The sequence below is a fragment of the Lacibacterium aquatile genome, assembly GCF_042683105.1.
GTDB lineage: Bacteria > Pseudomonadota > Alphaproteobacteria > Elsterales > Elsteraceae > Lacibacterium > Lacibacterium aquatile.
The window spans coordinates 278,163-319,043 of the sequence record NZ_JBHUIP010000001.1 but is presented as its reverse complement, the minus strand read 5'-3'; the positions used below and the strand labels follow the sequence as shown (position 1 = coordinate 319,043).

Sequence of the window (40,881 nt, the reverse complement as noted above, 5' to 3'; positions counted from 1 at the left end):
GCCCGCCGCTTTTTTTGTTTAAGAAAGGGGATATCGGAACACGAATGGCAAAAGAAGAATTCATCGAATTCGACGGCATCGTTGCAGAAGCGCTGCCTGATGGTCGTTTCAAGGTTGAACTTGAAAATGGCCATGAAATCATCGCTTACACGGCCGGTCGTATGCGTAAAAGCCGCATCCGTACGTTGGCAGGTGACCGCGTGACTGTGGAAATGACTCCCTACGATCTGACGAAGGGTCGCATTACCTATCGTCATAAGGACGAACGCCCAGGCAGCGTTCCTCCGGCCGGTGCACCCTCTCGCCCCGGTGGTCCTCGGCGCCGTTAAGGCAGAGCAGATTATGATGCAGGCGGGGGAGGAGGGTGTTTACTCTGCCCCCGCATCCGGCTAAATAATCCGCGCCGGACAGGTGGCCGAGTGGTTTAAGGCAGCGGTCTTGAAAACCGCCGATGGGCAACCATCCGTGGGTTCGAATCCCACCCTGTCCGCCAAATATTTAGTTGTCCGACCTTGAGACATAGGTAACGGAACGTACCTAAGACATGGCTGACAACCCTGGCCCGAAGGGGTTTTCGAAGGGTTGCAGATTTTTCTGTTCCGGATCGATGCAGCCGAAATATCTGCCCGGAAATCGCGATCGCCGCGTGACGCCGCGCCTGCACAGCTTCTTCGTTCGTGGTGGCAGCTTTGGGCGCCTAAGTATAAGCCAGCATCGCGCTGTCCCAGTAGGTTGGCTTGCCCATCGTTTCGACCAGATGATCGACGAAGGCCCGGACCTTCGGCGCGAGGTGGCGGGCTGGGGGATAGACGATATGCAGGGAGTGGTCGCGGGAAGCGAATTCATCGAGCAAGGGGACGAGGGCGCCTGATCTAAGCTCTTCGTCAGCGATGAAGGCCGGAAGTTGGGCGAGACCAAAGCCACTGCACGCCATATCGCGCAGCACATCGAGATCGTCGGACTGGAAGCTGCCCGTCGTCCCAACATTGGCGGTGGCGCCACCGATAGAGAGCTCCCAGGGTACGCGGGTGCCGCCAAGCGTCCGGTAGAGACATTCGTGTCGGTCGAGGTCGGAGGGGACACGCGGGATACCGCGTCGCGTGAGATATTCTGGGCTACCGAGCACGCAGATGCGCAAGGGAGCAAGACGTCGCGCGATTAGGGTCGATTCAGTCAGGCGGTCGGCGCGGATCGCGACATCGAAGGCATTCTCGCTCGTCATGGCCGGGCGGGCATGGAACTGCACGTCGAGAGCCACTTTGGGGAAGCGGGCGAGGAATGCCGGGAGCACAGCCGACACATGGCGTTGTCCGAAATGCACGGGCGCCATCAGGCGCAAGGTGCCGCGAGGCTCGTCACCCATCTCCCCAACTGAGCGTTCGGCCTCATCCAGGGCGGCAAGGATCGTGCGGGCCCGGTGGCAAAACGCGGCGCCGACTTCCGTCAACGCGATCCGGCGCGTAGTTCGGCTGAACAGGCTGGTGCCGAGCCGTTCCTCGAACTGGCTGATGCGGCGGCTGACAGCCGAGGCAGAGAGCCCCAGATGTTCGCCTGCAGCCGTCAGGCTGCCGCTATCCACCACCTCGATAAAGACGACGAGGTCATCGAAACGATCCATTACGGCTGACCCTCGCGGTTGGATTTGTGCGTTTGACGCAACAATACTGTACCCAATACCCTGTTTTTCGCAATCGAGCCCTGAGCCATGCTGTTGTCAACGGAACACTGCAATTCGGGGTCTGGCGATGCGCTTGCCACGGCAATTAAGGGAGATACGGGAAAGGGTGGCGGCGACGCTGCCTCCTGAACAGCTCCAGACCTTGCAGCGGATGATTGCCGACCTCAAGGAACGTGGGGTCGAACATAGCGCCTTGCGACCAGGAATGCCGGTACCGCGCTTTGCGCTGCCGAACGCGCTGGGCAAGATGATCGATATCTCGGAAGCCCTGGCGCAGGGGCCGCTGGTTTTAAGCTTCTATCGCGGCGGCTGGTGTCCCTATTGCTCGGCCGAACTACGGGCGCTGCAACTGGCGCTTCCCGATCTGAAAGCGCTGGGCGCGTCCTTGATCGCGATCTCGCCGGATCTGCCGGACCATAGCCTCAGCACGGCGGAAAAACATGCGCTCGACTTCGACATTCTGAGCGATGCCGGGAATATGGTGGCGCGTCGGTTCGGCCTGGTTTCCGGCGTGCCGGACGAGGTGCGCCTTATGTACCTCGGCAAGGGGCTCGATCTCGGAGCCAGGGCCGGGACCACAGCCTGGGAGCTGCCGATACCGGCAACCTACCTTGTTGGCAGGAACGGCATCGTCCGTCTGGCCTTCGTTGATGCCGACTATACCCAGCGTCTGGATCCTTTAGTGATCATCGAGGCGCTGCGACAGGATGCTGCCGCCTAGAAAAGGGCGCAGTGCTCGCGGTTTTTAGACCGCTTTACCCACATCACTGAATATTTGGAGATCAGCATGAGCAATAGCCTTGCGACGACCTTGACGCTCGCCTCGACTTTGGCTGCCGCCCTTACCCTGGCCGCCGTTCCGTCGAACGCCCAGACCAACATGGAGAAGTGCTACGGCATCTCCAAAGCCGGAGAAAATGGCTGCGCCAACGCTGCAGGCCTGCATTCTTGCGCTGGTGAATCCAAGGTCAATTTCGACGGGAACGATTGGAAGCTTGTCCCCGCAGGCACCTGCGCCAAGATGGACGGCATGCTGATGCCGTTCCAGGGCGTCAATAAGAAGAAGGCCTAAGGCCCATGGCGCGGTCCGATGTCTCGACCCTAAACGGGCCGCGCCCTTTTAGCGTCTCGCAGCCTCCCTGGCCAATTCCAGCGCGGGCCGGGATCGGTCTGCGTGAGCCCCATATGGCAGATTTTCTCGCCCAGAAATGTCCCGCCGCCTGGGTCGAGGTTCATAGCGAGAATTATCTGGCTCCTGGCGGTCCGCGCATCGAGCGTCTTGAACGGGTCCGGGAAAGAGTGCCGGTCAGTTGCCACGGCGTCGGACTGTCCCTAGGCAGTGCCGATGGCCTCGACCCTGAACATCTTCTCCGTCTAAGGGCGCTGTTCGATCGGCTGGAGCCTGCCTTGATCTCCGATCACCTGTCCTGGTCGGTCGCGGGTGGCGTCTATCTCAACGATCTGTTGCCGCTCCCCTATACGGCTGAGAGTCTGAAGGTGGTCGCAAGCAATATCGACCATGCGCAGGATGCTTTTGGGCGGCCCTTGCTGGTCGAAAACCCCTCCGCCTATGTCGAACTGCCGGGGGCGGAGATGACCGAGGCCGAGTTCCTGGCGGAACTCGTTCAGCGTACGGGCTGCGAACTGCTTCTCGACCTCAACAATATTCATGTCTCCGCCTTCAACCTCGGGCGCCCGGTCGATGATTTTCTACGCGGACTGCCGTTTCATGCCGTCAGCGAAATCCATCTCGCCGGGCATGCGACGGTCGAGTTTGAGGGCGAGACGGTGCTGCTGGACGACCATGGCTCGGCCGTGCCGCCCGCTGTCTGGGAACTCTATGAACGGTTGATCGCCGCCATGGGCCCACGTCCGACGCTGATCGAATGGGACACGAAGCTCCCCCGCATCGACGTGCTGCTCCAGCAGGCGGCCTACGCCGACATAGTCTTGCAGGTGCGGCATGCTTACTGAGTTTCAGAATGCCCTCGGCGCCTGGGTGTTGGATGGATCGCCTCTACCGCCGGAACTTGATGGGCTGCGGCGCCTGGCGCTCTATCGCAACAATGTTCAGGGATCCTTGACCGCGGTCTTGGCGGCTGCCTATCCGACGGTTGAGCAGGTGGTGGGCCCTGAGTTTTTCGCCATGGTCGCGCGCCGTTTTCTGGGGGCATATCCCCCGCTAAGGCCCGAGCTTTGGGCGTGGGGCGGGGAGTTTTCTGCCTTCCTGGCGGTGTTTCCGCCCGCGCGGGCCTTATCCTATCTACCGGACCTCGCCCGCCTCGAATGGGCGATGATGGAGGCTTATTTCGCTGGCGAGGCCGAGGCTCTGAAACCGGAACGCCTGCGGTCGGTGACGACCCACGCCATGGGGCTCAGTTTCTCCCGCCATCCGTCGGCCCGGATCATCCGCTCGCGTTTCGCCATCCACAGCATCTGGAAGGCCCATGTCCCTGGCGGTGATCCGTCAGCGGTCAGCATCACCATGCCGGAGTCTGTGCTGATCCTGCGCCAGGACGGCGTTGTGATGAGTCGGCTTCTGAGCGACTGGCAGGCGAGTTTTGCCGAAACGCTGCTGGACGGTTTGACCTTCGGCGCCGCCTTGATTGCCGTTCCCGACCATGTCTCGCCAGCCGATATCCCCGTTGAACTGGCCCGGCTGATCGCCGATGGCGTCTTCACCGGCTATGCGGCGGATATGCCTTCAACCCTGTCTGCCTGGATACAGCCATGATCACTCCCGCCTTTGCCATCGACCGCTATCGCGATCTTTGCCGTCTCGCACAGACCTGGGTGACACCGCTGGTGGACCTCTGGATCCGCTTTGCCGTCGGGCTCATCTTCTGGCGCTCCGGTCTGCAGAAAATCTCCGACTGGCCAGCGACCCTGCAGCTTTTCCACTATGAATATCAGGTTCCGCTGCTACCCCCCGGCCTCGCCGCCGTGATGGCTGCCGCCACGGAACTGGGGGCGCCGGTTCTGCTGTTCATCGGGCTGGCAAGCCGGCTCGCCGCCCTGCCGTTGCTCTGCATGACGCTCGTCATCCAGTTCGTCCTGGGTGCGGCGAACCCGGCCTTTAATAACAGCGACCATTTCTTCTGGATGATCCTGCTGGCCGTGATCATCACGCGCGGGCCGGGGCGCCTTTCGCTCGATCATCTCATCGCAACCCGCCTGGAAAGGATGTCCCGATGAAAAAGGTGCTTTTTGCCGATGCCAGCCTGGCCCGGCTCGGTAGCCTGTTGTCCATCGGTTTACTGGCGGCCCTGCTGATCGGAGCCTGGGTCGGTGTGCGGGCGCTTCAAGGTGTCCGCGAGGTGGATGAGCGCTGGGCCGCTTATGACCTGGGCGCCGCCACGAAGGCCGACGTCCTCTCCGAATTGCGCAGCGCGCTTGGCTTCGGCGGGGTCATCCATGCCTATAAGGATTATGTCATCGACGGCCAGGAGGCCCAGTTGGAACGGGCGCGCAAGTCCCTGCGCTCAGCCTCGGCCAATCTCGACATCTATGGTTCCGTCGGCCCCTTGAGCGACCCGGAAGCGGAAGCCGTCAAAACCTTGTCCCTGACGCTCGCGGGCCTCGGCCAGGGTTTGCAGATGGCGCAGGCGGCCAAGAAAGATGCGGCCTCTGGCGATACCAACAAGATGATGGCCCAAGCTGCTGCCCTGGATGTAGAGCCAGCGGTGCAGGCTATGCGCACCCTCAATGCCCAATTGACCCGCGAGCGCGCCCGCCTGACCGAGGCCAACCGTGCCGGTATTCTGGAGTTGCACGGAACCCTGCTGGTGGGCGGGGCGATCGCCGGTGGCACCACCGTGGTCGTGGCCCTGCTTTTTCTGGCTTTCACGCTCTTGCGGGTTGTGCGTCCGCTCCAGGGACTGGCCGGTGCCATGAACGGTCTGGCCGACGGGGATCTCGACACCTCCATTCCTCACGAGGGACGCAATGACGAGATTGGGCGGATGGCCGCCACCGTCAGGATCTTCCGCAACGGGCTCCAGCAACTCGGCGCTGCGCGGACTGCCGAACAGGCGGAGATCGAAAAGGAAAGCGCCCGCCGGGCAGCCCTGGACGAGAAGATCCAGACCTTCGAGACCGAGATCGCATCGCTGACCGGCGTGCTGGCCGATGCCAGCGGTGCCTTGCGCTCTGCAGCAGCCGCCACCGCCGATGTGTCGCGCCAGACCGGATCCAACGTGATCACCGTTTCGACCGGCACCGCGAAGACCGAGGATAACATCACGGCCATCGTGCAGGCAGCTCAGGACCTCTCCCGCCTGATCGGCGATATCGCCGCCAACGTCCATACCTGGACCGGCCGGGCAGCCAAAGCTGTGGAGGAAGCTGGCCGCACCAGCGAAACTGTGGCCGCACTCTCCGCCTCCGTCCGCGATATCGGCGAAGTCGTGAAATTGATCAACGCCATCGCGGGGCAAACCAACCTTCTGGCCCTGAATGCCACCATCGAAGCGGCCCGGGCAGGGGATGCAGGCAAGGGCTTTGCCGTTGTCGCCTCCGAAGTGAAGAACCTTGCCAGCCAGACCGCCAAGGCGACCGAAGATATCACCCGCCAGATCGAGGCTGTGCAAAGCGCAACCGGCAGCGCGGTGGCGGCTATCGGCGAGATCTCCAAGACCGTCACCGGTGTCTCAACCATGGCCGAGATGGTCGGCCAGTCGGTGCGCGATCAGGAAGAAGCAACCCGCGTCATCCTGGGCCGCATCGACGAAACCGCCGGGGTGGCCGCCGAAACCAGCGTGTCGATGCAGGCACTGGAGACAGTTGCCAAGACTTCCAGTTCGACCGCCGAAAGTGTGCTGAAGACCTCGGAGAATCTGGGGCAGGGCATGCAGAGGCTGCAGCAGGTCGTCCATGACTTCTCGACCTATCTTTCCGTCGGTGCCGCCTGACGGTTTGGTCTGTGCCGTGGCCGTGCGAACAGCTAGGCTTCCGGCATTCGACAAGAGGGCAGGCGCATGGCTGACGGCGGACAGATGGACATGATGGCATCGGCCTCCATGGCCGGAGAAATGCTTTGGGGCGCTCTCAACGACGGCTTTTATCTGGGCTTGTTGGGGACCCGGGAAATCTCCGGTTTCTTTGCTGACTGGAATGCGCGGCTTGTCGCTGAAGGCAGCAGCTGGTTCGCCGTTGCGGGCCTCGCCTTAGGCATCGTGATGATCGCCGGGCTGGTCGGAGGGGCTGCTTTTAAAGCCGGGCAGGCGGCGGTGCAGCGGCGGGAGTCCCGGCGTGCCGATGCCATCGGCCAACTCAACCGGGCCTTTCTACGGCTGCTCTATGGCCTCCTGGCCGTGGCCGCCTTTGTGGGCGTAGCCCGCCTGCTGACGCGGCTGGCCTTTCCGGAAGGATCGCTTGCCCTTCATTCGACCCACACCATCGTCGACGCGGCGGTGATTGCCTGGCTCTATGCCGGGCTGGGGCAGTTGCTGTTCGCGCCCTCGAAACCCGATGCCCGTCTGATCGTCATCGCACGGCCGGGCTGGCATGCAGGTTGGCTTTTTGCCTATGGCGCCATAGGCGGCGTAGTGGGGCAGACGGTTCGTCTCGCCGACCGCACGGGTATGAGCAATATCGGCATCGAGGGCTGGTTCCTGGTCGGTGCCACGCTGCTCACCGTCGTGAAACTCTACTGGTTCATTGCCGGGGCTGGGGACATAAGACGTGCCTTTGCAGGGGAAGCGCCGGGTCTCGTGCGCCGCGCAGCTGCGGCAGCCCTTCCGGTCTTCTACGCGGTCTCCGCGGTCCTGATCTGGGCAGCGGGCTTTCTTGCCGCCAGTAAGCCCGAAAGCGCCGCCTGGAATTTCGCCGCCGGGACCACGCAGGTGATCCTATTGCTGCTGCCGGTCCTCGCTATCGGGATCCACGCGGCGCTTTCAGCCCTGATCCGGCGTTCCGAAACCGCCGAACCACCCATCTCGCCCGTGGGTGGGGCGGTCTTGCACGCGTTGCAGACCGGCCTGACCGGTGGGATCTGGCTGCTGGGCGTCCATCTGATCTTCGAGCTGTGGAAGCCCATCATGTCGGGTGGTGCGGCAGGTGAAGCGCTGATGGGGATCGTCGCGACCGAGCGGGTGATGCTCGCAGTCGTGCTCTGCTGGACGGTCTGGAGCTTCCTGAAGCACTGTTTTGCAGCGCTCGCCCCCGAGGTGAAACCGCAGGTGCCGGGGGACGAGGAGACATTGGGCGCCACCCCCACCAGCCGCCTTTCGACCTTCCTGCCGCTGGTGCGCAACGTTGTCTTCGGGGCGGCCGTGGTGGTAACGGCGCTGGTCGTGCTGTCGTCGGTGGGCATCGATATTGGCCCGTTCCTGGCCGGCTTCGGTATCCTGGGTCTGGCGGTTTCATTCGGCTCCCAGACTTTGATCAAGGATATCGTGTCCGGTATCTTCTTCATCGCCGACGATGCTTTTCGCCTGGGCGAATATATCGACACCGGGCGCCTCAAGGGTACGGTCGAGAAGATTACGCTGCGCTCGGTCCAGTTGCGCCATCAGAACGGCCCGCTGCACACCATCCCCTTCGGCCAAATCCAGTCGGTCACCAACTACAGCCGCGACTGGAGCACCATCAAATTCGAGCTGCGCCTCGACCGAGAGACCGATCCGGAACAACTACGCAAGGTGGTTAAGAAGGTCGGCCTTGCCCTTATGGAGCACGAAGAGGCGGGCAAGGAGATCATCCTGCCACTCAAGCTGCAGGGCATTCAGGACGTCACCGAGAACTCTTTGGTGGTGCGCCTGAAATATACCGCCAAGCCAGGCAATCCGACCCTAATTCAGCGCGAGGCGATGAAGCTGTTGCTCGCCGCCTTTAAGGAGAATGGTATCATTCTGGCGTCCAATGCGGTGACGGTGCGCGGTGGTGATATCCATGCGAGCGGTGCCGCGACAACTCGGCTTCCAAACCCGACGTCGACATAAGGCTTTTCAGCCCATTGTGCAGTAGGGCTATGACATAAAGCCGTTTCTGCACATATCGATAATTATGGTGCCGAGCGCCCAAAGAAATCAGGTGGTCTGGGAGCAGATCGGCAGCTGACATCATTAGAGAGGGCGCCCGAGTTCTGGGCTAGGCTGCTCACATACTGCGGTTGGACCTCCACATCGGCTAGCAGATGCAGCATCCGCAATTGCTTCTCCTGGGCCAGCGGATGCAGGCTATTTTTCCGCCATTTCCATTACGACCCCTGGCCCCGGACGAGTTCGCTGGAACGCAATGACTTCATCATCCGGAAACTTCTGGGCGAGCACCTCCCACATCGCATCAGCATGCCCTAGTCGCTGAACTTCATAGGCTTCGGCATAGCCTGAAACGAACTGTCCCGGGTGAAAGACGCCAAGAGCCTCCTGCTTGCCCTTCAATATGAATTCGCCTACCGGCCGCAGCAGCGCTTGGGGGCATTGGGCTGCCGTGGCCTGCGATATTAAGATCCGGGTACCGATGTATTTGTTCAGCCCTTCTAGCCGTGCGGCCGTGTTCACAGCATCGCCAAGCGCAGAATATTTCAGGCGTGCCTTTGATCCGAAGTTTCCAAGAATCGCTTGCCCGCTGTGGATGCCGATGCGGGTACGCCCGAAATTCAACCCTTCGGCTTGGCGGGACTTTCGGAAATCCTCGGCGTAGGTATCCAGGGCAAGGGCGCAGGATAAGGCCCGCTGAGCGTGGTCTGATTGCACGGCCGGTGCGCCAAAAAAAGCGACGATGGCATCCCCGATGAATTCATTCACCAAGCCGCCATGTTCCATAATGATGGTGCAAGCCCCATCGAGATAGGCATTGAGCGTCTGTGCTAAAACCTCCGGCTCCAAAGACTCGCTCAAGGTCGTGAAGCCTTCGATGTCGGTGAAGAGAAAACTCATCTCCCGGCGCTCACCGCCTAATATTGGCATTGTACCGCTGGCGGCCATGCCATCGACCAGGGCGGGGGAGAGATAAAGACCGAACATGCGCCGCATGAGCCGGCGGTCACGGTCCGTCACTGCGACTCGGAAGCCGAATGCGGCGACCCCTGCCAGGATCGCGGCGGCAAGCCCTTCGAGAATCGGCAGCGCCCAACCCGAGGCAAAAAAAGCTATGGCGATGACAATCCAGCCCGCCATCAAACCTAATCCCGCTATGACTCCGGGGACGACCGAGAGACGGTGAATGACAAATGTCACGAGCAGCGTCAGCACAAACACTCCGGCGCCGGCGGCCCAGGCTGGTACCGGCTGCAGGCGTAGCTTGCTGAGGGCGTTGTCCAGGATTGCGGCGTGAATGAAGACACCGGGGATCGTGTCGCGGCGGAGACCCAGAGTATAAGAGGACTTCTTCTCCCCGGGCACGCAGCGGGCCGCAACCGTCGGGGGTTCGGCGATCCGCTGGGCCGAGGTAAGCTTTCTGTCTTCGACATCCAAAACCGCGCCTATCAGCACGACGCGATCCTTGAAATGCGTTTGGAAAAATGTCGGATCGCTGCAGGCATGCAGATCGGCGAGGCTATAGATCGGTAGGGGGCGTCCGTCGCGGAAATCGATCAGATCACCGGGTATCACTTCGCTACCGCTGCGACGTGCCAGTTCTGAGGCGAAGGGGTCCTCCAGACCTCCTTGCGGGGTCCGAAAGGGGGCGGGAGCCCGCCGGATAACGTCATCGATATCCGCAGGAAGGTTTGTGGCTCGAATGGCGCCCTGTCCGACGGCGAAGCGCTGGCTGACATGGGGCAGGATCGGCTCGGCCTGATGCTGCACCTTGCCAAGGACGAGGCGCCCTTCGCGCGCGCCCCGGCGCAAAGCCAGCAGAAAGGGACGCTCGTAGCCGGGAGCTATCGGTTCGATCGTCGTGGAGAAGATGGCATCGATGCCGACGGCCTTGGGCTTGGCATCCAGCAACCGCTCCATGACCACTGCAAACTGCGGCGTCCAGAGGCTTTGCGGCAGAGTATCAAAAGGGGGTGTGCGATAGGTTTCTTCGTCGATCGCAACAATGGCGACCGGCTCCGCCGGGCGAGGTGGCGATAAGAACACCGCCTTTCGCAGGGCAAAGAGCAGATCGATCCCCATGCCGTTCAACCGTCCGGAATCGGGTAACAGAAACGCTGCCGAAGCCAAACTGGCGATCAGGACGAGGACACCAAGATCTCGGATACGAGGCCTCATCTACCAGACGATCAGCCGTCCGACCGGGGCAGCCCCGTCTCTAGCGTCATTTGCGATCCGGATCACCAGAGAATGGCCAGGGCCGTCGATACGATACAATGAGCCAGGGGGCAGCGCGGCTCCCGCCTTTGCCATATCGATCGCGCCTAACTTGCCTTTTGCGCTGGGAATGCCGACGACGATCGGCGCGCCAGCACTATCGAGGCGCGTCAGTTTGAAGGAAGAACCAGGCGAAGCAACAAGAATGGGGCTCGTGCCATGGAGCGTCCGCTGAGACTCTGGTAAGCCTGCTGCCGCAGGCTTGGGCGGACGGCGGAAGGCAACGACACCGCTTTGACCTGTTTCTGCCGCGCTCAGGGCTAAGGTGCCGCCATCACAGTCTGTCTGACTGGGGGTGACGGTGCCGCCCTGCACCTTGCTTGCCTCGGTCCCGATAATAACGGTGCCGCCGGTGATGATCTCCTCCCGACAGGATTTGAGATAGCCAAGGCTGAGGCTAGCTCCCTTGCTCAAGGTCAGTCGGGTTCCGGCAGGGAGCAGTTCCATGGGCTGAACGCCTACTTTCGGGTCGCTGACCTCGTTCACGATCGCGCTCGGCTGAGCGGCCTCAGTCGCGAGGCTGCATGTTGCGAAGAGCAGGGTCAGCAGACAGGTTTTTTTCATTCTTCCCTCGTGCCTTTTCAATGAACGGAGATCCCGCCGTCGCCGACCAAAGCATAGGAAGCCCAGAAGAGCGGGTGTGCATAGCTGAAGATGGTCTTGTTATTCTCGACCGCCCCCGGGCCATCAATCAGCGCAATCTGTGCCTGCTGCAGCGCCTGGGCACGATCAAGCGACGGGTTTTCGGCTTGGCGACGGAAAACCTCGGTGGTGAGGGTGCGGGCAGAGGTGGTTTCCACCGGCCAATGGGTGACGAGTAACGCTCGGCTTCCCGCATAGAAGAAAGCACGCCCAAGGCCGCTGACCGCCTCGGCTCCCGCACCATTACCCGATGCGGTATTGCAGGCGGAGAGCACGACCCAGTCGGCGTCCAGTTTCAGGTTCAACACTTGGCTGACCGTCAGCAGCCCGTCATCGTCGGGCGTGGGAGAGAGGGCCAACGCCGGCTCGGCCAGTCCGTCAAGATCACCCGGCACCAGTCCGTGGGTTGCGAACATCACCACCTTACGGTCATTCAGCGGCATTCGTGCCAAGGTCGCTCGAGAGGCCGATGCTTGCAGAAACACATCGCGCTCGGGGTCGGCGCGCAGACTCAAGGCAACGTTGCGCAACTCGTCCGCGGTATCGGGCAGGGGCGGTAGCATGCCGCCGTCACCAGGGGCAGCACGCCGCACCAGGCCCCGGCTTTTCATTGGCGGCGCAGTCACCGCCCCCCCGAAGATAGGGTCGCCAAAACCGAGGAAACTTCGACGGTTTGCTTGGCCCAGAGGCAATTTGCGTAACGCTATTAATGCGGCCGCAGAGGGGATATGGCTGACCGAATAGGAGCGGATCAGCCACGGGATAGATCGATATCCTGCAAAGGCTGGCTTTGCCTTGGTATCAAGCCCCAGCGCCTTATCCGTCACCAATAACCCAAAGGGTAGTTGAGCCAACTCGCGGTGGGGGGCAACCGTCAAGCTGGTGGCTCCCTGGAGCAGGGGGGTCAAGGGACTAAGCAGAGCGCTGTAGAGGCGATGGGCACCGTTGATATCGAAGGCGGGGATCTGCGCTAGAGTGGATACCTGGGGATCGAGCGCTCGGCGCAGCGATGTAACGAGACCATCGATCTGAACGTCGGTCATGGGGATTTCGACAAACTGCGTACGGCCGTCGCTTCTGACCGCCCAGGCGAAACTATGGTCAGCGCCCAGGAAAAAGGTCACAAAAGCTTCTCTCGCCCCCAGCATCGGCGCCAGAGCCATCATGTCGCCTGGGGCGGGATTGACGAGATCGGCATAGGCAGGAAAGCGCTTTCTTAGATCAGCGAGTAGCGCGGCCCGTTGTGCGCGGGCATCGGAGAGTGCTTTCCGGACTGTAGCCGGATCCTCACCCTCACCGAGTTTGCCCGCAAGTTCCTGAAGCATGCGCTTCAAATCCTGTTCCTGGCGGATCAGATGGGCGAGCGCGGGATCACTGACGGAGGTTCGTGCACTGGCTTCGACCAGCGCGCGTTGAACGGATTGCCCTCTCAAGGCATCGGCTAATCGGAAACCATCTGCGACCGCACCGTCAGGTCGTGGTTCTGCCCAATTGGCAATGAGACTCAAGTATGGCTCGGCCAGGGCTGACAGTCGCCTATCCCGGATCGCGGGAATTGCATCATCTTGATCCGGATCGCGCGCGGATGCGATAAGGCCTGAGAGCGCGCGCCGGTAATGCGAAAGAGCCGCTTCGCGTTGGCCCGTCGCAACTTCCGCTGCGCCAAGAAGAGCAAAGCCTTCCGCCACGATCTGTTCATTGGCCGCGTTCTCTTTTTCTCGCAGGGCGGCGATCTGCTGGGCTAGGGCCAAGCCTTCTTGCAGCTTTCCGCTTTTTAACAGGGCGATGCCATAGGCGACATTCTTGTTGAGGCGAAGACCGGCAATCTTCGCCTCAAGACCGACAACACGGGATACGGCCGAATAATCGGCCTCCGCCTCTTTCCAGCGGTTCTGAGCCCCCAGGGTTTCCGCCCGCGCGACACGGGTGGTTAGAATGACAATCGAGGTTTCCTCGTGACCTGCGCGGGTCGCCCAGTTCATTGCGGCATCACTCAAGGCCGCCGCCTCGTCGAAGCGATTTTGGCGGTTCAGAACGCTGGCCAGAAGTGCAATCGCTTCGGCAGTAAGCGGTCGAAATTGGCTGTCGCGCTGCAACTGTGTCCCAACGGCTTGACGGATCATCACCTCTGCTTCGCGCACCCGGCCCTGATCAACCAGGGTCCTGACAAGATCAAGAAGCAGATCCGACCGATCCTCTGCGACCGTGTCTGGGTCATTGCGATCAAGGTCCACACCGATCAATTTTCGGAAAGCAGCTTCAGCGCCTTTGGGGTCCCCTCGCGTTCGCGCGAAATAGGCGCGGGCCAGTTCTGTATTCCAGGCAACAACCTCTGTGAGCCGCTCAATTTTAAGTAGGTTCCTGCCCTTACCGCTATTGCCGAGGGCTTCAAGGCGTTCCCCCATTTTTTCAAGTCGGCGTAAACTCTGTTCGGCTGCCGCGCCTTGTCCGGATGAAGCTTGAAATTTGACCAGCCGGGCAAGGGATGCGGCCACTTTCCCCGGTTGTTGTGATCTTTCCGCGGCCTCGACCTGCTGCAGCCTGATCTGAAGGGCCTTTTCGCGGCTACCGTAGGTTCCTTCCGCGCCGGCCAGTTGGCCCAGCGCCCGGACCTCCAGGTCGGCGTCGCCTTGGGCATGGGCAAGAGTCACTGTCTCGCGTAGATCTTGAATACGGCGATCGACACGGCCAAGGGCGTCATTCAGACCCGCCCGCTCAAACATCATTGAGGCTGTGGAGGCTGGGGCGTCGGCCCGACGCTTCAATTCGGCAATCGCGCTGGGATCGGGTCGTTGAGCTTCCAGAAGCAAGGTGACGCTCGAAGCAGTGGGAGCAGCAGCCCCGCATTTCCAAGGTGGAAAAATGACAAACGAAAATATTGCCAGAGCAAATAAATTAGATGCACGCATATGATTGACTTCCGGGCAGCAAGCTTGATGAAGCTTAAAACCTTTGAAGACTAAGTTTAAAGTGCTGCCAGACAGATCGCGTCATTAAATTTTAAAGAGCAGAGGCCGGATGGTCGAGGCGGCGCGCTTGGCGAAACATTAGCCCTATTGCCCTTAGCCAGGTGTTTGGAACTGCTGCGCCAGCAACTGCGATCTGAACAGCGCTAGCATGGGGCGTGCCGTATCGGACGGCATCGTGATCGCCATCCGCACCACGCTTGCGATCTGGGTCATCACCAGCACGGCCATCAGCTCCAGATAGGTTATTTCCGTATCGGGCAGTAGAGTGGTCAAGCGCTCGCGCAGCAGCCTTACATGTTCGGCGCAATCTTCGGCATCCAGCGCCTGGAGGGCGGGGCTGGCCTGCGTTGCCTGCCAGACGGCCCGCATGGCGGGGTTTTTGATGTACATCTCATAGAAGCCATCGACGATCTCGCCCAGGCAGGGTCCTAGATCTTTGATCGCCTGAACGCTGCCGAGCGCTTCTGCGACACAGCGGCTGCCTTCATCGTTGAAACGATGGGCAAGGCTGGCGACGACCGCGGCCTTATCCGGAAAATATTGATAGAGCGATCCGATGGGGATGCCCGCCCGTTGGGCCAGCTCGCTCATCCGCATGGCATCGCCCTGCTCGACGATGAGTTCCGTCGCAATCTCCATGATCTTTTCAACCCGTTGCCGGGCGCGGGCCTGGGTCGGAATCCGGCCACTTCGGATGGCAGGGGCGTTGGTCGATTCTTCTGCCATATGTGAGGGGTCCTCATGTTTGTCCTTGACAGACTATATATGAGGGTTCATCACATTACAAATATGAGCTTCACTCACATTTGTACGGAGATACCGATGACCTCGACGAATAAACCGATTGTGATCCTGGGTGGCGGCGGCAAGACCGGCGGTCGTCTGGCAGAACGCCTGGAGAAACTGGGGCGGAACTACCGTCTGGCATCCCGCTCGACGACTCCTGCCTTCGATTGGGAGAACGCTGGAGCCTGGGGGGAGGCCATCGACGGTGCCGGTGCCCTCTATGTGACCTACTACCCGGATATTGGCCTGCCGGGCGGTGCGGAGGCGGTGGGGGAACTTGCTAGGCTAGCCGCCAGCAAGGGGATCCAGCGGGTCGTGCTGCTTTCCGGTCGGGGCGAGGAGGCTGCCCAACGCGGTGAAGCGAATGTTCAAGCCGCCGTGCAGGATTGGACTATCCTGCGTGCCAGCTGGTTCAATCAGAACTTCAGCGAGAGTTTTCTGCTGGACGGCGTCATGACCGGCGAACTGGCACTGCCCGCCGGAGAGATTCCTGAGCCCTTCGTTGATGCCGAGGATATTGCCGATGTCGCCGTCGCCGTGCTGACGCAGCCGGGGCACGAGCGGCAGGTCTACGAGCTGACGGGGCCGGAGTCCCTCCGCTTTGTCGAGGTCGCCGACATCCTCTCCGACCATCTCAAGCGCAACATTCGTTTTGTTCCCGTGCCGCTGGAGCCATTCCTGGCTGAACTCGCGAGCATGCCGCTGCCCGACTATGTCGTGCCGCTGATGCGCATGCTGTTTGCCGACGTTCTCGACGGCCGGAATGCGGTGGTGCAGGACGGCGTGGCTCGGGTTCTGGGCCGGGCGCCCCGCAGCTTCCAGGAATATGTCGCGCGCACAGCGGAAACCGGCGTCTGGGACACCGGCGCGTAAGCCGATCTAACCTATTGAGGAATAAATCAAATGCGAAAAATAGTGGCAGCAGTCTTCGTGAGTCTCGACGGCGTGATGCAGGCACCGGGCGGCAAGGGAGAAGACCCCTCGGGAGGTTTCGATCTGGAGGGCTGGACGGTCCCACTGTTCGACGAGGCCGCAGGGGCGGCCATCGGGGCAACCATTGCCGAACCTTTCGATCTGCTGCTGGGGCGCCGGACCTACGATATTTTCGCGGGTCATTGGCCACGGATTGGCACCGGCCCTTCGGCGGAAAACTATAGCGAGATGGATGCGCCGATTGCCGATAAGTTCAATCGCACCACCAAATATGTCGCAACGCATACACCGTCGACCCTGGGGTGGCAGAACAGCAAGGCCCTGGGCAATGATGTTGTCGGCGCCCTGCGAGAGCTTAAGAAGCAGGATGGGCCGATGCTGCTGATTCAGGGCTCAAGCGACCTGATCCAGACGCTGTTGGCAGCAGACCTGATTGATGAATTCCGCCTGATGATCTTCCCGGTCCTACTGGGCAAGGGGAAGCGGCTGTTCGGGACCGGCGCCATGCCCGGCACCTTCCGGCTGATCTCTTCCACCACCTCTCCGAACGGCATCCTGATCGCCTATTATGAGCGGGCCGGAGCAGTCGAGGTCGGAAGCTTCGGCCTGGAGAAGTAGAGGCGGCATTGCTCAAAATGACATGGGGAGCCAGGTGCCATGCGGCCGCTGGCTCCCCATCATCATCTATCGCGATTAGCCGAGGTTGGCTTCGGCGAACTCGTAGTTGGCGAGCTTGTCGAGGAAGTTGCTCACATAGTCCGGGCGACGGTTGCGGAAATCCAGATAGTAGCTGTGTTCCCAGACATCGAGGCCGAGGATCGGCTTGCCGTCATCTGACGCAAGCGGGTTCGAGCCGTTGGGCGACTTCACGGCCTTCAGCTTGCCGTCCTTACCCAGCACCAGCCACGCCCAACCCGAGCCAAACTGGCTGATGGCGGCCTGGGTGAAGGCTTCCTTGAACTTCTCGATCGATCCGAAATCCTCGATCAGCTTGGCTTCCAGACGGCCGGGGATCTTACCGCCGCTGGCCGACAGGGCCTTCCAGAAGTGGATGTGGTTCCAATGCTGCCCGGCATTGTTGAAAACCGGCGCCAGATCGGCCTTGCCATGGGAGAAGGCGATGATCTCCTCAAGGGACTTGCCCTGGAGGTCGGCGTTCTTGTCCACGAAATTATTCAGGGCCGTCACGTAAGCCTGATGATGCTTGCCGTGATGAAGCTCCAGCGTCTCCTGACCCATACCGCGTTCTGCAAGGGCATTATAGGAATAGGGCAGGGTGGGCAGTTCGAAAGCCATGATGTACTCCTCGCCTGAATTGGCGTCTGCATCAGTGATAAGTCGCGAAATACCTTCCGAATCCGTACGCTTGAATAGCGTCTTCAATATGTCGAAACATGGCGCGAATGAGAGGCATCTACAATCTTCCCAATCATGGGAAGCTGAAAAAAAAAATATCTGCTGCGTCTAAAGGTCCGCGTCCCGAAAGATCCCGCCGACCCATTCCAGAAAGACCCGCAGCCGAGGGGCCGTATGGCGGTTCTGGGGATAAAGCGCGTTGAGCGGGGTCGGCGGCGGCAGATAGTCGGGCAGGACTTCGACCAGCGTCCCGTCCAAGAGGTCCTGCTGCAACCGATATCGCGGGGCCTGAAACAGCCCGAAGCCCAGGCGCGCCAGTTCGGCCATGGTGTCGGAGTTATTGACGGTGACGCGGCTCTGCAGCTGGAAAAGCTGCAGCTTTCCGTCGACCATGAGATCCAGCGGCATGACCTGCCCGGTGCGCGACGACAGGAACCCGACCGACCGATGCTGCGCCAGATCCTCCGGTCTTTCCGGAGTGCCGTAATCCGCCAGATAACGCGGACTGGCGCAGGTGATCTCGGTGATCGCGCCAAGCTTGCGCACGATGAGCCCGCTATCCTCGGCCTCGCCTGACCGGATGACGCAGTCCACGCCCTCGCGCACCAGATCCACCAGCCGGTCGCCCTGACCGATCTGGAGATCGATCAGCGGGTGGCGGTCAAGAAACTCCCTCAGTCTTGGCAGCAGGAAACGTTGGGTCAGCAGGGGATGGGCATCGATACGCAGCAGGCCCCGCGGTTGCGCGTCGCGGAAGGCGTTCTCTGCCTCTTCAACCTCCGACAGGATCGACAGGCATTTCTGATAGAAGGCTTGCCCGTCCAGCGTGGGCGTCACATGGCGGGTGGTTCTGTCCAGCAGCCGGACGCCCAGATCGCCCTCAAGCTGCTTGATGGCTTCGGTGGCGGTGGAGCGGGCGAGCTTCAGGTCCGACGCGGCAGCGGAAAAGCTGCGCCTTTCGACAACACGGACAAACAGGTTCAGGCGATCCAGACGATCCATTCTTATTGTTCATCATAGGCGAACTTAGTTGTCAAATATGGATGGATTGTTCGATTTGTGATGCGTCCCTAACTTCCTCTTATCCAAGAGGGAGCAAACTCATGACCACTCAAACGAACCGTGTCGCGATCATCACCGGATCTTCCAGAGGGATCGGTACTGCAATTGCCCGGCGCCTGTCCAAGGATGGCATTGCCGTCGTCATCAACTATGCGGGCGGTAAGCAGGCGGCAGAGGATCTTGCCGGTGACATCGCCTCTGACGGTGGCCGCGCTATCGCTGTGCAGGCGGACATCACCGATCCTGCGGCGCTTCCCAATCTGTTCGATGCTGCCGCAGCCGCCTTCGGGGGTGTTGATATCCTGGTCAATAATGCCGGGATCATGGCGCTGGCTCCCATCGCGCAGAGCGACGATGCGCTCTATCAGCGGCAGGTTGACATCAACCTGGGCGGCGTTTTCCGGGGGATGCGCGAGGCGGGCAGGCGGCTGCGCGATGGCGGCCGGATCATCAATTTCTCCTCCAGCGTGGTTGGACTCTATCAACCGACCTACGGGGTCTATGCCGCGACCAAGGCGGCAGTGGAGGCCCTTACTCACATTGCCGCCAAGGAACTTGGCCCACGGGGAATCACCGTGAATGCCATCGCGCCGGGGCCAGTCGAAACCGATCTGTTCCTGACCGGCAAAACCGATGCCCAGGTGGAGGCGATCACCAAACTCAATCCGCAGGGGCGCCTGGGGCAGCCCGAGGATATCGCCGGGCTCGCAGCCTTCCTCGCCAGTCCCGATAGCGGATGGGTCAGCGGCCAGACGATCCGCGCCAATGGCGGCGCTGTCTAAACGATAAAAAGGAAATCCCATGCCCTTCATCAATATCAAAACGCCCGAAGCCGCCCTCACCATGGCGCAGAAGGCCGAGATCACTCACCGCATGACCGATTTGCTGGTGGAGTATTTTTCCGAAGCCGCCAGACCGCACACGATGGTCCTGATCGAGGAGGTCAAGGACGGCGGGTACGGGCGCGCGGACGAGGTTTTCATCCTGCCGGATGCCTATCGCGCCAAAGAACTTTAGGGCAATGACAGGTTGACGGCAGCGCTCCCGGTCCTTAGGGTCAGGACGTCTTTGGGGAGTAGCCTTCTTCCTTTTTCAAGGAGGGGCCTGCGTCAACACACTCGGTAGACCTTCGGGTTTCCGTGGCGCAGGCGGCACCGGTTCACCGGGTGCTTGGCGAGACCAACGGCGGAAGTTCGGGCATAAGGCCACCGAACCGTCCGCCGTCGGTCCTTGGCCTCGGAGCTTTTTTCAAGATGAATGTCGCCACGCTGACCGTCCTCGGTCTCAGCCTGTCCGTCGATGCTTTCGCCGCTGCTGTCGGCAAGGGCGCCGCCGCCGATAAGCCGCGTTTCAAGGATGCCCTGCGGGTTGGCCTCTATTTCGGTTTCTTTGAAGCGATTACCCCGGCGTTCGGCTGGGCGATGGGGCTGGCGGTATCCAGCTGGTTCGCCTTTGTCGACCATTGGATCGCCTTTACGCTGCTGGCGCTCGTCGGCGGCAACATGATCCGTCAGGGCTTTTCGACGGTCGAGGCGGAAGAGGCCCCTAAGAAGGGGCAGCTTGGCCCCATGCAACTGATCCTGACGGCGCTGGCGACCAGCATCGATGCGACGGCGGTCGGTGTGGGCCTTGCGGTCGTCGATGTGAATATCGTGCTGGCCTGCGTCATCATCGGCGTCGTCACGACCGCTGTCGCTTTCAGTGGGGTTTTGATCGGCAAGAAGGCGGGGCCTCTGCTGGGCCGCCGGGCGGAAATCCTGGGCGGTATTGCCCTGATCGCCATCGGCATCAAGATCGTTATCGAACATACGTCGGCCTAGTGCTATCAGCCTTCAGTCGACCGCACGAGGAAACCGCCGATGTTTGAAGCCGCCACCCTGTCCCACGACAATAAGCCCGAGACCTACCGCGAGCTTGGGCAGATGCTGGAAGCCCTGTTGCAGGGCGAAAGCGACGCCATCGCCAATGCGGCAAACATGTCCGCGCTGATCTTCACCAGTCTGCCGGATCTGAACTGGGCGGGCTTTTATTTCTTGAAATCGCCGGACGAGCTGGTGCTGGGCCCGTTCCAGGGCAAGCCTGCCTGTGTGCGTATTCAAGTGGGGCGCGGGGTCTGTGGAACCTCGGTTGCCAAACGTTCGACGATGCTGGTCGAAGATGTGCATGCCTTCCCCGGTCATATCGCCTGCGACGCCGCTTCGCGCTCCGAACTGGTGGTCCCGCTGATCAAGGGGGGCAAGGTGTTGGGGGTGCTCGATCTCGATGCCCCCATCCCGGCGCGTTTCGATGCCGACGATCAGGCCGGGATGGAACGGCTGGTGGAGATCTTCCTGGCAGCCAGCGAGATCTGAAAAAAGGGGCAGCCGATTGGCTGCCCCTTTTCCTTATCAGGCGGCGTCGTAACCGGCGATGCCCTTGATCTCCAGGAAGTCCTCCAGGCCATATTCGGCATATTCGCGGCCGTTGCCCGACTGCTTATAGCCACCGAACGGCAGCCCCGCATCCCAGGCGGGATCGTTGAGATAGACATTGCCGCTGCGCATCTTGCGGGCGACGGCCCGCACAGCGTCCATATCCTTGCCCTGGACGTAGGAGGCGAGGCCATAGGGCGTATCGTTGCCGATTGCCACCGCCTCATCGACGCTGTCGTAATTCAGGATCGACAGAACCGGGCCGAAGATCTCCTCCCGCGCGATCCGCATCTCTGGTGTCACATCGGCAAAGACGGTCGGCCGGATGAAATAGCCGTGATTGAGGCCCGCCGGACGGCCAGGACCGCCTGCGACGAGTGTTGCGCCTTCTTTGATGCCGCTTTCGATCAGATCCTGGATCTTGTCGAACTGCACCTGGCTCACGACTGGGCCCAGCATCGTGCCGTCTGCATCTGCCGGGCCGACCACGAAGCGTTCAGCCGCTGCCTTGGCATGCTGCACGACCTCATCGCGGCGGGCACGGGGGACGAGCATACGGGTGGGAGCGTTGCAGGACTGGCCGCTATTGCCAAAGCAATTCTCGACGCCTTCTGCGACAGCCTTGGCGAAATCGACATCGGGCAGCAGGATATTCGCCGACTTGCCACCCAGCTCCTGCGCCACGCGCTTGACCGTTTCGGCGGCTGAGCGGGCGACCTGGATGCCGGCGCGGGTCGATCCGGTGAAGGACACCATATCGATATCGGGGTGGGTGGAAAGCGCCTGGCCGACCGTCGGACCGTCGCCATTGACGAGATTGAAGACGCCCTTCGGCACGCCTGCCTCATGCAGGATCTCAGCAAAGATTATAGCATCGAGCGGGGCGATCTCGCTGGGCTTCAGCACCATGGTGCAGCCAGCGGCAAGCGCGGGGCCGACCTTGCAGGTGATCTGGTTCAGCGGCCAGTTCCAGGGAGTGATCAGGCCGACCACCCCGATGGGCTCCTTGACGATCAAAGAGGAGCCGCGCTTTTCCTCGAACTTATAGCTGCTCAGCACCTCGGCGATCTTGGAGAGGTGGGCAAGGCCGATACCGACCTGGGAGCGTAGGGCGAAGGGGCGGGGTGCGCCCATCTCGCGCGATACCGCATCGGCCAGATCGGCGCTGCGCTTCTTATAGACGGCGATGATCTGCTGCAAAAGGTCCAGGCGTTCCTTGACGCTGGAAAAGCCATAGGTCTGAAAGGCGCGTTTGGCGGCGGCAACGGCTTTAGCCACATCGGTCTGGCTGCCAAGGGAGATCTGCGCGAAAGCATCTTCGGTCGACGGATCGATCACATCGAGAGGGTTGGGGACGGCCGGATCTACCCAGGCACCGTCGATATAGAACTGCAAGGCGTGTGTCATCAGTCTCTCCTATAGGCGCAATCGCTCGATCCTATCGAAAACGGCATCCGTGACGAAATTGCGATGGGTAGGCGGAAATCAGGCTTTGCCGCATCTGAATACCGCCAAAGGTGATGCCGGCCCAAAAAAGCAGGAAACTTCAGCGTTTCTGCCCTTCTTCCTGCGGGCGGACAGCCCTTTTCTGGTGTAGCATGCGCGCCGCAGACTCAACTGTATGGAAGGCATGTGATTATGGGCCGTCTCACAGCGAAAGATTTTCCTCAGGAACTGCTCGAACTCTACGACTATTACGCGCACGGCAAGATCACCAAGCGCCAGTTCCTTGACCGGGCGGCGAAATATGCCGTTGCAGGCATCACGGCGCCCGCGATCCTGGCCTCCTTGAAGCCGAACTACGCGCTGGCCGAACAGATCAAGTTCACCGACCCCGATATCGTCGCCGACTACATCACCTATCCCTCGCCTCAAGGGCATGGCAGCGTACGCGGCTATCTGGTGCGTCCGGCCAAGGCCAGCGGCAAGGTCCCGGCGGTGGTTGTCGTGCACGAGAATCGCGGTCTCAATCCCTATATCGAGGATGTTGCCCGCCGCGTCGCCAAGGCTGGCTTCGTGGCATTGGCGCCCGATGGGCTCAGCTCCGTCGGCGGCTATCCCGGCAATGACGATAAGGGCCGCGAGCTGCAGTCCAAGGTCGATCCGACCAAGCTGATGAACGACTTCTTCGCCGCCATCGAGTTTATGATGAAACATGAGCTCTCGACCGGCAAAGTCGGCATCACCGGTTTCTGCTATGGCGGCGGCGTCTCGAACGCTGCGGCTGTTGCCTATCCCGAGCTGGCTGCCGCCGTTCCTTTCTATGGTCGTCAGCCCAAGGCCGAGGATGTGGCCCGGATCAAGGCCCCGCTGCTGATCCATTATGGCGAGCTGGACAAGGGCATCAACGACGGCTGGCCCGCCTATGAAGCCGCCCTCAAGGCTGCGGGCAAGACCTACGAGGCCTATATCTATCCGGGCGTGAATCATGGTTTCCACAATGATTCGACCCCGCGCTATGACGAGCCGGCGGCGAATCTGGCGTGGGATCGCACGATCGCCTGGTTCAAGAAATATCTGGCGTAACGCACTACGGGCTGCGGGGATGTCCCCGCAGCCCGTAATTATTTGTGCGCCTGTATCGAGCGAAGCGTTTTTACATCTTCCGTTTTAGTACATTGCAAGATGAGTGGTGTGCTCGTCGCGCTACATATTTCTTAAGAAAAAGCTTAAGAGGTCAGATTGTTGTGGCCCTTCAAAGGGCTGCGGTTTAGTTTGTGGCAATAAAGAGATATGTCCCTCGAATTTCCATGGGTCTGCTGATGTCGTCTAAGGTTGTCGGTGTTGCGCTCAGTGCAGTGATCGCATCAGGCGTTTTGTTGGGAAGCCAGCCGGCTCTTGCTGCTGATCCAGTCGCCAACGATCCTCGTCAGCAGGTCGATCAGGCCTTCAAGGCCTTGCTCGCGGCGCCGGGAAATCTCGATGTCGGCTATTCCTATGCCAGGGCGCTGATCAACGCCGGTAATTACGAAGGTGGCATCTCGGCGCTTGAGCGCATGCTGATGAACCCGAATGCAGCGCCGTCGATCCGTCTCGAGCTGGCTGTGCTTTATTATCGCCTCGGCTCCTACGAGATGGCAGCAACTTACGCGAAGGCAGCATCGGAAGACCCTGCCCTTGATCCTGGATTGCGCGCGACGGCCGCAAATCTGTACGAACAGGCGACCAATCGCACCAAGACTCACCAGTTCACGATGAATCTGACGTTTGGTCTGCGGGCGCAGTCGAACCCGACGGCGGCTTCCTCCTCCTCGGACCTGATGGCTGGCGGTGCTATCGTGCAGCGCCCGGCGGGTGCGGGGTCCGAGACCGAAGCCGACATGCTGGTCATGGGCAACCTGGAGCATGTGTGGGATTTCGGCGCGCAGAATAACACCGCGCTGGTCACCCAGGCCCGTGGTTACGGCAGCCGCTTTTTCGATGGCGCCAAATACAACACGCGTGCTGGCAAGACAGATCCGCAGGATCTGTTCTTCGGCGAAGTTACCTCGGGTATCCGCTTCTCGCCCTCGGCTGCCTCACCGGCTTTCACCTTGAAGCCCTATGTGCTGTTGGGCGATGCGCTGCTGAGCGGCCATCAGTATTTCCTGAATTACGGCGGCGGTCTCGAAGGCGCCTTCCGGAACGAGAATGGCGATTGGGCTTTCACCGGCGGGTATGAGCTGCGTGGCTCCAGCTACGCGAAGCGTAACGACGTCAGCGAGGCCAAGAAGCAGGGCGGTTTCGACCATATCCTGTCCGCAGGCGTCAGCCATGAATTCCTGCCCGCCCAGATCCTGGCGCTTAACGCCGGTCTGCGTGATCGCAACACCGACCGCGATTATTTCGACTTCACCAGCGGTGATCTGCGTCTGACCTATATTGCCGGTTACACCAACCCCTTTGGTTGGGATCAGCAGCTGTGGTCCAGCAGCTTCTATGTCGGTGGTACCTATCGCAAGTATGATGGCGCTGATGCTGCTGTCGATCCCGATGTTACCCGGAAGGATGCCGAGTGGCGTATCGGTGTAAATTCGACTATTCCTTTCTCTGACAACTGGTCCATCCTGTTGCAGGCGGAATATTCGCAGAATGACTCGAATATCCGGAACTATGACTATAATAATGCGCTGGGTCTCGTCGGCGTGATGTGGCGCTACTAAGATTGCAGCTTCGCTGAAAGGCGGGGTTTTGGAGGACTGAGAATATGGTTCCTGCTGATTTCAAGGATTGGTGGCTCGCGGCCGCAACCTTGTCCACGTCGCTCACCAGCGGTGCGGTTTCCGCCCAGCAGCCGGCCGAACCGGCAGGTGTGATCTCTGCATCGCAAGGCGCGACGCGCAGCCTCAGCGCACCGGGCCGTGCGGGTGAGAAGATCCTCTATCTGGGTGATCAGACCTACCGGAACGAAACCCTGCGGAACGAGACCAGCGGTCCGACCCACATCATGTTCCTCGACCAGTCGTCGCTCACCATCGGGCCGGGCGCCGAATTGACCATTGACGAGTTCGTCTATGATCCGGGCACCCGCCAGGGCAAGATCAGCCTCAACCTGGTAAAGGGTCTGGTGCGTGTCGTCGGCGGCGATATCAGCAAGACCAACGAAACCACCATCAAGACGCCGGTCGGCACTATCGGTATCCGTGGGGGTATCACGGTTATCGATTCGCAAATCTCTACAACTAGGGCGGAATACCTCTTCGGTCAGTCGATGCGGACGACTGACCAGAACGGCAACACCCAAACCGTCACGCGTGCCGGATTTGGCGTAGACCTGAATTCCAGTGGCGATCAGTCGCCGCCACGCCGCACGACGGCGAGCGATCTGAGCTCGCTGCTGAACCGGCTTGAAACTCAGCCTACCCAGCAGCCCAACCGGGCCCAGTCGCCGGCACCTCCCGGCCAGCTCATCAGCACGGGCAATAGAGGCGTCTCGCCAAATAATACGATCGCGCCAGACCGCTTGAAGAGTGTGACCGACACGAATTCGGGTGTTAATCCGCAGCTGACGCTGAAGGATATTCTGGGGAACGGTACGACGCCTATACCCGCCTCCTAGTGGATGCGTCTGCTTTTCTGTTCGAACTACCCCCATCTGCCTGATGTCATCGGTGGCCTGCAAACGGCCACCGATGAGCTTTGTGCAGCCCTGCTGGATCGCGGGGTTGAACCCTTGGTGCTCTGCGGACGATACGAGGGTAGCGGTACAGGGCCGCGGCATTTCGACTATAAAGTCGTGCGTGCGGAGAACCCTGAAGCGACACTCCCCCTGATCGCTGCGACTTTCGAGCCGACGGCAATCATCGTGCAGAACGGCTTCAGCTTGTTTCCGATGGTGAAGGCAGCTCTCGCGACGGGACGGCCGACCGCTATCTATATGCATAATCTCGAGGTCAGCCGGTTGGGGGGCAATCTTGTTGCCCATCCCGACCTGCTTTATATCGCCAACTCGCCCTATACCGCTGCGCGTCTGGAGGCCTTGGCCGATATTCAGGCGCTGGTGGTGCCGCCCGCTATTCAACCGCAGCGCTATATCGTCGAAGCGACCGGGGACCGGGTCCTGTTCGTCAATCCGACCCTGGTCAAAGGGTTTGAGATTGTTTTCAAGCTGGCCCGCCGCCACCCGGAGATCCCCTTCACCATCGTTGAAAGCTGGTCGTTGGATCCGGCGTGGCGCAGCTATCAGAAAAGCCGCTGCGCCGATCTGCCCAATATCGAATGGCTGGATCCGGTGGAGGATATGCGCGGGCTTTTCGCGAAGGCCCGCCTGCTGCTGATGCCCAGCCTGTGGGAAGAAGCTTACGGCCGCACTGTGATCGAAGCGCAGCTCAACGGCCTGCCGGTGATCGCCAGCAATCGCGGCGCACTCCCCGACACGGTGGGCGAGGGCGGTATGATCGTCGATGCCCATGCGCCGCTGGACGATTGGTCCCACGCGTTGGGTCTTCTCTATCATGATCCGATGGCATGGCAGATGCTGTCCGCCCAGGCGCGGGACAATGCCCGTCTTGCCGTGATGGCGGGGCATCTGGCGATTGACAGGATGCTGACGCGGCTGGCCTCGCGCCAGCCGCCCAGCTGACGTGTAAGGCTAGGCCGTTCCCCAGATCGCTTCCGCGGTCTTCACCACCAGCTCCAGTTTCCGTTTCTGCTCATCCTCGGTGATCATGTTGCCTTCCTCGGTGGAGGCAAAGCCGCATTGCGGGGCGATCCCCAACTGATCGACCGCAACATAGGCCGAGGCCTCGTCGAACTTATATTTCAGGTCGTCGATGGACTCGAGCGCCGGGGTCTTGGTGGTGATGAAGCCCGGATAGATGCGCTGGGTGCCTTTCTGCAGATACTTCAGCGGCTCCAGCCCGCCCGCGCGCTCGGTGTCATATTCCATGAAGAAGATATCGACGCCCGTGCGGTTGAAGACGGCGTCGGCCACCAGGTCATAGGCCCCCTCGGCGGCCCAGGTGGAGCGGAAGTTGCCCCGGCACATATGCATGCCGATCACCATATCGGCGGGGCGATCCTTGATCGCGTCATGCATCATCTGGGCGTATTGCCCGATCAGCCAGTCTGGATCGATGCCCTCGGCCTGTTTCTGGGCGCGCTGCTTAGGATCGCAGAGATAGGCGAAGAAGATGTCGTCCATCTGCAGATAGCGGCAGCCCGCCTCGTAGAATTTCGCCACCGCCTTGGCATAGGTCTTGGACAGATCGGCGAACAGAACGTCGAGATCCTTATATTCCGCCGGATGGATATCGGCCTTGGCCGTGCGGAAATGGCAGCAGCTGGGGCCGGGGATCGAGATCTTCGGCGTAACCTTGGTGTTGGCGGCCAGGAACCGGAAATGATCCAGCATCGGGTGATCATCGGGGAAGTCGAGCTTGCCCTTGATGGTCGGGAAGATGGGGCGCAGGTTGACGCCGTGGAACTTGACGCCCTGGGCCGGGTCGCGCTCTTCCAGCGCAAAGCCGGTCAGGGCGCCCATGAAATCGTAATGCCAGAAGGAGCGCCGGGTTTCGCCGTCCGTGACAACCTTCAGGCCGACAGCCTCCTGCATCCTGATCACATCGATGATGGCCGCATCCTCTGTCGCTTTTAGTTCGGCGGCGGAGATCGATTTCTCATCGTAGAACTTATGGCGCGCCTGCTTGACGGGGGCCGGGCGCAACAGCGATCCGACGTGATCGGCGCGATGGGGGCTGGTGATCAGCGGGCTGGCTTTGGGCGACACGTTTCCACCTGTTCATGGTCGTTGAAGCTAAGAAGGCGGACGTCGTTGCGTCCGCCTTCTTAGCTAGCCATGGGTGGGGAGCGCCCGCCAAGGTGAACTTGGGAGTGCCGCGATTTGTTCGCAGAGCGCTACCGGACTGCCCCGACCAGCACCGGCTCGTCGCGGTATTCCTTGGGGAAAATCGCCTTCAGCGCCGCGATCTTCGGCAGATCGTTGAAGACGATATAGGGATAGCTGGGATTGAGCGTCAGGAAATCCTGATGATAATCCTCCGCCGCATAGAAGGGCTTGTCGCCTTCAAGGCGGGTCGCGATGGCTTTGGGAAAAACCTTGGCCTGATCGAGCTGGGCGATATAAGCGGCGGCAATACGCTCCTGCTCGGGCGAGGTCGGGAAGATGGCGGAGCGATATTGCGGCCCCACGTCCGGTCCCTGGCGATCCTTCTGGGTCGGGTCATGGGCGACGGAGAAATAGATCTGCAGCAGGGCGCCATAGCTGATCTGGCGGGGATCATAGGTGATCTTCACGGCTTCGGCATGGCCGGTCCAGCCGCGTCCGACCTTCTCGTAAACCGCTGTCTCTGCCTCACCGCCAACGTAACCTGACACGGCGTTCGTGACGCCGGTCACATGTTGAAAGACGCCCTGGACACCCCAGAAGCATCCCCCGGCAAAAACAGCGGTGGCGGAGGTGGCGGTATTGGCCTCATCCGTTACGGGGGCCGGAATGAGATAGGCTTCCTCGGCCGAGGAGGTGCCGCGCAGACCCACGAAGGTCAGGCAGGTTATCGCGGCGATCAGCAGAACGGGACGGAGGGTTGGCATCTTCATTAAAATCTCCTGATATCAGCCGACGGCGGCCTTGAAGGTCAGCGCGACGCCATTGATGCAATAGCGCAGGCCGGTCGGCGCCGGACCATCGTCAAAGACATGGCCCTGGTGCCCACCGCAGCGGCTGCAGAAAACCGAGGTGCGCGTCATACCCCAGGAGCGGTCTTCCTCTGATCCCAAGGCGGGTTCCAGGGCTGCCCAGAAGCTTGGCCAGCCGGTGCCGCTGTCATATTTGGTGGCGGAGGAGAAAAGATCGAGCTCGCAGGCGGCGCAGGCATAATTGCCCCGGCGCTTCTCGGACAGCAGCGGACTGGTGAAGGGCCGCTCCGTCCCTTCGTTGCGCAGCACGTCATATTGTTCGGGCGACAGCAGCGCCTGCCATTCGGCATTGCTGCGCATCAGTGGGAATTGTTTGGCGGGTGCTGCTTCGAGCGGGCTTGCGACCCAGCGCTCGGTCGCCAGGGCCAGGATGCTGGCAGCTCCGCCGAGCAGCAGGAAACGACGCGTGATCATGGGCTGGAAAGCCTCCCCCTCCGAACGTGACCATCTGTCATGTCATACGAGGTCGGTGGGATTATGGATGCCCTCAAACGCAAAAAGGGCGCGTCGAGCGCGCCCTTGAGCGGTTGGTCGGTGCGACCAGCTTAGTAGGTGACGGTGACTGCGACGGTGTCAGCGTAGGCGCCCATCGGGACGGTCTGACCGGCCGTGATGCGGCCGTAGACGGTGTGGTTTATCAGTAGGCCGGTTGCGGTCCCGGCGACCGTGTCGGTGCCGACGGCATTGCCCCAGTTCGTGGTGCGGCCGGCGTTCTGATAAAGAGCGTAGTTCAGCGTGTTGGCGCCGAAGGTCATCTTGCGGACCGTGGTAGTGGCGCCAGTGCCGCCGCCAGCCGACAGGCCGACCGTATAGGCGGTGCCGGTGGTGCAGGTCACGGCGACCGTCGCGGTGCCATCGGTCGGCGAAGCGGAGGTCGGGTCGTAGACACCGAAGGCCAGCGGAGTGGCGACGACGATGCAGGCCTGGGCGACGGCAGCGGTCACAAGGATCGAGGTGCTTGCAGTCGCAGCCTGAGCGCCGGTCGCGGGAAGCAGGGACACCATGGCGGCAGCGGCGACGGTGAGGGCGAGAATGTTAAGCTGCTTGGTCATCTGTGCCTCCATTTTGCATCTTGGTGAGTGCGTTTCGATGGCCAGACTTTTAACGATTTGGAGGGGCCTCTCAATTCGGCGCGACGCTTACGCTATCGCGATGAAGCGCGGTAATCCAAGGGATTAAAGGTGTTGATAGTCCGGACTAAACCGGAGGCCTAACCCGGACGACTCATGAGTCAGATCGATCGATCAGTTTAATAGATCAGTCGCGGTCCGGTGCGCCCAACGGGAAATAGGCGCGATAGGGGCGGCCGCCATCCACGGCGCGGGCAAAAGAGGGGCGGGCGAGCAGCCGCGCGCGATAGGCGTGCAGGTTCTTGTGCTGTGCCGGAATGGGATGGGTCCAGTCGGCATAGAACAGCGCCGGGGCCGCCGAACAATCGGCCATGCTGAAACTCTTGCCCGCCACCCAGGTGCGTCCCTCAAGATGGCTATCCAGCCAGGCATAGATCGTTTCCAGCGACGCCCGCGCGTCAGCGACACCATAAGGATCGCGCTTGTCGTCCGAAGGGCGGATGGCGTCGAAGACGATCTTCTGCTGCGGGGTCTGGACATAATTGTCGAAAACCCTATCCAGCGTGCGGACTTCCAGGGCCTCGGCCGGATCATCGGGCAGCAGGCGGACCGGGCCGGGGTGGAAGACATGCAGATGCTCGATGATGATGCTGGCTTCGATGATCGTCTGGCTGCCGTCGACCAGCACGGGGAAGCGCTTCATGGGCCAGAGCGCTGCGAGCTCGTCGCCCGCTCCATCCTCCAACCCCAATATCTTGAAGGTAAAGGGAGTGTCGTTTTCGTAGAAGGCGATCAAAGCCTTCTGGCAATAGGAGGAAAACGGATGGGCATAGAGCGTCAGCGACATGATGGCCCCTCAATACCGATTGTTATTTGCAATCAGTTTTGAGCTTCCAGTCGATCCTTTGCAAGCAGTTTGCACACGCCATATAGCCCGTTGGCGGCGCCCGAGCGCGTCTGGCGCCAGTAAAGGAAGGCGATGGAGCCGACGGCGCCGATGATCAGCGGCACCGGCCCAAACAGCCAGAGGGCGGCGGCGATGGAGAAGTGATAGGAGCGCACGCCGACGCTGAAGGTCCGCAGGGCGGGGTTGAGCACGGCCATCAAAGCGTCGGCCCAGGCGTCGATATCCTCCTTGCTTTTGGGCGAGGGGTTCGAAGCGATGGCGGCAAGACAATAATTGAGCTGTCGCACGGCCCAGATGAAATCCAGCAGGCCACGCATAAGCGGTGCGAGGATCAGCATGATCTTGGCGCCGAACAGCCAGAAGGGCGCATCGGCGGGCAGGGGCAGGACCGAGGCGATCTCGGGATGCAGCCCACGCGCCCCGAACAGGGTGCCGCCGACACCGACGATCACCAGCAGATTGGCCGACCCGAAGAAGGAAGCGGAATTGATGGTATGGCCGATGATCTGAGCATCGACGAGGAAACTGTCGCGCTGAAGCAGCTGGCGCATCCAGGCGCCACGGATCTGCTCCATATGGGCCATGATGCCATTGCCGCCGAAGAGTTTCCGCGCCATGGCAGGTTCCAGCCCCAGCCAACACAGAAGGAAGACCGCCAGGGCGACGTAATCGAGAAGCATCATTTGGAGAGGGCGCCTGCGAGTATTTCGATGAGCCGTAGCGGCAGCACGGGTTTGGAGAGGACCGGAATGGCGGGTTCCCGGCTCTTCAGTCCATCAGGCAGACCGACGCCTGTCTGTACCACCATGGGAATGCTGCTCGCGAGCAGACGTTCGGCAATCGGGGTAATATCGCCGTCGATCAGATGCACATCGAGAATGGCACCGACAACTTCAGTGCTGTCGAGCAGGGAGAAGGCTTCGGCGATGCTGGCGGCGGGACCGATGACCTTGCCCCCCGCATCCTCGACCGATGTGGCCAGATGCAGGGCGATGAAGGGCTCATCTTCACAGATCAGGATCTGGGCGCCATTCAGCACAGAATACACTCCAAACGGGAACTGGTATCAGCCTACCTTAGCCGCTCAAGCGGGACCGCTACCGTAACCATTAGTCCATCCGGCTTCCAATCATATCCGATGGAACCCCGCAATTGTCCCGAGATACTCTGTTTCGATAGCAGGCTTCCAAAGCCCTGAGTCGCGGGAGAGGATTCGATTTTGGGGCCGCCGATCTCCTGCCAGCGCAGGTTGAGTTTTTCATCGGCGAGATCCCAACTGATGCGGATCTGCCCATGCTCGGTGGAAAGGGCGCCATATTTCGCGGCGTTGGTTGCAAGTTCGTGCAGTGCCAGCGACAGGCTGGTTACGGCACCGGCTCCGATGCCGACGGCGGGTCCGTCAAAAACAACCCGGTCCGGCCGCGCGTTGAGATAGGGGCGCAGGACCGCTTCGAGCAGCAGGTCGAGGCTGCTGGCCTCCGCCGTTTCCTCGCCGTCGAGCAGCGGGCGGATGAGGTTATTTGCCCGCGCCAGGGCGTCGAGGCGCTCCAGCAGGGTCTGTGCCATCTCCTGTGGCGAGGCGGCGGAACGGGCTGTCAGGGCGACGATGCCGCTGGTGATGGCGAAGAGGTTCTTGACCCGGTGGTTGAGCTCGCGGATCAGTAGCTTCTGGCGCTCCTCGCCCTCGACGCGGGTGGTGACATCGTAGCCTTCGGCGAAGATCCCCGAGATCTGCCCGGTTTCATCATAGGTCGGCTGATAGACCACATCGATGAAACGCCGCTCCGCCGGGGCATCGGGGGTGCGTTGCAGAAGGATCGGCATGCTGCGTCCCACATAGGGGATGCCGCTTTCGTACACCTTGTCCATCAGCTTGAAAAAGCCCTGGCCGTTCAACTCGGGCATGCTCTCACGTGCCGGTCTGCCGATGATATCGTGGCGGTGTCCGATCAGTTGCTGGTGGGAATCATTGACGATCTCCAACACGTGATCGGGGCCGCGCAGGACCGCGATGAAACCCGGCGCCTGCTTGAACATGGCGCGCAGGCGCTCTCCTTCGTCGGCAATCCGGCGTTCGGCCTGGATGCGTTCGGTCGTCTCGACAACGATGGCCAGCACACCGCCGGGCTTGCCGCTTTCATCCAGCACCGGGCTGTAGTCCAGATTCATGAAAACCGGCTCAGGCTTGCCGTTGCGATGAAGCGTCAGTTCCTGATCCTGATAGGAAAGGGTGCCGCCCGCCATGCCGACCCGCATGACATTGGCATTGAAGTCGGCCACCTCCGGCCAACCTTCGAGGACTTTGGATCCCAGCAGATGGGGGTGGCGCCCGGCGGCGAAGATCGAATAGGCGTCATTGTAGAGCATGATGCCGTCCGGCCCCCATAGCAGCACGATGGCGACGGGCGTGCGCAGCATGATGCTGACGGTTGTCTTCAGGCTCTGGGGCCAGAGCCAGGCGGGCCCGAGGGGTGAATTACTCCAGTCATAGGCCCGCATGCGTGCGCCCATCTCGCCGCCTTCTAGCAGGAAGTCGATCGGCGCACCCGAATGATGGGGCAGGGAAGAATTCGCGACGGCATCCCTCATTCCCGGTTTCCCGCCACCGTCTGGGCCTCATTCTTGGCCAGGAACGCAAGCAGAGCGGCGGCCAGTTCCTCCGGCGCTTCCTCGGCCATATGGTGGCCGCTGGCGATACCATGCCCCTCCAGACGCGTCGTCCAAGGTCGCCAGACCGACAGGACATCGCCATAGAGTTTCTGCAGGTCATCGCGCAAGGACCAGAGGACCATGGTCGGGCATTGCACCCGGCGCCCGGCCTTGCGGTCCGCGGCATCATGGTCGCGGTCGATGCCCAGGCCCGCGCGATAATCCTCGATCATGCCGTGGATCGTTTCAGGATCCTGGATCGCGGCGTGGAAGTCGGCAAAAGCCTCGGCCCCCATTGATTCCGGCGTGCCGCGATACCAGGCGAGCGGATCGGCGGCGATGGCGCGTTCCGGCTTGTCTGCTTGCGCAAAGAAGAACCAATGCCACCACGCAGTCGCGAACCGATCATTACAGCGCTCCAGCGCCTCAATGATCGGCACGCCGTCGAGGATGGTGAGGCTGGTGATGGCATAGGGATGATCCATCGCCAGGCGGAACGCGGTGTAGCTGCCCCGGTCATGCCCGGCCACGGCAAACCGGCGAAACCCCAGGTGCTCCATCAGATGCATGCAGTCCCGTGCCTTGGCTCGCTTCGACGATCCGCGATGATCGATGGTGTCCGCAGGCTTGGAGGACTGGCCAAAGCCGCGCAGATCGGGGCAGATCACGGTGTGGGTGCGTGCCAGGATCGGCGCCACACGATGCCAGGTGGCATGGGTTCTGGGGTGACCGTGCAGCAGCAGGAGCGGCGGACCAGATCCGCCTTGTCGCACCCGCAGACGCGCCTCGGGCAGGTCGATCATCTCGAGTTTGAAACCTGAAAACATGCCTGCGCCCCGCCGGTTGACCCGAAAGCTCAACTCGCGAAGTCACTGGAAGTTCGACGCCACCGACGATTTTAGAAGAAATATCCAAGCCGGAACTTCGGTATTTGCGCGAAGTTGCTGGAGTGGGCTTGATTTTTAGCGTCAAATCCGCTTGTTAAGGACGGCCAGTTCGTATTGCAATTAATTCGCACTATCGAAACAAGGGGTCTTCATGTCGCGTGTCGAGAATATAGCGGAAGAGGGAACATCGACGAGTTGGCGTCGCGAGCGTGGCGAGCCATCGCTGGTGGACGTCTACCGCTCGATCCCGATCCGTGGCGGATCCAACTGGCGGCGCTTCCTGGGCTTCCTGGGGCCGGGTTATCTGGTCGCCGTCGGATATATGGATCCGGGCAATTGGGCGACCTCGCTGGCCGGTGGCTCCAAGTTCGGTTATGCGCTGCTGTTCATCGCGCTGCTGTCCAACGTGATGGCGATCATCCTGCAGCATCTCTGCGCGCGCCTTGCTATCGCTACGGGCCGCGATCTTGCCCAGGCCTGCCGCGATGCCTACCCCAAGCCGGTAGGCTATGTCCTATGGCTGCTGGCCGAACTTGCCATCGTCGCCACCGATATAGCCGAGGTGATCGGCACGGCCATCGGCCTCAATCTGCTGTTCGGGATACCGCTTGAGATCGGGGTGATCATCACCGCGCTCGACGTGTTCCTGATCCTCTATCTGCAAAGGCTGGGTTTCCGCTGGATCGAGGCCTTTATCATGACCCTGCTGGGGGTGATTGCGGCTTGCTTCCTGGTCCAGATCGTGATGGCCGATCCGCAGTGGGGGGATGTGATCCGGGGCTTTGCGCCCACGGTGGAGATCGTCTCCAACCCCGACATGCTGTATTTGGCGCTCGGGATCATCGGCGCGACCGTGATGCCCCATAACCTCTATCTGCATTCCGGTATCGTGCAGACCCGCGCCTATGGCGAAAGCCTGCCGGAGCGGCGACAGGCGCTGAAGTTCGCGACCATCGACTCGACGGTCGCCCTGATGTTCGCGCTGACCATCAATGCCTCCATCCTGATCCTGGCGGCTGCTGCCTTCCATGGCACCAGCAACGAAGGGATCGAGGAACTGGAGAAGGCGCATACCCTGCTGTCGCCGATCCTCGGCTATGCCATCGCGCCGGTGCTGTTCGGCATCGCGCTGCTCTGCTGCGGTCTCAATTCCACCGTCACCGCCACCATGGCGGGGCAGATCGTGATGGAAGGCTTTCTCGACCTCAAGCTGGCGCCCTGGGCACGACGCCTGATCACCCGTGCCATAGCCATCGTTCCGGCCGGTTTTGTCGCGATCCTCTATGGGGAAAGCGGCACGGCGAAGCTGTTGATCCTCTCCCAGGTGATCCTGGGGCTTCAACTGCCGTTCGCGGTGGTGCCGCTGGTTCGCCTGACGGCGCAAAGCGCGAAGATGGGCGCCCTGCGTTCACCTCGCTGGCTGACGGCGATTGCGGCGCTGGTGGCCGCGATCATCATCGTGCTGAACATCAAGGTGATCATCGATCTGTTGATCAACTGAGGGCGTCATCCCAGGGCTTGACCCTGGGATGACGGCAGATAAGGAAACGCTCTTCAAGCTCCTATCGCGCCAACCATCCGCCATCCACCGGGACAATCGTGCCGGTGACGTAGGATGACGCTGGCGACGTCAGGAACAGCACCGTCGTCGCCAGATCGTCCGGCACGCCCCAGCGGCCGCTGGGGATACGTTCCAGGATCTGTTTCTGGCGCACCGGGTCGGCCCGCAGGGCGGTGGTGTTATCCGTCTCGAAATAGCCCGGCGCGATGGCGTTCACGGTGATGCCGTGGGGGGCGAGTTCATTCGCCATCAGCTTGGTCAAGCCCGCGACGGCGTGTTTGGAGGCGGTATAGGCCGGAACCCGGATGCCGCCCTGGAAGGACAGCAGCGAGGCGATATTGACGATGCGCCCGAACTTGCGCGCCGCCATGCGCTTGGCGACGGCCTGGGAGAGGAAAAACAGGTTCTTCTCGTTCACCTGCGTCACGGCATCCCAATCGGCTTCCGAGAACTCCAGAACGTCGGCCCGGCGGATGATCCCGGCGTTATTGACCAGGATATCGATCGGAAACGCCTCGCGCTCCAGCCGGTCGATAAGGCCAGCGAAATCGATGCTTTGGGTCAGATCCTGCTGAACCTCGATGAAGCGACGGCCCAGCGCCTCCACCTTGGCCTTGGTGTCGGGCATGGGGGAGGAGCCAAGGCCGATGATGTCTGCACCGGCCTGGGCTAAGGCGAGGGCTATGGCTTGGCCAAGGCCGGTGCGGGCGCCTGTCACCAGCGCGCCCTTTCCAGAAAGATCGAAGAGAGCGGCGATGCTCATTATTTCAGGTCCTGGATCTTGATGTGATCCATGTCGCTGAAGGACTGATTGTCACCGGCCATCGCCCAGACGAAGGCATAGGCGCCCGTGCCCGATCCGCAATGGATCGACCAGGGGGGCGAGACCACGGCCTGTTCGTTGCGGATGATGATATGGCGAGTCTCCTGCGGGCGGCCCATCAGATGCACGACGAGGCGGTCTTCAGGCATATCGAAATAGAGATAGGCCTCCATGCGGCGGTCGTGGGTGTGGGCGGGCATGGTGTTCCAGACGCTGCCCGCTTCGAACCGGGTCAGGCCGACAACCAGCTGGCAGGTCTGCATCAGGCCTTCGTGGATATATTTGTTGATGGTGCGCTTATTGGCTGTTTCAGCCGACCCCATGGGCTGGGGCGAGGCTTCGGCGCGGGTCACCTTGCGGTTCGGGAACTTGGTATGCGCTCCTGCCGAGACCGCGTAAAGCTTGGCCGGGTTCTTCGGGTCGGCTGACGCGAAGCTGACGCCGGTCGCGGCCTTGCCGATATAGAGCGCTTCCTCGTTCTCCAGCAGATAGCTTTCGCCATCGGCGGTGACCGTGGCATTGCCGCCGCCGATATTGATGACGGCCAATTCGCGGCGGTCGAGGAAGTCGTCGGCACCGGCGGCCTTGGCAAGATCGGCACCCAGGACGAGCGGCGCGTCGGTCGGGCTGATCCCGATCAGCACCATGCGGTCGTAATGCGTATAGACGCTGCGGACTTCGCCGGGGGCGAACAGGCTGTCGGCCAGGAAGTGCTTGCGCAGTTCCTCGGTATTCATCTTTTCGGCCTGTTCGAAATGGATCGCCTGACGAACGTCAACCATGATGCTTTTTCCTACCCTTCATATGATTCATCGGGTCGTAAAACCCATTTCAGTGTCATCCCGGCCTTGCGCCGGGATCTGGCCGATGGTTGTTGCCGCGTGGCGTCGTGAGGCGTTTGCTGCACAGGGCGGCCGGATCCCGGCGCAAGGCCGGGATGACAGGTTAATATTAGCGGTCCGCGCGACCGGTCATGGCCGACACCTGGACACCGCGCTCGCGGACAAGCTTTTCCAGGGTGGCGAGATCCGGTTTGGCGGGTGGGGTCTTGAGGGCCTGGCGCACAAAGGCGCGGTCGGCTTGCGCGATCACGGCGCAGGCGAGGATATGCTGGCCTGCGGGCAGCTCGACCCGCAATTGCGGCACCATGGTCTTGGGCGCGATCAGGTTCGTGTTCGGCGGCGCCTTATGGGTCAGGCCATCGCGGGGGACGCTCGATCCAAGGTCGAGGATCGCTGACAGATCGCTCGCGGTTTCGATCAGAGCCTGGGTGGGGCTATCCTCGACCGTGGCGTCAAAGGGCTCCGGCCGGGCAACGGCGAAGCCACCTTCGATGCTATGGAGGGCGCGCGGTGTGTCGATCCGATGCACGCGCACCTGGAAGGGCCCGTCCCAATAGGTCCAGCTTTCCACCAGCACATCGGCGAAGGGCCGCCAGCGGGCATAGAGCGTGCCGTCCGCGATCAGCGCTTCCTCGTTCGTCTCGCGGGTGCGGCCGTGTTTATTGTCGTCGGAAAAACCGATGGAACTGTCGTAGACGCCTTCGAAGAACTTCCGCTCGTCGCTTTCGACCGAATAGGCATAGCGGGCGGAATAGGCGAATTTCGCGTATTTCTCGGCCCCGAAACGCATGGTCTGGTTCTGCTGACCTGAAGAGAGCGCGATGACGTCGCCCGGCGGATTGGCGATCACGAAACCGGGATGCTTCTGCACGGTCGGCTTGTCATGGACCGGCGCCGCGATCTCCTCGGCCTGCCAGAAGGGATGGCTTTCAGGCAAGGCGAGCGGCAGGAAGGCTTTCAGCGCCCAATAGGGCGAAACGCCGGAATTATAATTCTCCGACATCAGCAAGTTGGGATAGCCGTAACCGACCGCCATGGTGCCGTCGCGTGAAGCAAAGGGCTGCTTCTTCCACCAGCGCAGGTGGCGCAGGAAATAGCCCTTCAACTCGCCCCAGGGCAGTACCTCTTCATCGGCCAGGGCGAGCGCGCCCCAGAAGCCGGCATTGGCGAAGCGATAGGTCATGGAACGGCCGAAGGCGAGGCAGCCGCCGTCATCGGCATACCAGCGCGCCATATCCTTGGTGAAGAGGCGGGCGCGCTCGCGGTAGCGTTCGGTAAATTCGGTTTTATCGTCCAGCTTGGCCAGCAGCAGGCCATAGAAGTGGAAGGCGAAGGGGATGTAGTGGTCGAGGTGGCGGGGCTGACCGTCGCGATACCAGCCGTCAGCCAGATAGAAGCCTTCCAGCTCGTCGCGATATTTGAGGCCGGGGGCGGCGTCGAATTTGGCGCCGACGGACTTCAGGCCCAGGTCCACCATCAGGCGGAAGAATTTCCAGTTATTGTCGGCGTGCTCAAATTCGCGCGCGACTTTCAGATAATGGACGAGATTGTCCTTCTGGGCGGGCGTCAGCGGGTCCCAGATCTTCTCCGGCACCAGGCGCAGGGCGAGGCCGATGGCCGCCATCTCGACAAGGCGCTGATCATAGTCGGAAGGCGGGAAGCCCCAGAATTCAGGGTGTCTCGGGTCGGTCGCGTTCGCCAGACCACGGGCAATCGGCTCCCAATCGATCCAGGTCGATCCGCCGACCTGGGCAGGGGCGAGGCCCCAGAGCGGTCGGGAGAAGCCCTCCACATCCGCCGCCGCGATATCGAAATGTGCTCCGGCGCTATCGAGGCGCACACGCGCGCCGCCGGGGGAGCGGAAGACCTCCAGCGGGTCGATCAGGGATTTCAGACCGGCATCGACATCGGCCCTGGTTCGAAACTCGTTTCCATCGAAGGGATTGAAATGGTCGAAGCGGGGCTTGAAGGACATCGCGCGGGCTCTTGCTTTTCTTGGGATGAAAAAGGCGCGACCGGACCGGCCGGTCGCGCCATGAGGGCCAGGGAGGAAGGCCCCCAAATGCTCAGATCTAGTACTTCAGGATCTTCTTAGAGTCGTTCACCAGCATCTCGGCGGCTTCGGCGACCTTGATCTGACCGAAAGCCAGCTTGTCGGCAGTCGGGCGGAAGACCTGATGGTCGATCTCGTTCGAACCGGCAGGAGCGGGCGGCGGGTAGGCCGTCACGCGCTTGGCGATTTCGCCGATGTAATCGACCGTCTTCTGGGCGATGGGGTCGATCTGCGGAGCAATCACGTCGCGCACATCAAGGTTCACCGGAACGCCGCGCTCGGCACCCAGCAGCTTGCCCGCGTTGAGGTCATTGACGAAGAAGTTGATGAAGGCGGCAGCCTCATCAGGGTTCTTCGACATGCCCGCGATCGCCCAATGCAGACCCGGACGATAGAACAGGCCCGACGGCTTGCCCGAGCCCAGGTGCGGCAGGCTGGTGATGCCGATCTTGGCAGTGGTGCCGCCCTGATAGGCGGTCAGCTGGTTGGAGAAGGTGAAGCCCATGAGGGCATTGCCCTTCATCAGCGGGTTGGAGTCGACGAGGCTCTGATCCTGGGCCTGGATGTCGGCTGCGACCACGCCGCCACGCTTATTGAGCTTGTCCCAATAGTCGTACCATTCCTTGGCATCATTCACATCGAAGCCAAGCTTGCCGTCGGCGGTGAACAGCAGCTTGCCGCGCTGGGTCAACCAGGCCTGGAAGACGTAGTTGTAACGCGAGGCATTGGGCGAGGCCCAGACCTTGCTCTTGGCGTGCTTCTTGGTCAGTTCGACCGACAGATCGGCGAACTCGTCCCAGGTGGTATTCGCCCCAGGCGGCTTCAGACCGGCGGCGGCAAAGGCATCGGCGTTGTAGAG

39 protein-coding genes, 1 tRNA gene, 1 pseudogene and 1 riboswitch (1 of these 42 cut by a window edge) are annotated in these 40,881 nt (G+C 61.3%); of the genes and pseudogenes, 20 read left to right on the top strand and 21 right to left on the bottom strand.

Annotated features, from left to right (window positions below; genetic code table 11):
• Window positions 1-44 precede the first annotated feature (44 nt).
• Both infA and ACFSM5_RS01565 read left to right on the top strand, forming a co-directional pair.
• Complete coding sequence (infA, locus tag ACFSM5_RS01570) at window positions 45-329, top strand: translation initiation factor IF-1 (RefSeq protein ID WP_465261223.1); 285 nt, start codon at window positions 45-47, stop codon at window positions 327-329.
• Between the two features lie 76 nt (window positions 330-405).
• A tRNA-Ser gene (locus tag ACFSM5_RS01565) sits at window positions 406-493 on the top strand.
• Window positions 494-697: 204 nt separating this feature from the next.
• On the opposite strand, the gene ACFSM5_RS01560 is transcribed toward ACFSM5_RS01565, so the two are convergent.
• On the bottom strand, window positions 698-1,618 hold the full coding sequence (locus ACFSM5_RS01560) for a LysR family transcriptional regulator (protein WP_379874463.1): 921 nt from the start codon (window positions 1,616-1,618) through the stop codon (window positions 698-700).
• 166 nt (window positions 1,619-1,784) lie between these two features.
• On the opposite strand from ACFSM5_RS01560, the gene ACFSM5_RS01555 reads away from it, so the two are divergent.
• The 7 genes and pseudogenes from ACFSM5_RS01555 (at window position 1,785) to ACFSM5_RS01525 (ending at window position 8,619) form a co-directional block, all read left to right on the top strand.
• Window positions 1,785-2,399 (top strand): peroxiredoxin-like family protein, encoded by a 615-nt coding sequence (locus tag ACFSM5_RS01555; RefSeq protein WP_379874462.1) that lies wholly within the window; start codon window positions 1,785-1,787, stop codon window positions 2,397-2,399.
• Window positions 2,400-2,465: 66 nt separating this feature from the next.
• Window positions 2,466-2,750, top strand: coding sequence for a BufA1 family periplasmic bufferin-type metallophore (locus ACFSM5_RS01550; RefSeq protein ID WP_379874461.1), 285 nt, complete (start codon window positions 2,466-2,468; stop codon window positions 2,748-2,750).
• 5 nt (window positions 2,751-2,755) lie between these two features.
• Window positions 2,756-3,652, top strand: a complete 897-nt coding sequence (gene bufB / locus ACFSM5_RS01545) for an MNIO family bufferin maturase (protein ID WP_379874460.1) — start codon at window positions 2,756-2,758, stop codon at window positions 3,650-3,652.
• Window positions 3,642-4,412 (top strand): HvfC/BufC N-terminal domain-containing protein, encoded by a 771-nt coding sequence (locus tag ACFSM5_RS01540; protein ID WP_379874459.1) that lies wholly within the window; start codon window positions 3,642-3,644, stop codon window positions 4,410-4,412. The genes bufB and ACFSM5_RS01540 overlap by 11 nt, the downstream gene beginning before the upstream one ends.
• A pseudogene (locus ACFSM5_RS01535) lies at window positions 4,409-4,723 on the top strand (DoxX family protein); the annotation flags it as partial. The gene ACFSM5_RS01540 and the pseudogene ACFSM5_RS01535, both read left to right, overlap by 4 nt.
• Before the next feature lie 146 nt (window positions 4,724-4,869).
• On the top strand, window positions 4,870-6,588 hold the full coding sequence (locus ACFSM5_RS01530; protein ID WP_379874457.1) for a methyl-accepting chemotaxis protein: 1,719 nt from the start codon (window positions 4,870-4,872) through the stop codon (window positions 6,586-6,588).
• Between the two features lie 66 nt (window positions 6,589-6,654).
• Window positions 6,655-8,619, top strand: a complete 1,965-nt coding sequence (locus tag ACFSM5_RS01525) for a mechanosensitive ion channel family protein (RefSeq protein WP_379874456.1) — start codon at window positions 6,655-6,657, stop codon at window positions 8,617-8,619.
• Between the two features lie 237 nt (window positions 8,620-8,856).
• Here ACFSM5_RS01525 and ACFSM5_RS01520 read toward each other — a convergent pair whose 3' ends face one another.
• From ACFSM5_RS01520 to ACFSM5_RS01505, 4 genes are all read right to left on the bottom strand, one after another.
• Complete coding sequence (locus ACFSM5_RS01520) at window positions 8,857-10,836, bottom strand: CHASE2 domain-containing protein (protein ID WP_379874455.1); 1,980 nt, start codon at window positions 10,834-10,836, stop codon at window positions 8,857-8,859.
• On the bottom strand, window positions 10,837-11,499 hold the full coding sequence (locus ACFSM5_RS01515) for a hypothetical protein (RefSeq protein ID WP_379874454.1): 663 nt from the start codon (window positions 11,497-11,499) through the stop codon (window positions 10,837-10,839).
• Between the two features lie 17 nt (window positions 11,500-11,516).
• Window positions 11,517-14,387: a CHAT domain-containing protein gene (locus ACFSM5_RS01510; RefSeq protein ID WP_379874453.1), complete on the bottom strand. Its 2,871-nt coding sequence runs from the start codon at window positions 14,385-14,387 to the stop codon at window positions 11,517-11,519.
• Window positions 14,388-14,639: 252 nt separating this feature from the next.
• Window positions 14,640-15,272: a TetR/AcrR family transcriptional regulator gene (locus ACFSM5_RS01505; RefSeq protein ID WP_379874452.1), complete on the bottom strand. Its 633-nt coding sequence runs from the start codon at window positions 15,270-15,272 to the stop codon at window positions 14,640-14,642.
• A gap of 96 nt (window positions 15,273-15,368) precedes the next feature.
• Between ACFSM5_RS01505 and ACFSM5_RS01500 the strand changes: the two genes are divergently transcribed.
• Together ACFSM5_RS01500 and ACFSM5_RS01495 are read left to right on the top strand one after the other, a co-directional pair.
• A complete protein-coding gene (locus ACFSM5_RS01500; RefSeq protein ID WP_379874451.1) occupies window positions 15,369-16,205 on the top strand; it encodes an NmrA family NAD(P)-binding protein in 837 nt (278 codons plus the stop codon).
• A 30-nt stretch (window positions 16,206-16,235) separates the two neighbouring features.
• Window positions 16,236-16,883, top strand: a complete 648-nt coding sequence (locus ACFSM5_RS01495; protein WP_379874450.1) for a dihydrofolate reductase family protein — start codon at window positions 16,236-16,238, stop codon at window positions 16,881-16,883.
• Window positions 16,884-16,958: 75 nt separating this feature from the next.
• Here the strand turns inward: ACFSM5_RS01495 and ACFSM5_RS01490 are convergent, their stop codons facing one another.
• Both ACFSM5_RS01490 and ACFSM5_RS01485 read right to left on the bottom strand, forming a co-directional pair.
• The gene (locus tag ACFSM5_RS01490) at window positions 16,959-17,561 is read right to left on the bottom strand and encodes a superoxide dismutase (RefSeq protein ID WP_379874449.1); all 603 of its coding nucleotides are present in this window, start codon (window positions 17,559-17,561) and stop codon (window positions 16,959-16,961) included.
• 168 nt (window positions 17,562-17,729) lie between these two features.
• Window positions 17,730-18,623, bottom strand: a complete 894-nt coding sequence (locus ACFSM5_RS01485; protein ID WP_379874448.1) for a LysR family transcriptional regulator — start codon at window positions 18,621-18,623, stop codon at window positions 17,730-17,732.
• 101 nt (window positions 18,624-18,724) lie between these two features.
• Between ACFSM5_RS01485 and ACFSM5_RS01480 the strand changes: the two genes are divergently transcribed.
• The 4 genes from ACFSM5_RS01480 to ACFSM5_RS01465 all read left to right on the top strand — a co-directional run bounded on the left by ACFSM5_RS01480 (window position 18,725) and on the right by ACFSM5_RS01465 (window position 21,034).
• Window positions 18,725-19,465: an SDR family oxidoreductase gene (locus tag ACFSM5_RS01480; RefSeq protein ID WP_379874447.1), complete on the top strand. Its 741-nt coding sequence runs from the start codon at window positions 18,725-18,727 to the stop codon at window positions 19,463-19,465.
• A 19-nt stretch (window positions 19,466-19,484) separates the two neighbouring features.
• On the top strand, window positions 19,485-19,700 hold the full coding sequence (locus ACFSM5_RS01475) for a tautomerase family protein (RefSeq protein WP_379874446.1): 216 nt from the start codon (window positions 19,485-19,487) through the stop codon (window positions 19,698-19,700).
• Between the two features lie 41 nt (window positions 19,701-19,741).
• Window positions 19,742-19,855: riboswitch (yybP-ykoY riboswitch) on the top strand.
• Between the two features lie 81 nt (window positions 19,856-19,936).
• Window positions 19,937-20,503 carry a manganese efflux pump MntP gene (locus ACFSM5_RS01470; protein ID WP_379874445.1) on the top strand — a complete coding sequence of 189 codons (567 nt, stop codon included), beginning with the start codon at window positions 19,937-19,939 and terminating at the stop codon, window positions 20,501-20,503.
• A 39-nt stretch (window positions 20,504-20,542) separates the two neighbouring features.
• Window positions 20,543-21,034, top strand: a complete 492-nt coding sequence (locus ACFSM5_RS01465) for a GAF domain-containing protein (protein ID WP_379874444.1) — start codon at window positions 20,543-20,545, stop codon at window positions 21,032-21,034.
• Window positions 21,035-21,070: 36 nt separating this feature from the next.
• On the opposite strand, the gene ACFSM5_RS01460 is transcribed toward ACFSM5_RS01465, so the two are convergent.
• Window positions 21,071-22,501: an aldehyde dehydrogenase family protein gene (locus ACFSM5_RS01460; RefSeq protein ID WP_379874443.1), complete on the bottom strand. Its 1,431-nt coding sequence runs from the start codon at window positions 22,499-22,501 to the stop codon at window positions 21,071-21,073.
• Window positions 22,502-22,732: 231 nt separating this feature from the next.
• Between ACFSM5_RS01460 and yghX the strand changes: the two genes are divergently transcribed.
• From yghX to ACFSM5_RS01440, 4 genes are all read left to right on the top strand, one after another.
• Window positions 22,733-23,620: a YghX family hydrolase gene (gene yghX, locus ACFSM5_RS01455; protein ID WP_379874442.1), complete on the top strand. Its 888-nt coding sequence runs from the start codon at window positions 22,733-22,735 to the stop codon at window positions 23,618-23,620.
• 236 nt (window positions 23,621-23,856) lie between these two features.
• A complete protein-coding gene (locus tag ACFSM5_RS01450; protein ID WP_379874441.1) occupies window positions 23,857-25,236 on the top strand; it encodes a tetratricopeptide repeat protein in 1,380 nt (459 codons plus the stop codon).
• Between the two features lie 89 nt (window positions 25,237-25,325).
• Window positions 25,326-26,132, top strand: coding sequence for a FecR family protein (locus tag ACFSM5_RS01445; protein ID WP_379874440.1), 807 nt, complete (start codon window positions 25,326-25,328; stop codon window positions 26,130-26,132).
• A 3-nt stretch (window positions 26,133-26,135) separates the two neighbouring features.
• Window positions 26,136-27,155 carry a glycosyltransferase gene (locus ACFSM5_RS01440; protein WP_379874439.1) on the top strand — a complete coding sequence of 340 codons (1,020 nt, stop codon included), beginning with the start codon at window positions 26,136-26,138 and terminating at the stop codon, window positions 27,153-27,155.
• A 9-nt stretch (window positions 27,156-27,164) separates the two neighbouring features.
• On the opposite strand, the gene ACFSM5_RS01435 is transcribed toward ACFSM5_RS01440, so the two are convergent.
• The 9 genes from ACFSM5_RS01435 to ACFSM5_RS01395 all read right to left on the bottom strand — a co-directional run bounded on the left by ACFSM5_RS01435 (window position 27,165) and on the right by ACFSM5_RS01395 (window position 34,683).
• A complete protein-coding gene (locus ACFSM5_RS01435) occupies window positions 27,165-28,301 on the bottom strand; it encodes a 5-methyltetrahydropteroyltriglutamate--homocysteine S-methyltransferase (RefSeq protein ID WP_379874438.1) in 1,137 nt (378 codons plus the stop codon).
• 128 nt (window positions 28,302-28,429) lie between these two features.
• Window positions 28,430-29,131 carry a peptide-methionine (S)-S-oxide reductase MsrA gene (gene msrA / locus ACFSM5_RS01430; protein ID WP_379874437.1) on the bottom strand — a complete coding sequence of 234 codons (702 nt, stop codon included), beginning with the start codon at window positions 29,129-29,131 and terminating at the stop codon, window positions 28,430-28,432.
• A 15-nt stretch (window positions 29,132-29,146) separates the two neighbouring features.
• Window positions 29,147-29,644: a peptide-methionine (R)-S-oxide reductase MsrB gene (gene msrB, locus ACFSM5_RS01425; RefSeq protein WP_379874436.1), complete on the bottom strand. Its 498-nt coding sequence runs from the start codon at window positions 29,642-29,644 to the stop codon at window positions 29,147-29,149.
• Window positions 29,645-29,775: 131 nt separating this feature from the next.
• Window positions 29,776-30,282, bottom strand: coding sequence for a Csu type fimbrial protein (locus ACFSM5_RS01420; protein ID WP_379874435.1), 507 nt, complete (start codon window positions 30,280-30,282; stop codon window positions 29,776-29,778).
• A 205-nt stretch (window positions 30,283-30,487) separates the two neighbouring features.
• A complete protein-coding gene (locus ACFSM5_RS01415) occupies window positions 30,488-31,147 on the bottom strand; it encodes a glutathione S-transferase family protein (protein ID WP_379874434.1) in 660 nt (219 codons plus the stop codon).
• Between the two features lie 32 nt (window positions 31,148-31,179).
• Window positions 31,180-31,890: a DUF599 domain-containing protein gene (locus ACFSM5_RS01410; RefSeq protein WP_379874433.1), complete on the bottom strand. Its 711-nt coding sequence runs from the start codon at window positions 31,888-31,890 to the stop codon at window positions 31,180-31,182.
• Window positions 31,887-32,246: a response regulator gene (locus ACFSM5_RS01405; RefSeq protein WP_379874432.1), complete on the bottom strand. Its 360-nt coding sequence runs from the start codon at window positions 32,244-32,246 to the stop codon at window positions 31,887-31,889. Before ACFSM5_RS01405 ends, ACFSM5_RS01410 begins: the two co-directional genes overlap by 4 nt.
• A gap of 32 nt (window positions 32,247-32,278) precedes the next feature.
• Window positions 32,279-33,796: an HWE histidine kinase domain-containing protein gene (locus tag ACFSM5_RS01400; protein ID WP_379874431.1), complete on the bottom strand. Its 1,518-nt coding sequence runs from the start codon at window positions 33,794-33,796 to the stop codon at window positions 32,279-32,281.
• Entirely contained in the window at window positions 33,793-34,683 is an 891-nt protein-coding gene (locus ACFSM5_RS01395; protein WP_379874430.1) for an alpha/beta fold hydrolase, read from the bottom strand. Before ACFSM5_RS01395 ends, ACFSM5_RS01400 begins: the two co-directional genes overlap by 4 nt.
• A 211-nt stretch (window positions 34,684-34,894) precedes the next feature.
• Here ACFSM5_RS01395 and ACFSM5_RS01390 point away from each other — a divergent pair, with 211 nt between their 5' ends.
• Window positions 34,895-36,244 carry an Nramp family divalent metal transporter gene (locus ACFSM5_RS01390; RefSeq protein WP_379874428.1) on the top strand — a complete coding sequence of 450 codons (1,350 nt, stop codon included), beginning with the start codon at window positions 34,895-34,897 and terminating at the stop codon, window positions 36,242-36,244.
• A 61-nt stretch (window positions 36,245-36,305) separates the two neighbouring features.
• Here the strand turns inward: ACFSM5_RS01390 and kduD are convergent, their stop codons facing one another.
• The 4 genes from kduD to ACFSM5_RS01370 all read right to left on the bottom strand — a co-directional run.
• Window positions 36,306-37,067, bottom strand: a complete 762-nt coding sequence (gene kduD / locus ACFSM5_RS01385) for a 2-dehydro-3-deoxy-D-gluconate 5-dehydrogenase KduD (protein ID WP_379874426.1) — start codon at window positions 37,065-37,067, stop codon at window positions 36,306-36,308.
• Complete coding sequence (gene kduI / locus ACFSM5_RS01380) at window positions 37,067-37,909, bottom strand: 5-dehydro-4-deoxy-D-glucuronate isomerase (RefSeq protein ID WP_379874423.1); 843 nt, start codon at window positions 37,907-37,909, stop codon at window positions 37,067-37,069. The genes kduD and kduI overlap by 1 nt, the downstream gene beginning before the upstream one ends.
• Window positions 37,910-38,078: 169 nt before the next feature.
• On the bottom strand, window positions 38,079-39,944 hold the full coding sequence (locus ACFSM5_RS01375; RefSeq protein ID WP_379874421.1) for a DUF2264 domain-containing protein: 1,866 nt from the start codon (window positions 39,942-39,944) through the stop codon (window positions 38,079-38,081).
• Between the two features lie 97 nt (window positions 39,945-40,041).
• Window positions 40,042-40,881 carry the 3' portion of an ABC transporter substrate-binding protein gene (locus tag ACFSM5_RS01370; protein WP_379874418.1) on the bottom strand. The gene runs 447 nt beyond the window's last position, so the window shows 840 of its 1,287 coding nt (coding positions 448-1,287); its start codon lies beyond the right edge, outside the window; its stop codon occupies window positions 40,042-40,044.

What these genes read in the sequence shown, in the direction of transcription:
- ACFSM5_RS01440 (WP_379874439.1), top strand. Translation starts at nt 26,136, where the DNA reads ATGCGTCTGCTTTTCTGTTCGAACTACCCCCATCTGCCTGATGTCATC.
- ACFSM5_RS01375 (WP_379874421.1), bottom strand. Translation starts at nt 39,944, where the DNA reads ATGTCCTTCAAGCCCCGCTTCGACCATTTCAATCCCTTCGATGGAAAC.
- ACFSM5_RS01560 (WP_379874463.1), bottom strand. Translation starts at nt 1,618, where the DNA reads ATGGATCGTTTCGATGACCTCGTCGTCTTTATCGAGGTGGTGGATAGC.
- ACFSM5_RS01500 (WP_379874451.1), top strand. Translation starts at nt 15,369, where the DNA reads ATGACCTCGACGAATAAACCGATTGTGATCCTGGGTGGCGGCGGCAAG.
- infA (WP_465261223.1), top strand. Translation starts at nt 45, where the DNA reads ATGGCAAAAGAAGAATTCATCGAATTCGACGGCATCGTTGCAGAAGCG.
- ACFSM5_RS01480 (WP_379874447.1), top strand. Translation starts at nt 18,725, where the DNA reads ATGACCACTCAAACGAACCGTGTCGCGATCATCACCGGATCTTCCAGA.
- ACFSM5_RS01515 (WP_379874454.1), bottom strand. Translation starts at nt 11,499, where the DNA reads ATGAAAAAAACCTGTCTGCTGACCCTGCTCTTCGCAACATGCAGCCTC.
- msrB (WP_379874436.1), bottom strand. Translation starts at nt 29,644, where the DNA reads ATGATCACGCGTCGTTTCCTGCTGCTCGGCGGAGCTGCCAGCATCCTG.
- ACFSM5_RS01490 (WP_379874449.1), bottom strand. Translation starts at nt 17,561, where the DNA reads ATGGCTTTCGAACTGCCCACCCTGCCCTATTCCTATAATGCCCTTGCA.
- ACFSM5_RS01410 (WP_379874433.1), bottom strand. Translation starts at nt 31,890, where the DNA reads ATGATGCTTCTCGATTACGTCGCCCTGGCGGTCTTCCTTCTGTGTTGG.
- ACFSM5_RS01400 (WP_379874431.1), bottom strand. Translation starts at nt 33,796, where the DNA reads ATGAGGGATGCCGTCGCGAATTCTTCCCTGCCCCATCATTCGGGTGCG.
- ACFSM5_RS01520 (WP_379874455.1), bottom strand. Translation starts at nt 10,836, where the DNA reads ATGAGGCCTCGTATCCGAGATCTTGGTGTCCTCGTCCTGATCGCCAGT.
- ACFSM5_RS01505 (WP_379874452.1), bottom strand. Translation starts at nt 15,272, where the DNA reads ATGGCAGAAGAATCGACCAACGCCCCTGCCATCCGAAGTGGCCGGATT.
- bufB (WP_379874460.1), top strand. Translation starts at nt 2,756, where the DNA reads ATGGCGCGGTCCGATGTCTCGACCCTAAACGGGCCGCGCCCTTTTAGC.
- ACFSM5_RS01420 (WP_379874435.1), bottom strand. Translation starts at nt 30,282, where the DNA reads ATGACCAAGCAGCTTAACATTCTCGCCCTCACCGTCGCCGCTGCCGCC.
- ACFSM5_RS01530 (WP_379874457.1), top strand. Translation starts at nt 4,870, where the DNA reads ATGAAAAAGGTGCTTTTTGCCGATGCCAGCCTGGCCCGGCTCGGTAGC.
- ACFSM5_RS01415 (WP_379874434.1), bottom strand. Translation starts at nt 31,147, where the DNA reads ATGTCGCTGACGCTCTATGCCCATCCGTTTTCCTCCTATTGCCAGAAG.
- ACFSM5_RS01460 (WP_379874443.1), bottom strand. Translation starts at nt 22,501, where the DNA reads ATGACACACGCCTTGCAGTTCTATATCGACGGTGCCTGGGTAGATCCG.
- ACFSM5_RS01465 (WP_379874444.1), top strand. Translation starts at nt 20,543, where the DNA reads ATGTTTGAAGCCGCCACCCTGTCCCACGACAATAAGCCCGAGACCTAC.
- ACFSM5_RS01540 (WP_379874459.1), top strand. Translation starts at nt 3,642, where the DNA reads ATGCTTACTGAGTTTCAGAATGCCCTCGGCGCCTGGGTGTTGGATGGA.
- ACFSM5_RS01485 (WP_379874448.1), bottom strand. Translation starts at nt 18,623, where the DNA reads ATGGATCGTCTGGATCGCCTGAACCTGTTTGTCCGTGTTGTCGAAAGG.
- ACFSM5_RS01525 (WP_379874456.1), top strand. Translation starts at nt 6,655, where the DNA reads ATGGCTGACGGCGGACAGATGGACATGATGGCATCGGCCTCCATGGCC.
- ACFSM5_RS01470 (WP_379874445.1), top strand. Translation starts at nt 19,937, where the DNA reads ATGAATGTCGCCACGCTGACCGTCCTCGGTCTCAGCCTGTCCGTCGAT.
- yghX (WP_379874442.1), top strand. Translation starts at nt 22,733, where the DNA reads ATGGGCCGTCTCACAGCGAAAGATTTTCCTCAGGAACTGCTCGAACTC.
- kduI (WP_379874423.1), bottom strand. Translation starts at nt 37,909, where the DNA reads ATGGTTGACGTTCGTCAGGCGATCCATTTCGAACAGGCCGAAAAGATG.
- msrA (WP_379874437.1), bottom strand. Translation starts at nt 29,131, where the DNA reads ATGAAGATGCCAACCCTCCGTCCCGTTCTGCTGATCGCCGCGATAACC.
- ACFSM5_RS01495 (WP_379874450.1), top strand. Translation starts at nt 16,236, where the DNA reads ATGCGAAAAATAGTGGCAGCAGTCTTCGTGAGTCTCGACGGCGTGATG.
- ACFSM5_RS01390 (WP_379874428.1), top strand. Translation starts at nt 34,895, where the DNA reads ATGTCGCGTGTCGAGAATATAGCGGAAGAGGGAACATCGACGAGTTGG.
- ACFSM5_RS01475 (WP_379874446.1), top strand. Translation starts at nt 19,485, where the DNA reads ATGCCCTTCATCAATATCAAAACGCCCGAAGCCGCCCTCACCATGGCG.
- ACFSM5_RS01395 (WP_379874430.1), bottom strand. Translation starts at nt 34,683, where the DNA reads ATGTTTTCAGGTTTCAAACTCGAGATGATCGACCTGCCCGAGGCGCGT.
- ACFSM5_RS01550 (WP_379874461.1), top strand. Translation starts at nt 2,466, where the DNA reads ATGAGCAATAGCCTTGCGACGACCTTGACGCTCGCCTCGACTTTGGCT.
- ACFSM5_RS01450 (WP_379874441.1), top strand. Translation starts at nt 23,857, where the DNA reads ATGTCGTCTAAGGTTGTCGGTGTTGCGCTCAGTGCAGTGATCGCATCA.
- kduD (WP_379874426.1), bottom strand. Translation starts at nt 37,067, where the DNA reads ATGAGCATCGCCGCTCTCTTCGATCTTTCTGGAAAGGGCGCGCTGGTG.